The sequence below is a fragment of the Sulfuricurvum sp. IAE1 genome (assembly GCF_004347735.1).
Lineage (GTDB): Bacteria > Campylobacterota > Campylobacteria > Campylobacterales > Sulfurimonadaceae > Sulfuricurvum.
Genome location: NZ_SLTI01000004.1, coordinates 1 through 57,671 on the forward strand (window position 1 = coordinate 1; position 57,671 = coordinate 57,671).

At 49.2% G+C, this 57,671-nt stretch carries 59 protein-coding genes and 2 tRNA genes (1 of these 61 running past the window's edge); 48 read left to right on the top strand and 13 right to left on the bottom strand.

Annotated features, from left to right (window positions below; genetic code table 11):
• Window positions 1–134 precede the first annotated feature (134 nt).
• The 11 genes from E0765_RS00095 to E0765_RS00145 all read right to left on the bottom strand — a co-directional run bounded on the left by E0765_RS00095 (window position 135) and on the right by E0765_RS00145 (window position 9,222).
• Window positions 135–830, bottom strand: a complete 696-nt coding sequence (locus tag E0765_RS00095; RefSeq protein WP_132811183.1) for a 2OG-Fe(II) oxygenase — start codon at window positions 828–830, stop codon at window positions 135–137.
• 8 nt (window positions 831–838) lie between these two features.
• Window positions 839–1,216 carry a biopolymer transporter ExbD gene (locus E0765_RS00100; protein WP_132811256.1) on the bottom strand — a complete coding sequence of 126 codons (378 nt, stop codon included), beginning with the start codon at window positions 1,214–1,216 and terminating at the stop codon, window positions 839–841.
• A 12-nt stretch (window positions 1,217–1,228) separates the two neighbouring features.
• Window positions 1,229–1,675, bottom strand: a complete 447-nt coding sequence (exbB, locus tag E0765_RS00105) for a TonB-system energizer ExbB (RefSeq protein WP_132811184.1) — start codon at window positions 1,673–1,675, stop codon at window positions 1,229–1,231.
• Window positions 1,668–2,513, bottom strand: coding sequence for a HAMP domain-containing sensor histidine kinase (locus E0765_RS00110; protein WP_132811185.1), 846 nt, complete (start codon window positions 2,511–2,513; stop codon window positions 1,668–1,670). Before E0765_RS00110 ends, exbB begins: the two co-directional genes overlap by 8 nt.
• Window positions 2,503–3,159, bottom strand: coding sequence for a response regulator transcription factor (locus E0765_RS00115; protein WP_132811186.1), 657 nt, complete (start codon window positions 3,157–3,159; stop codon window positions 2,503–2,505). The genes E0765_RS00110 and E0765_RS00115 overlap by 11 nt, the downstream gene beginning before the upstream one ends.
• Window positions 3,149–4,156, bottom strand: a complete 1,008-nt coding sequence (gene pyrC, locus E0765_RS00120; protein WP_132811187.1) for a dihydroorotase — start codon at window positions 4,154–4,156, stop codon at window positions 3,149–3,151. Before pyrC ends, E0765_RS00115 begins: the two co-directional genes overlap by 11 nt.
• Window positions 4,156–5,529 (bottom strand): phosphomannomutase/phosphoglucomutase, encoded by a 1,374-nt coding sequence (locus tag E0765_RS00125; protein WP_132811188.1) that lies wholly within the window; start codon window positions 5,527–5,529, stop codon window positions 4,156–4,158. Before E0765_RS00125 ends, pyrC begins: the two co-directional genes overlap by 1 nt.
• 125 nt (window positions 5,530–5,654) lie before the next feature.
• Entirely contained in the window at window positions 5,655–6,833 is a 1,179-nt protein-coding gene (locus E0765_RS00130) for an ammonium transporter (RefSeq protein ID WP_132811189.1), read from the bottom strand.
• Between the two features lie 161 nt (window positions 6,834–6,994).
• Window positions 6,995–7,333, bottom strand: coding sequence for a P-II family nitrogen regulator (locus E0765_RS00135; RefSeq protein WP_132811190.1), 339 nt, complete (start codon window positions 7,331–7,333; stop codon window positions 6,995–6,997).
• Window positions 7,334–7,343: 10 nt separating this feature from the next.
• Entirely contained in the window at window positions 7,344–8,678 is a 1,335-nt protein-coding gene (locus E0765_RS00140; RefSeq protein ID WP_132811191.1) for an ammonium transporter, read from the bottom strand.
• A 205-nt stretch (window positions 8,679–8,883) separates the two neighbouring features.
• A complete protein-coding gene (locus E0765_RS00145; RefSeq protein WP_132811192.1) occupies window positions 8,884–9,222 on the bottom strand; it encodes a P-II family nitrogen regulator in 339 nt (112 codons plus the stop codon).
• A gap of 163 nt (window positions 9,223–9,385) precedes the next feature.
• Between E0765_RS00145 and gyrA the strand changes: the two genes are divergently transcribed.
• From gyrA to E0765_RS00270, 25 genes are all read left to right on the top strand, one after another.
• A complete protein-coding gene (gyrA, locus tag E0765_RS00150) occupies window positions 9,386–11,866 on the top strand; it encodes a DNA gyrase subunit A (protein ID WP_132811193.1) in 2,481 nt (826 codons plus the stop codon).
• Between the two features lie 46 nt (window positions 11,867–11,912).
• Complete coding sequence (locus tag E0765_RS00155) at window positions 11,913–12,368, top strand: LPP20 family lipoprotein (protein ID WP_132811194.1); 456 nt, start codon at window positions 11,913–11,915, stop codon at window positions 12,366–12,368.
• 101 nt (window positions 12,369–12,469) lie between these two features.
• Window positions 12,470–12,721, top strand: a complete 252-nt coding sequence (locus E0765_RS00160) for a hypothetical protein (RefSeq protein WP_132811195.1) — start codon at window positions 12,470–12,472, stop codon at window positions 12,719–12,721.
• Between the two features lie 18 nt (window positions 12,722–12,739).
• Complete coding sequence (locus tag E0765_RS00165; RefSeq protein ID WP_132811196.1) at window positions 12,740–13,891, top strand: sigma-54 dependent transcriptional regulator; 1,152 nt, start codon at window positions 12,740–12,742, stop codon at window positions 13,889–13,891.
• Window positions 13,892–13,957: 66 nt separating this feature from the next.
• Window positions 13,958–14,986: an aspartate-semialdehyde dehydrogenase gene (locus E0765_RS00170; RefSeq protein WP_132811197.1), complete on the top strand. Its 1,029-nt coding sequence runs from the start codon at window positions 13,958–13,960 to the stop codon at window positions 14,984–14,986.
• 1 nt (window position 14,987) lies between these two features.
• Window positions 14,988–15,515 carry a YqhA family protein gene (locus E0765_RS00175; protein WP_188109901.1) on the top strand — a complete coding sequence of 176 codons (528 nt, stop codon included), beginning with the start codon at window positions 14,988–14,990 and terminating at the stop codon, window positions 15,513–15,515.
• Between the two features lie 156 nt (window positions 15,516–15,671).
• The gene (gene hemE, locus E0765_RS00180) at window positions 15,672–16,718 is read left to right on the top strand and encodes a uroporphyrinogen decarboxylase (protein WP_132811198.1); all 1,047 of its coding nucleotides are present in this window, start codon (window positions 15,672–15,674) and stop codon (window positions 16,716–16,718) included.
• A complete protein-coding gene (locus tag E0765_RS00185) occupies window positions 16,715–17,653 on the top strand; it encodes a radical SAM protein (RefSeq protein WP_132811199.1) in 939 nt (312 codons plus the stop codon). The genes hemE and E0765_RS00185 overlap by 4 nt, the downstream gene beginning before the upstream one ends.
• Window positions 17,654–17,711: 58 nt before the next feature.
• A tRNA-Asn gene (locus E0765_RS00190) sits at window positions 17,712–17,786 on the top strand.
• A gap of 27 nt (window positions 17,787–17,813) precedes the next feature.
• A tRNA-Asn gene (locus tag E0765_RS00195) sits at window positions 17,814–17,888 on the top strand.
• A gap of 160 nt (window positions 17,889–18,048) precedes the next feature.
• Window positions 18,049–18,939 carry a glucose-1-phosphate thymidylyltransferase RfbA gene (gene rfbA / locus E0765_RS00200; RefSeq protein WP_132811200.1) on the top strand — a complete coding sequence of 297 codons (891 nt, stop codon included), beginning with the start codon at window positions 18,049–18,051 and terminating at the stop codon, window positions 18,937–18,939.
• A complete protein-coding gene (gene rfbC / locus E0765_RS00205; protein WP_132811201.1) occupies window positions 18,936–19,526 on the top strand; it encodes a dTDP-4-dehydrorhamnose 3,5-epimerase in 591 nt (196 codons plus the stop codon). Before rfbA ends, rfbC begins: the two co-directional genes overlap by 4 nt.
• The gene (gene rfbD / locus E0765_RS00210; RefSeq protein ID WP_132811202.1) at window positions 19,519–20,388 is read left to right on the top strand and encodes a dTDP-4-dehydrorhamnose reductase; all 870 of its coding nucleotides are present in this window, start codon (window positions 19,519–19,521) and stop codon (window positions 20,386–20,388) included. The genes rfbC and rfbD overlap by 8 nt, the downstream gene beginning before the upstream one ends.
• A complete protein-coding gene (gene rfbB / locus E0765_RS00215) occupies window positions 20,385–21,410 on the top strand; it encodes a dTDP-glucose 4,6-dehydratase (RefSeq protein ID WP_132811203.1) in 1,026 nt (341 codons plus the stop codon). Before rfbD ends, rfbB begins: the two co-directional genes overlap by 4 nt.
• Before the next feature lie 2 nt (window positions 21,411–21,412).
• Window positions 21,413–22,432: a glycosyltransferase family 9 protein gene (locus tag E0765_RS00220; protein WP_132811204.1), complete on the top strand. Its 1,020-nt coding sequence runs from the start codon at window positions 21,413–21,415 to the stop codon at window positions 22,430–22,432.
• Window positions 22,433–22,464: 32 nt separating this feature from the next.
• Window positions 22,465–23,295 carry a glycosyltransferase gene (locus E0765_RS00225; protein ID WP_132811205.1) on the top strand — a complete coding sequence of 277 codons (831 nt, stop codon included), beginning with the start codon at window positions 22,465–22,467 and terminating at the stop codon, window positions 23,293–23,295.
• Entirely contained in the window at window positions 23,295–24,068 is a 774-nt protein-coding gene (gene rfbF / locus E0765_RS00230; protein WP_132811206.1) for a glucose-1-phosphate cytidylyltransferase, read from the top strand. The genes E0765_RS00225 and rfbF overlap by 1 nt, the downstream gene beginning before the upstream one ends.
• A complete protein-coding gene (rfbG, locus tag E0765_RS00235; RefSeq protein WP_165921608.1) occupies window positions 24,062–25,165 on the top strand; it encodes a CDP-glucose 4,6-dehydratase in 1,104 nt (367 codons plus the stop codon). The genes rfbF and rfbG overlap by 7 nt, the downstream gene beginning before the upstream one ends.
• Window positions 25,150–25,716, top strand: a complete 567-nt coding sequence (locus E0765_RS00240; protein ID WP_188109902.1) for a dTDP-4-dehydrorhamnose 3,5-epimerase family protein — start codon at window positions 25,150–25,152, stop codon at window positions 25,714–25,716. The genes rfbG and E0765_RS00240 overlap by 16 nt, the downstream gene beginning before the upstream one ends.
• Window positions 25,713–26,603 (top strand): NAD(P)-dependent oxidoreductase, encoded by an 891-nt coding sequence (locus E0765_RS00245; RefSeq protein WP_132811207.1) that lies wholly within the window; start codon window positions 25,713–25,715, stop codon window positions 26,601–26,603. The genes E0765_RS00240 and E0765_RS00245 overlap by 4 nt, the downstream gene beginning before the upstream one ends.
• Window positions 26,600–27,928 (top strand): lipopolysaccharide biosynthesis protein RfbH, encoded by a 1,329-nt coding sequence (rfbH, locus tag E0765_RS00250; protein ID WP_132811208.1) that lies wholly within the window; start codon window positions 26,600–26,602, stop codon window positions 27,926–27,928. The genes E0765_RS00245 and rfbH overlap by 4 nt, the downstream gene beginning before the upstream one ends.
• Complete coding sequence (locus tag E0765_RS00255) at window positions 27,921–28,895, top strand: glycosyltransferase (RefSeq protein ID WP_132811209.1); 975 nt, start codon at window positions 27,921–27,923, stop codon at window positions 28,893–28,895. Before rfbH ends, E0765_RS00255 begins: the two co-directional genes overlap by 8 nt.
• A gap of 23 nt (window positions 28,896–28,918) precedes the next feature.
• On the top strand, window positions 28,919–29,692 hold the full coding sequence (locus tag E0765_RS00260; RefSeq protein ID WP_132811210.1) for an acyl esterase: 774 nt from the start codon (window positions 28,919–28,921) through the stop codon (window positions 29,690–29,692).
• Window positions 29,689–30,618 carry a glycosyltransferase family 2 protein gene (locus tag E0765_RS00265; protein WP_132811211.1) on the top strand — a complete coding sequence of 310 codons (930 nt, stop codon included), beginning with the start codon at window positions 29,689–29,691 and terminating at the stop codon, window positions 30,616–30,618. Before E0765_RS00260 ends, E0765_RS00265 begins: the two co-directional genes overlap by 4 nt.
• Window positions 30,615–31,916, top strand: coding sequence for an O-antigen ligase (locus tag E0765_RS00270; RefSeq protein WP_132811212.1), 1,302 nt, complete (start codon window positions 30,615–30,617; stop codon window positions 31,914–31,916). Before E0765_RS00265 ends, E0765_RS00270 begins: the two co-directional genes overlap by 4 nt.
• Before the next feature lie 6 nt (window positions 31,917–31,922).
• Here E0765_RS00270 and E0765_RS00275 read toward each other — a convergent pair whose 3' ends face one another.
• Complete coding sequence (locus tag E0765_RS00275; protein WP_132811213.1) at window positions 31,923–32,927, bottom strand: glycosyltransferase family 9 protein; 1,005 nt, start codon at window positions 32,925–32,927, stop codon at window positions 31,923–31,925.
• Complete coding sequence (locus E0765_RS00280; RefSeq protein WP_132811214.1) at window positions 32,924–34,012, bottom strand: glycosyltransferase family 4 protein; 1,089 nt, start codon at window positions 34,010–34,012, stop codon at window positions 32,924–32,926. Before E0765_RS00280 ends, E0765_RS00275 begins: the two co-directional genes overlap by 4 nt.
• Window positions 34,013–34,202: 190 nt before the next feature.
• On the opposite strand from E0765_RS00280, the gene E0765_RS00285 reads away from it, so the two are divergent.
• The 23 genes in view from E0765_RS00285 to E0765_RS00390 are tightly spaced (at most 55 nt apart) and all read left to right on the top strand, a layout consistent with a single transcriptional unit that may run on beyond the window.
• The gene (locus E0765_RS00285) at window positions 34,203–35,570 is read left to right on the top strand and encodes a mannose-1-phosphate guanylyltransferase/mannose-6-phosphate isomerase (protein ID WP_132811215.1); all 1,368 of its coding nucleotides are present in this window, start codon (window positions 34,203–34,205) and stop codon (window positions 35,568–35,570) included.
• Complete coding sequence (locus E0765_RS00290; RefSeq protein ID WP_132811216.1) at window positions 35,554–36,003, top strand: GDP-mannose mannosyl hydrolase; 450 nt, start codon at window positions 35,554–35,556, stop codon at window positions 36,001–36,003. Before E0765_RS00285 ends, E0765_RS00290 begins: the two co-directional genes overlap by 17 nt.
• Window positions 36,000–37,145 (top strand): GDP-mannose 4,6-dehydratase, encoded by a 1,146-nt coding sequence (gene gmd, locus E0765_RS00295; protein WP_132811217.1) that lies wholly within the window; start codon window positions 36,000–36,002, stop codon window positions 37,143–37,145. The genes E0765_RS00290 and gmd overlap by 4 nt, the downstream gene beginning before the upstream one ends.
• Before the next feature lie 2 nt (window positions 37,146–37,147).
• A complete protein-coding gene (locus E0765_RS00300) occupies window positions 37,148–38,206 on the top strand; it encodes a GDP-L-fucose synthase (protein WP_132811218.1) in 1,059 nt (352 codons plus the stop codon).
• The gene (metK, locus tag E0765_RS00305; RefSeq protein WP_132811219.1) at window positions 38,206–39,405 is read left to right on the top strand and encodes a methionine adenosyltransferase; all 1,200 of its coding nucleotides are present in this window, start codon (window positions 38,206–38,208) and stop codon (window positions 39,403–39,405) included. The genes E0765_RS00300 and metK overlap by 1 nt, the downstream gene beginning before the upstream one ends.
• Window positions 39,406–40,572 carry a nucleotide sugar dehydrogenase gene (locus tag E0765_RS00310; RefSeq protein ID WP_132811220.1) on the top strand — a complete coding sequence of 389 codons (1,167 nt, stop codon included), beginning with the start codon at window positions 39,406–39,408 and terminating at the stop codon, window positions 40,570–40,572.
• Window positions 40,573–40,581: 9 nt separating this feature from the next.
• Window positions 40,582–41,664: an NAD-dependent epimerase gene (locus E0765_RS00315; protein WP_132811221.1), complete on the top strand. Its 1,083-nt coding sequence runs from the start codon at window positions 40,582–40,584 to the stop codon at window positions 41,662–41,664.
• The gene (gene tviB, locus E0765_RS00320) at window positions 41,661–42,905 is read left to right on the top strand and encodes a Vi polysaccharide biosynthesis UDP-N-acetylglucosamine C-6 dehydrogenase TviB (RefSeq protein WP_132811222.1); all 1,245 of its coding nucleotides are present in this window, start codon (window positions 41,661–41,663) and stop codon (window positions 42,903–42,905) included. Before E0765_RS00315 ends, tviB begins: the two co-directional genes overlap by 4 nt.
• On the top strand, window positions 42,902–43,954 hold the full coding sequence (locus tag E0765_RS00325; protein ID WP_132811223.1) for a glycosyltransferase family 2 protein: 1,053 nt from the start codon (window positions 42,902–42,904) through the stop codon (window positions 43,952–43,954). Before tviB ends, E0765_RS00325 begins: the two co-directional genes overlap by 4 nt.
• 11 nt (window positions 43,955–43,965) lie before the next feature.
• Window positions 43,966–44,664 carry a methyltransferase domain-containing protein gene (locus E0765_RS00330; protein ID WP_132811224.1) on the top strand — a complete coding sequence of 233 codons (699 nt, stop codon included), beginning with the start codon at window positions 43,966–43,968 and terminating at the stop codon, window positions 44,662–44,664.
• A gap of 20 nt (window positions 44,665–44,684) precedes the next feature.
• The gene (locus E0765_RS00335; protein ID WP_132811225.1) at window positions 44,685–45,590 is read left to right on the top strand and encodes an FkbM family methyltransferase; all 906 of its coding nucleotides are present in this window, start codon (window positions 44,685–44,687) and stop codon (window positions 45,588–45,590) included.
• Window positions 45,591–45,596: 6 nt separating this feature from the next.
• Complete coding sequence (locus E0765_RS00340; RefSeq protein WP_132811226.1) at window positions 45,597–46,889, top strand: hypothetical protein; 1,293 nt, start codon at window positions 45,597–45,599, stop codon at window positions 46,887–46,889.
• Window positions 46,861–47,523 carry an FkbM family methyltransferase gene (locus E0765_RS00345; protein ID WP_132811227.1) on the top strand — a complete coding sequence of 221 codons (663 nt, stop codon included), beginning with the start codon at window positions 46,861–46,863 and terminating at the stop codon, window positions 47,521–47,523. Before E0765_RS00340 ends, E0765_RS00345 begins: the two co-directional genes overlap by 29 nt.
• 29 nt (window positions 47,524–47,552) lie before the next feature.
• Window positions 47,553–48,419, top strand: a complete 867-nt coding sequence (locus E0765_RS00350; protein WP_132811228.1) for an alpha-1,2-fucosyltransferase — start codon at window positions 47,553–47,555, stop codon at window positions 48,417–48,419.
• Window positions 48,416–49,792, top strand: a complete 1,377-nt coding sequence (locus E0765_RS00355) for a hypothetical protein (RefSeq protein ID WP_132811229.1) — start codon at window positions 48,416–48,418, stop codon at window positions 49,790–49,792. The genes E0765_RS00350 and E0765_RS00355 overlap by 4 nt, the downstream gene beginning before the upstream one ends.
• Window positions 49,789–50,868, top strand: a complete 1,080-nt coding sequence (locus E0765_RS00360) for a glycosyltransferase (protein WP_165921604.1) — start codon at window positions 49,789–49,791, stop codon at window positions 50,866–50,868. The genes E0765_RS00355 and E0765_RS00360 overlap by 4 nt, the downstream gene beginning before the upstream one ends.
• Window positions 50,868–52,718, top strand: a complete 1,851-nt coding sequence (asnB, locus tag E0765_RS00365; protein WP_165921605.1) for an asparagine synthase (glutamine-hydrolyzing) — start codon at window positions 50,868–50,870, stop codon at window positions 52,716–52,718. Before E0765_RS00360 ends, asnB begins: the two co-directional genes overlap by 1 nt.
• Window positions 52,711–53,685, top strand: a complete 975-nt coding sequence (locus E0765_RS00370; RefSeq protein WP_132811232.1) for a methyltransferase domain-containing protein — start codon at window positions 52,711–52,713, stop codon at window positions 53,683–53,685. Before asnB ends, E0765_RS00370 begins: the two co-directional genes overlap by 8 nt.
• Window positions 53,682–54,827: a glycosyltransferase family 1 protein gene (locus tag E0765_RS00375; protein ID WP_165921606.1), complete on the top strand. Its 1,146-nt coding sequence runs from the start codon at window positions 53,682–53,684 to the stop codon at window positions 54,825–54,827. Before E0765_RS00370 ends, E0765_RS00375 begins: the two co-directional genes overlap by 4 nt.
• Before the next feature lie 55 nt (window positions 54,828–54,882).
• Window positions 54,883–55,266: an SxtJ family membrane protein gene (locus E0765_RS00380; protein WP_132811234.1), complete on the top strand. Its 384-nt coding sequence runs from the start codon at window positions 54,883–54,885 to the stop codon at window positions 55,264–55,266.
• A gap of 10 nt (window positions 55,267–55,276) precedes the next feature.
• Window positions 55,277–55,426 (top strand): DUF5989 family protein, encoded by a 150-nt coding sequence (locus tag E0765_RS12395; protein ID WP_165921607.1) that lies wholly within the window; start codon window positions 55,277–55,279, stop codon window positions 55,424–55,426.
• A 7-nt stretch (window positions 55,427–55,433) separates the two neighbouring features.
• On the top strand, window positions 55,434–57,320 hold the full coding sequence (locus E0765_RS00385; RefSeq protein WP_132811235.1) for a carbamoyltransferase: 1,887 nt from the start codon (window positions 55,434–55,436) through the stop codon (window positions 57,318–57,320).
• Window positions 57,313–57,671: the beginning of an SGNH/GDSL hydrolase family protein gene (locus E0765_RS00390; RefSeq protein ID WP_132811236.1), read on the top strand. Its footprint extends 796 nt past the window's final position; 359 of the gene's 1,155 nt are visible here — the first part of the coding sequence; the start codon lies at window positions 57,313–57,315; the stop codon falls past the right edge of the window. The genes E0765_RS00385 and E0765_RS00390 overlap by 8 nt, the downstream gene beginning before the upstream one ends.

Here is a 57,671-nt window from a genome sequence, read left to right on the forward strand (position 1 = left end):
CCTTGAAAAGGTTCTCGTCCCCGAAGGGGATATTCAGCAGCAAGATACTCCTGATTGATCGCTTATATCCACCCCATCGAATGAGGTGGCTTTACGCGAGGCTTCGGTAACCGGCTTCGTCTTTTTAATTTTTTTTAAAAGTGGGCGTCGTGCCACTGCACCAGCGAGAGGCGAAAGCCTTCTCTGACCGGAAGCACTTCGTGCGAAAAATAGGGGTTGGAAAGAAACACGACCATGTCTCCCGCTTCGGGACGCAGCGTGATCGTGTTGCCCTGAGCGTCACAGAGGTAGTTGAAGAGCAGTTCGCCCCCGCTGAAATGATCCGTATCGGTCGGGTTGGGGGTATAGGAGGTGGTAAAGAGGACCGTCGTGATTTTACGTTCCGGGGCTACGGTGCGAAACCCGATCGTATTTCCCTCTAAATCGCGCAGTTCGCTCGAATCGTCCGAATGCCGGACATAGAACGATCCCTGATCGTATCCGAGTACCTGCACGTCGGTTGCTTGGGTGAGAGAAACGGCAAAAAACCGTTCGATCTCTCCGCGAACCGTGCTGAAACGTCTTTCATACACTGCTCGATGCTCGGGAGTCAGCGTATGGATGTCGGTTTTGCGGATCGCCGTGTCGAGCGATTTCCCCCGAAGTTCTGCGGCTACCGCGTCACGATCGGCAAGTGCGGCTTCGGTGATCGCGCGGCACTCTGCGGGGCTAAGTACCCCTTCGAGCACCAGGTAGGGAAAATCGTGGTAGGGGTTGGGGAGCCGTTTGGTGGGTATCTTCATTCCCAGCAGCTCATCGCGGGCGTAGACGTAATTGCTGATCTGGTGCATCGGAACGGTTACTTTTTATCCGTCACGATATAAAGCTGCTCGTGCCCGAGGCGTTTAAGGACGTCCATGACGCCAACGAAGTTCTGGAAAGCGGCTTCTTTGTCACTGTACAAAACAACCGTCATCTCCTTGCCCCCCTGGAGCACTTTTTGTTCGAACTGCTCCAGGCTAACCTGCGTTTTCTCGTCGATCCAGAGGGAGCCGTCTTTTTTGATCGTCAGCTTGAGCTCGCTTGGTTTATGCTCCGCCGAGGCCCCTTTGGCTTCGGGGAGATCGACGGGAATCAACCCCGTTTTGACGAACGTCGCGGTGGTGAGCACCATCACCAGGAGCACCAGCATGATGTCGATGAAGGGGATGACGTTGATCGAATCGATCCGTTTCATTTTCTTCACGCTTTATCCTTTGGTTTTGTTCTGAATTTCCCAACGGGTGATGATCTTCTCCATCTTACGCAAAAGGATGTTGTAAAACACGATCGATGGGATCGCGACCACAAGCCCCATCGCGGTCGCTTTAAGTGCGAGCGCGAGACCCGTCATAATTTTCTTGGGATCGACCGCACCGGCGTCTCCCAGCGCATAAAAGGTGATCATGATCCCCAAAACGGTCCCCAGAAGCCCTACGTACGGTGCGTTCGATCCGATCGTCGCGATCGTGCTGACGTTGTTGCCCAAATCCAGTTCGAGCTCCTCTTTCGTCTCGTAATCGCTGATACGGATCGATCCGTACGTCATCAGCCGCTCGATAAAAAACCATAGCGACACGACGCTCATCACCACCAAAATTCCGATTACTCCGTAATCGAGCGCCTGTTCCGCCCACGTAAGCCAACTGTTATCCATTCTGTTTTTCTCCTTTTTTAAATTCAAGTTTGACGCAGGTCCCTTCCCCGGGTCGGGAAGCGACGTGCAGTCCGATGCCGTGACGGTCGCAATAGCGCTTGACCAGTCCCAGGCCGATCCCGTATCCCGCCATGGCGGTATCGTTTTGATAGTAACGGTCGTAAATCCGCATCAGGGTGATTTCATCCATCCCCTGCCCTTTGTCGCAGATACTGAGGGTATTGGACTCCATCACAATCGCGATGGCGGGAGAGTGAGGGGAATACTTGATCCCGTTTTCGACGAGATTGTCGATCACTTTTCCCAAACCGATCCGGTCGCATTGGACGTTCCACGATCCGGTGAGGATCTCCCAGGCCACTCCCGGGTAGAGAGGACGCAAAAAATCGAGCCGTTCGCTGAGGAGTGTTTCGAGGTCAAACGATTCTATCCGTTCCCGTTCCATCTGCTTTTTGATCAAATAATCGAGCTCATTATACCGTTCTTTGAGCATCGTTGCGGCCGTTTCGATCCGTTCGAGCCGCTTGAGGCTTTTGTCGTCGGTGTTCGTTTTGCGGAGCATCTCGACGTTTGCGGTGATGGTGTTCACCGGGAGATTGAGTTCGTGCAGGGTCTCTTTCGAGAGACGCTCGAGATGATCAAAGTGTTCCCGGAGCGGGTCGAGGGCGATTTTGGCCAGAACCCTTCCGACTCCGACCGTCACGAGCAGCACTCCCAAGGCGATAATACCCCATTGCTGGAATCCGATTACCTGATGCAGGTAGTAGATCCCTCCGACCAGAACCGCCGTCGTGAAAACGTACAGCGACGTGAGGGCGATTTCGACGCTACGGAACAAGCCGATACCCCACGCCGCGGATATTGACGATCCGCTCCGAGCCGATCTCTTGTTTGAGGCGGTTGATGTAAACCCGCACCGCCCCTTCGCTGATCATTTCCGAGGGGCTCCACAAGGCATCCATGATCATCTCTTTGGTGACGATCTCGCCGACGTTTTGGATGAACAGCACCATCAGCTGGTATTCTTTGAGGGTGAAGGGGATCTCTTTGTCCCCCATCATGACACATTTGTGCCGTTCGTCGATACACAAATCTCCCGCACACCGCCGGCTTGTCCCTTTGCTCCGCCGCAGCAGGGCATGGGTCCGGACGATCAGTTCTTGCGTGTCAAACGGTTTTTTGAGATAGTCTTCGGCACCGATCTCGAACGCTTCGGACAAAACCCCCGTTTCCTGGTGAGAGGTCAGGTAAATCGCCGGGGTCGTATCGTTGGCCCGCCGGAGTTCCCGCAGCAACGAGAGACCGTCGATCAGGGGAACATTGATGTCGAGCAGGTAAAGGTCGAAATGGCTGGCGTAGGTTGCATCCAGCGCCTCTTGGCCGTTTCGGCAGAAATGGACCTCGAATCCTTCTTCCTCCAATAAATCGGCGATCGATTCGCCGAACAGGAGGTCATCTTCGAGGAGGAGGATTTTAGTCGACACGCTCGATCGACCATTTGAGGGTTTCGCCCGCCTTCATCGGTACGACGCTGCCGTAGATGTCGGGGACGTGAAATTCGCGTTTGGAAAGCGTCACCTCTTTGTACTCGGCACAGATGCCGTAAATCCGCTGGGCGTTGTCGCTGACGAACGCCTGCAGGTTGTCGAGTTTGCCGTGTGCGTCGAAAATCTCGCACAACAGCTGCAGCGCGATGGGGGCGGTAAAGACCCCCGCACCGCACCCGCACGACTCTTTCGCATGTTTGGGGTGCGGGGCACTGTCCGAACCGAACATCACTTTGGGATGCGCTTCAAGCGCCACTTTCAGGAGCGCTTCACGGTCGTTCGGACGTTTGGCGATCGGTTTGCAAAACAGATGCGGCCGCAGCAATCCCCCCGCGACGTCATCCAGCGTGATCATGAGGTGGTGCACCGTAATCGTCGCATAGAGGTTGTCGTATTTGTCCAGCATCTCCACCGCGTCGCGCGTCGTAATATGTTCCATCACGATTTTCAGACGGGGAAAATTCGAGGCGAGCATCTCGTACACGCTCATAAATTCCGCTTCGCGGTCCATCACGAAACCGTTCGTCTCGCCGTGTACTGAGAGCACGATCCCAAGGTCGCTCATCGCTTCAAGGGTCTCGCGCATCGACTCGATGTCAAACGACGCGACTCCCCCCTCAGAATTCGTCGTCACCCCGCTGGGATAGAGTTTGATCGCGATGATGTCGTCTTTGATCTCTTCAAGGAAAGCGCGGCTGTAGTTTTGGTAAAACAGCGTCATATAGGGTTCGAAATCATCCGCCCCCGTAGCATGCAGAATTCTTTCTTTGTACCCCGATACCATCTCTTTGGTCGTCACGGGGGGGACAAGGTTAGGCATGACAAGGGCCCCGCTGAAACTGTACGACGTTAGCGGGGCGACGGTTTCGAGCATCTCGCCGTCGCGAAGGTGAAGGTGCATGTCCAGCGGCATGGTCAAAGTTACGGTTTTCATCAGCGGCCTCCCAGTTGTTTTTGCGCTTCGCCGATCATGGCATTGAGTGCCTCTTCGTAGCGTTTGGCTTCGGACTCGTCGGTCGATTCGAAACGGGTGACGAGGACCGGGGTCGTATTGCTGGCGCGGACAAGCCCCCATCCGTGATCGAAAATAACCCGCACCCCGTCGACGTCGATGATCTCACGGATTGCGGGGAATCCTGCCGGGGGATTTTTCAACAGTTCCTTGAGTTTTGCGATCAGGGGGAATTTTTCCTGTTCGGTCGTTTTTACCTTGATCTCTTCGGTCGAAAACACTTTCGGAAGCTTCGCGATTTCGGCATCGAGGTCGATACCGTCCTGGATCAGTTCGAGCATTCGAAGCGTCGCATAAATAGCATCATCATAGCCGAAATAGCGGTCGGAGAAGAATACGTGTCCGCTCACTTCGCATGCCAGGTCGGCGTGAAGTTCTTTCATTTTTACTTTGAGGTTTGAATGCCCCGTTTTGTACATCACCGCGGTCGCTCCGCGCTCGCGCAGGGTATCGTACATCACCTGCGAGCATTTCACCTCCCCGATCACGGTCGGGCGTTCCATCTTCAGAGCAAACAACAGGGCCATCATATCCCCTTTGATGTTATTGGCGCGCGTCAGAACGGCGATCCGGTCACTGTCGCCGTCATAAGCGAACGCAATATCCCCCTCTTTGAAGAGCAGCTCTTTAATGTCTTCAAGGTTGTGCTCTTCGCTCGGGTCGGGATGGTGATTGGGAAACGTCCCGTCGGGATCGGTGTAGATCCCCTTGGCATTGAGGCCGAGTGAGCGGAAGATATCGTCGATTGCCAGTCCCGCGACCCCGTTGCCGCAGTCGTAGACGATCCGCTGCGGCATCCCCCGCAGGTGGCCGAACGCTTCGATCATATAGGCTTTGTAACGGCTCAGCGCGTCGATCTCTATCACCTGACGCGCTACTTTCGGAGGAAACGGGAGGGCTTCGATCTTCCGCCCCAGGGCATAGATCTGTTCCCCGAAAAAAGGGGCCTTGTCAATCGTAATTTTAAATCCGTTGTATTCGCTCGGGTTGTGCGAACCGGTAATCATCACCGAAGCGCACGGCGTTATCCCGCCGAAATCCTGATAATTGCAAAAATAATTGACCGGGGTCGGAACCATCCCCATCCCAAGTACCTTCATCCCCCCCGCATTGAGCCCTGCGGCAAGGTATTCGAACAATACCGGCGAATGGCTGCGCGCGTCGTATCCGACCGCAACGTACTCGCCGTGCGGACGCATCTCATCCGCGAGCGCGTATCCCAGACGGGTAATCGTCTCTTCGTTTAGTTCTTTGTCAAAAATGCCCCGAATGTCATATTCACGGTAGATACTCATCAAATCCCTTTTTACTTCATAAACAATAACCGATTATACAACGAGGTTGGTAAAAGAGTCTTTGCGGAGGAAAAACCTCCGCGGAAAGAATAGTGTAGAAGTGTTACAACAGTGTTAAAAAAGGGTCAAATGGCCCTTTTGAATTCAGGATACGATTCCAGTCCGCATTCACTGACGTCGAGTCCCTGGAGCTGTTCCTCATCGCTTGCGCGGAAGGGGATCACGATGTTGATCAGGTAAATAAGGGCAAACGAAACGCTAAAGACGAACGCTCCGATCACAGCCACCCCTTTGAGCTGGTTCAGAAACGTCACCCCGCCGGAGGGATCCGCGGCGAACAGTCCGACCGCGAGGGTCCCCCAGATACCGTTTACCAGATGGACCGACAGTGCCCCGACGGGATCGTCAATCCGCAAACGGTCGAACAGCGGAACCGCCAAAACGACCAGAGCCCCGCCGATTCCCCCGACCGCGATCGCATCCACCGTCGTATAGAGGTGCGGTCCTGCCGTGACGGCGACAAGCCCGCCAAGAGCCCCATTGAGAATCATCGTAATGTCGAACAGACGGTAGCGGATATAGATCAGCACTCCCGCCGCGATCGCGCCGGCAAGCCCTGCCGTATTCGTGTTGAATACCGTCAACGTGACGCTGTCTGCGGCTTCTTTGGTCGCAATACTCCCGACCGATCCGCCGTTAAACCCGAACCATCCGATCCACAGCAGCATCGCTCCCAGAACGACCAGCGGGATATTGGACGCGGGAATGACCCGGATCTGGTTTCCGGCATAACGTCCTTTACGCGCCCCGATGATAAGGATCGCGGCCAGCAGCGCCCATCCTCCCGTCGAGTGGATGACCGTGGAACCGGCGAGATCGACGATGTTCAGATCCAGCACGGTACCCTTGAGCCAGTCGCTCCCCCAGCTGATGTTGACCGACGTGGGATATATCAAGGTCCCCATGATGACCGTAAAAAGGGTCAGGGGAAGCAGTTTGGCCCGTTCGCCGACGCCGCCGCTCATGATATTGATCGCTTTGCCGACAAACGCCATCTGGAACATGAAAAATGCCCACTGGCTCATCGAGGTGCTTTGAAAACCACCGAACGCCAGTTCGAATCCGACGAGAATAAACGCCATCGATGCCACAGCGTAAATCATGACGTTGACCGTCAACACGCTGGAGACGTTTTTGGTCCGCACCAGGCCTGCTTCGAGCATGGCAAAACCGGGAACCATCAGGATGATCAACGTGATCGAAAAAAGGGCAAAAAGGGTATCGAGTGCGTAGGAAAGATCCATGCTCCGCCTTTATCAGGATATAAAACGGGCATTATAAATGCAATTGCACGGAATGAAGAAGAAAAATTGATTAAAAATTAATCATGCAGCTTCAGAGGGTTGGGGGGAACAAGCCTGCCCCCGCCATCCCAACCGACACGTACGGTCGGGATATATCGCCGTTAAATGGCTTCGACATCCGTTTCGCCCGTACGGATACGGACGATTTTGCTGACATCGCTGACGAAAATTTTGCCGTCCCCGATTTTACCGGTGCGGGCCGCTTCGACGACGGTGTTGACCACCTGGTCCACCATCGCATCGTCCACCACCATCTCCATCTTGATTTTGGGTAGGAAATCGACCACGTACTCGGCACCGCGATAGAGTTCGCTGTGCCCTTTCTGGCGTCCGTATCCTTTGACCTCGCTCACCGTCATACCAGTGATTCCGATCTCGGCCAACGCATCCTTCACATCTTCCAGTTTAAAAGGTTTGATAACCGCTTCAATTTTTTTCATTGTCTCTTCCTTATAGGTTAAATCCGCGTTCGCCGTGTACCGATTCGTCAAGCCCCTGGCTCTCCTGCTCCTCGTTGACACGCGAACCGCCGGTCAATGCCATCGCGACATAGTAGACCACGATCGTTCCGACCAGGGTAAACAACCCGACGATCAGTACGGATTCCGCCTGTACCATGATCTGCCCCATACGGTCACCCGCATCTTTGAGCGGTCCAGCCCACAACAGCGCGTTGTCGCCGTTTGGAGTATACAGGGCGAAAACACCCGTTGCGATCGCACCCCAAAGGCCCGCGAGGAAATGAACCCCGAAAGCGTCGAGCGAATCGTCGTACCCCAGTTTTTTCTTCAGCACCGTCACACCGTAGAACGCTACGAGGGCACCTACCGCACCGATAATGAACGCACCGGATACATCAACGAATCCCGCAGCCGGAGTAATCGCGACCAGACCCGCAATGGCACCGGTCGCCGCGCCGAGCAAAGTCGGTTTTTTGAACACCGCGTACTCCACGATGATCCATGTCAGGGTTGCCACCGCAGCCGCAACCGTCGTCGTCAGATAAGCGACACCCGCAATCGCGTTCGCACCGAAAGCCGATCCGCCGTTGAACCCGTACCATCCGAACCAGAGCAGCCCCGCACCGATAGCGGTGAGAATGACGCTGGCAGGTTTCATTGCCGTTTTCGGATATCCCGCACGTTTGCCGATGAGCAGCGCAAGTACCAGACCGGCCAGACCGCCGTTCATATGTACGACCGTACCGCCGGCGAAGTCAAGCGCCCCTTCGTTGAAGAGATAACCGCCACCCCATACCATGTGGGTGATCGGAGCATAGACCACGATCGTCCAGATAAAGGCGAAAACCATCCATGTGGAAAACTTCATCCGCTCGATCACCGATCCGGCCGCAATCGCCACGGTGATCGCCGCGAACGTTCCCTGGAATACGACAAAGACGAACTTGGGATAAAGCTGTCCCAGATCGACACTCGCAAACTCCGTCCAGCTGATACCGCTGAGCATCAGATGGCCGAATCCGCCGATAACCTGATTCATGGGTCCCTCAGCTGTTCCGAACGCAATCGAGAAGCCGGCGACGACCCACGCGATAAACGCGACGACAAACGCTCCGAACACCATGGCGTAGGTGTTGAGAACGTTTTTCGCTCTCGTCATCCCCGCATAGAACATTGCAAGACCGATCGGCGTCATCAGCATGACCAGCGCCGTCGACATCATCATCCAAGCCGTATCACCCGAATTGAGTACAGGTGCTGCGGCCGCTTCTTCGGCAAACGCCGATACGCCAAGTAGCGATAAAGCTAAAAGCCACTTTTTCATTATCCTCTCCTTATGTAGGTTGATCCTTCGAACAATCCCGTATTAACTGAAATGTCACGTACCATTGTACAAGTTAAGGGAATCAAGAAGATGCAAATAACTGATTATTTTTTAATCAATTTAAAAGATCATTTAGAAAGCAACTCAATAGGGGAGAAAAAACGGCTTACCGCGCGGGCGCGCGGGTACATTAATTAATTGGAGATTAAATCGCGTCGCCGTCGGTTTCGCCCGTACGGATACGGATAATACGCTCGACATCGCTGACGAAAATCTTTCCGTCGCCGATTTTTCCCGTACGGGCCGCTTCGACGATGGTATTGACGACCTGCTCGGCCATTGCATCATCGACAATCATTTCCATTTTGATTTTGGGTAGGAAATCGACCACGTACTCGGCACCGCGATAGAGTTCACTGTGCCCTTTCTGGCGTCCGTATCCCTTGACTTCGCTCACCGTCATACCGGTGATTCCGATCTCGGCCAGCGCGTCTTTCACGTCTTCGAGTTTAAAAGGTTTGATAACCGCTTCAATTTTTTTCATAATAATGGATATCTCCGCATCGTATGTAATCGTTCGAATAATTGTAACCTTATTTAATTAATTAAGCAATGAAGTGCCGATCGATCCGAAAAAAACAGATTTTGAGACTTTAAGTCTCGTTGAGCTATAATCAGCCAACCAATCTTCACTTTCCGGGGACGAAATGAACGATCTGCTAGACAACAGCGAAATCAACGATATTAATATTGAGGACACCCTCAAGAGCAGTTACCTCGACTATTCGATGAGCGTCATCATCGGGCGGGCGCTTCCCGATGTACGCGACGGGCTCAAACCGGTACACCGCCGTATTCTCTACGCGATGGATAAACTCAACCTCTCCGCAGGCGCCAAGTACAAAAAATCAGCCCGTATCGTCGGGGATGTCATCGGTCAGTACCACCCGCACGGCGACACCTCCGTCTACGACGCCCTCGTCCGTATGGCCCAACCGTTCTCGATGCGCGCACCGCTCGTCGACGGGCAGGGGAACTTCGGTTCGGTCGACGGCGACAACGCCGCGGCCATGCGTTATACCGAAGCGCGGATGACCCGCTATGCGGGGGAACTGCTCAAAGACCTAGACAAAGATACCGTCGACATGGTCGACAACTACGACGGCACGACGCAAGAACCCGACGTCCTTCCGACCCGCGTTCCGAATCTTCTGATCAACGGTTCGGCCGGTATCGCCGTCGGTATGGCGACGAACATTCCTCCCCACAATCCCCAGGAAGTGCTTCAGGCGCTCGTCTACCTGATCGACAATCCGGGTGCTTCGCTGATCGACATCATGCAGTTTATCAAAGCCCCCGACTTCCCGACGGGCGGTACCATCTACGGGAAAAAAGGGATCCTGGACGCGTACGAAACCGGCCGGGGACGTATCCGCGTACGGGCCAAAACCCACATCGAGAAAAAATCGAACAAAGACGTCATCGTCATCGACGAACTCCCCTACCAGGTCAATAAAGCGCGCTTGATCGAAAGCATCGCCGAACTCGTCAAAGACAAATTTATCGAGGGGATCAGCGAAATCCGCGACGAATCCGACCGTGAAGGGATCCGTGTCGTTATCGAACTCAAACGCGACGCGATGAGCGAAATCGTCCTCAACAACCTCTACAAATCGACAAACATGGAGACAACGTTCGGGATTATCATGCTCTCGACGTTCAACCAGGAGCCGCGCGTCTTCACCCTGCTCGAAATGTTGGGCCATTTCATCAATCACCGCAAAACGGTCATTATCCGCCGCACGATTTTCGATCTCGAAAAAGCCAAAGCCCGCGCCCATATCCTCGAAGGTCTGAAAAAAGCGCTCGATCACATCGACGCGATCATCAAACTGATCCGCGGCAGCGCGGACGGCGAGAGCGCGAAAAACGGCCTGATGGAGCAATTCGGTTTCTCCCCCATCCAGGCGCAGGCGATTCTCGACATGCGTCTGCAGCGCCTCACCGGACTCGAGCGTGAAAAAATCGAAAACGAACTGCGCGAAATCCTCGCACACATCGAATACCTCGAGAGCATCCTCCGCAGCGAAGAGGTTCTCAAAGGGATCATCAAAGAGGAGTTCACCGAGCTCGTCGAACAGTACAACATCCCGCGTCTGACCGACATCGAGGACAACTACGACGATATCAACATCGAAGACCTGATCCCCAACGAACCGATGGTCGTTACGATCACCCACCGCGGCTACATCAAACGGGTACCGCTCGCCGCTTACGAAAAACAGCGCCGCGGCGGCAAAGGCAAAGTCGCCGTCACGACCTACGACGACGACTTCATCGAAAAATTCTATACCTGCAACACGCACGATACGCTGATGTTCGTCACCGACCGGGGACAGCTGCACTGGCTCAAAGTGTACAAGATCCCCGAAGGATCACGCACGGCGAAAGGAAAAGCGGTCGTCAACCTGATCAACCTCGAAGCGGACGAAAAGATCCGTTCGGTGATCCCGACGACCGACTTCGACGAAAACAAATCGCTCGTCTTCTTTACCCAAAACGGTATCGTCAAGCGTACGGCGCTGAACGAATTCTCCAACATCCGCAGCACCGGCGTTCGTGCGATCGTGCTCGATGAGGGGGACACTCTCGTCACTGCCCACATTGCAAACGAAGAGACCAAATACCTCTTCATCGTCACCAAATTCGCGCAGTGCATCAAATTTGAAATCGACAAGACCCGTGACCAGGGACGCAGCACCCGCGGGGTCCGCGGTATCAAGTTCAAGATCGAGGGCGACAGCGTCGTCGATGCGAACATCATCAAATCCGACGACGAAGAGATCCTCATGGTAAGCGAAAAAGGGATCGGGAAACGGACAACCGCCGAAGAGTACCGCCTTACCAACCGCGCCGGATCGGGCGTCATCGCGATGAAACTCAACGCCAAAACGGGTTCTACCGTCGTCGGCTGTCTGATGGTCGATGAGAGCATGGACATGATGGCGCTGACCAAAGCGGGCAAAATGATCCGTGTCGACATGCAGACGATCGCCAAATCCGGACGCAACACCAGCGGCGTCTACATCGTCAAAGGAGATGACGTCGCAAGTATTTCACGGTGTCCGAAAAACGACGAAGAAGAAGGCGACGGCGAAAATGAGGAAGGTTCGTTCGAATTGGAATGATTTTTGCTGAAATCACTCAAGTCAATGAAACTTTAAGGAACACAGTATGCGAATTTCTGCAGCTCTTGCGCTATTTCTGAGCGTATCCGCCCTGCACGCGGGCTTTTTGTCGGGCAACGAACCGGAGACCCAGGTCAAATGTGTCTACAGCGGCACGGACGGAAACTGTGTCGAGCCGATCCTCAAATCCGACAGTGAACTCGTCATTACCGTTACGGGCCAGGGCGTTGCCCCCTCGGTAACCGCTTCTCCGGCACAGGCGTATGCGCTGGCCAAACGGGCCGCTATGGCTGATGGCTACCGCCAGATCGCCGAAAAGGTCAAAGGGGTCCAGGTCGAAGGACAAGACACCATCAAGAACCTGATGCTCGTCCAATCGAGTACCCGCACGTCGGTCGAAGCGCTGGTTCGCGGCGCCAACGTCACCAACACGACGTTCAAAGAGGGTCTGTGCGAAGTCGAAATGGAAATCGCCCTGTCTTATACACGGGTATTGCGTTAATCTCTACCCTCTGCTTCGGAGCCGACCACTACTATGTAGGGTATCGGCTCACCACCCAAAATTCCCTTCCCGTTCACGAAACATTCGATATTTCAAAAGCGATGCGTCCCTGCGACGGTTCGCTTTCCCGGGAACTTGTTCTGCTGCGACGTACGCAAGAGCCGCTAAAAGAGGTGTTGGAAAGGGAAAAAAGCACTTTCGTCGAATATGCCCTCTCCGAAACCGGACGGATCAAAAGCGATACCCGCTCTTCGCAGGCGCAAATCCGCACGCAAGAAACGCTGACCCTCCCTACCCGCTGTTATGCAGTCGAGTTTAATGATGAGTCTGTTACAATCGCCCTGATCAAATAACCGTTGAAAAGGTCCCGGATGAAAATCGCGATTGTCGAAGACGATATCAACATGCGTAAATCCCTTGAAATCGCCATGGGCGATTTCGAACAATACGACGTCCACACATTCAAAAACGCCCGCGACGCCCTTAAAAAGCTCGACGATACCTTCGATCTGATCATCAGCGACATCAACATGCCCGGGATGGACGGCATCGAATTTGTCAAAACGCTGGGCGGTAAATACGAAGTAATCATCATCACCGGAAACGCCACCCTCACACGGGCCATCGAGTCGATCCAGCTCGGAGTCAAGGATTTTCTCCTCAAGCCCTTCGAAATCGAAACCCTGATCGCCGCCATCGAGCGGAGCGCCACAGTCGTTAATAAAACCCCGAAATCCGGAGGGGTGAAAGCGGAAGGAGAACCGTTCCTTGGGACCTCTCCCGCTCTCGAAAAGCTGCTCGAACGCCTTACCAAAGCGGCCGCAACCGACGCGAGCATCATGCTCCTGGGCGAAAGCGGCGTAGGCAAAGAGGTCCTCGCCCGCCACATCCACAATACTTCCCCCCGCGCATCCAAGCCTTTCGTGGCGATCAATATGGCCGCCATCCCCGACAACCTGATCGAAAGTGAGCTCTTCGGGTTTGAAAAAGGGGCTTTCACCGATGCCGCCGAAGCCAAAGCGGGGCAATTCGAGCTTGCCGAGGGGGGAACGCTGTTCCTGGACGAAATCGGCGAAATGCCCTATTCCCTGCAAGCCAAACTTCTCCGCGTATTGCAAGAACGTGAAATACGACGACTGGGATCGTCGAAAAATACAAAAATCGACGTACGGATCATTACCGCCACCAACGCCGATCTCAACCGGAAAATCGGAGAGGGGGGCTTCCGCGAAGACCTCTACTACCGCCTCAATACGATCCCCCTTCTGATCCCTCCGCTGCGCGAACGGCGCGAGGAGATACTGCCGATCGCCGAAGCCGCGTTGGAGCGGTACTGCGAACGTTACGGTTTTGAAGCCAAAGAGTTCAGCCCCGAAGCCAGAGCGGCGCTTGAAAACTACACATGGCCGGGGAACATCCGCGAATTGATCTCGGTCGTCGAACGTTCCGCGATTCTCAGTGACGGAAATCGGATCGGAGCCGAAGAGCTCTTCCTCGAAGCACGCGGTTTGGGGCGAATATAAGCACCGATTGGGTATAATCGCCCAAAAATTATGCGGTGAATTTATCACCTCCAAGGATACCCTCCAATGAAACGTTACAACGTTGCAATCGTCGGTGCCAGCGGCGCCGTCGGCGAAGAGATCTTGCGTATTTTCGAAGAGATCGACTTCCCCTATGCCAAGATCGTACCCCTTGCCAGTGCGCGCAGCGCCGGGACTACGGTCACGTTCAATGACCAGGAATTGGTGATCAAAGAACTCACTCCCACCGTTTTTGACGAAGAGCAGATCGATATCGCCCTCTTCAGCGCAGGCGGAAGCGTATCGGCGCAGTTTGCCCCCTATGCCGCCAAAGCCGGAGCCGTCGTCATCGACAATACGAGCCATTTTCGGATGTTCGACGACGTCCCTCTTGTCGTCCCCGAAGTGAACCCCGAAGATATCGCCCAGTGGAAAAACACAGGCATCATCGCCAACCCGAACTGTTCGACGATTCAGATGGTCCAGGCGCTCAAACCGCTCGATGAAGCATACGACCTCGTGCGTGTCGACGTAAGCACCTACCAGGCGACCTCGGGTGCGGGAAAATCGGCAATGGAAGAGCTCGTCGAACAGATGCAGGCGTTCTTTGCGTTCAAACTCGACGAAGTTGAACCCAAAAAATTTGCCCACCGTATCGCCCTCAACGCGATCCCGCAGATCGACTCGTTCACCGATACCGGCTACACAAAAGAAGAGCTCAAGATGGTCAACGAAACCAAAAAGATCATGCACAAGGAGATCGAGGTGAGCGCGACGTGCGTCCGCATCCCGACGCTCCGCGGTCATGCCGAAACATTGACCCTCACCTTCGACGGCGCCGTCGATGCCGACGAAGCACGCGAACTACTCCGCAAAGCGCCCAATATCATCGTCCTCGACGAACCTGAAAACAGCGTCTATCCGATGCCTTCCATGTGTATGGATCAGAACGAGACGTTCGTAGGGCGCATCCGCCGCGATCTCTACCGCGAGAACGTACTGCACCTTTGGGTCGTCGCCGACAACCTCCGCGTCGGTGCGGCAACAAACGCCGTCCGTATTGCCCAAAAATGGGTGGAAATGCAAGGAGAATAAGATGAATTTCATCGAAAAATTCTTTGAACACGGGCTTTGGAGCACGCGGCTGGTGATTTTGCTCGCCGTCGTCTTCGGCCTCATCGGGGCGTTCGTCCTTTTCGCCGTCGCCAGCGTCGACGTTTACAATACCGCAGCCTATGTCATCCAGACCTATGCGGCCCATGCCCATCCCGAGCACTTCCACGAAGAGATCGTCGGCGGCATCATCGGAGCGGTCGATCTGTACCTGATCGGCGTGGTAATGATCATCTTCTCGTTCGGCCTCTACGAGCTGTTCATCTCCGACATCGATCCGGCCAAAGACGAACACGGTAAAGAGAACCAGCTCCTCGCCGTCCATTCCCTCGACCAGCTCAAAGACAAGATTTCCAAAGTCATCGTGATGGTTCTCGTCGTCGGGTTTTTTCAGAAAGTCGGTCACACGGTCTTTACCGGGGCACTGGAACTGCTCTATCTTGCCCTCTCCATCACGGCCGTCGCCGTAGGGCTTTATTTCCTGAGCAAAGTAGGTCATCACGACCATTAAATATCTTTGGATCCTTTCGGCATCCTTGTAAGCCGTATGCGGAGGCAGCAGTGCCGGGAGCATACGAGCGCTTTGCCGAAAGGATAGAGTTTCTTTTGTTTCTTTTCTTTGCGAACAAAGAAAAGAAAGAGAAGACATTAAACAAAGGATTCTAATATGAGCAAAATTTTCGTCGATGCCTGCTTCGGCAAAGAAACCCCCTACACCCCGGTATGGATGATGCGCCAGGCCGGACGCTACCTTCCCGAGTACATGGAAGTGCGCAAGCGCGCCGGAAACTTTCTCAACCTCTGCCACGCCCCCGACATGGCTGCCGAAGTGACGATCCAGCCCCTGGACCTCGTCGGCGTGGACGCGGCGATTTTGTTCAGCGACATTCTCGTCGTCCCCAACGAAATGGGAATGAAGCTCGACTTCATCAAAGGCGAAGGCCCGGTATTCGAAAAACCGATCGCGTCCGAAGCGGACCTCGATGAGCTGATCGGCGGCGAGGAAGCGGCGTCCAAACTGACGTATGTCTACGACACGATCAAAATCCTGCGCCGCCAGCTCGACGAACGCGGCGACGAAAAAGCCCTCATCGGTTTTACGGGGGCGCCGTGGACACTCGCGACCTACATGATCGAGGGCCAGGGGACCAAAACCTACAATATCTGTAAAAAGATGATGTATTCCAATCCCGAGCTGCTTCACAAAATCCTGCGCAAAGTGACCGACGTCGTCAAGCTCTACATGGAACACCAGATCGAAGCGGGCGTCGACGTCGTCCAGATCTTCGACAGCTGGGCCGCTGCCATCGAACCCGCCCGTTATGACGAATTCTCATGGAGCTACATGGTCGAAATCGCCGAATACCTCAAGGGCAAATATCCCCATATCCCGGTCATCATGTTCCCCAAAGGGATCCCTGCATTTTTGGACAAGGTCTACGGGAACTTCGACGTCTTCGGCGTCGACTGGAGCACCCCGATGGCGCTGGCCAAAGAGAAACTTGGAGACCGCTACGTCCTGCAGGGGAACATGGAGCCCTGCCGCCTCTACTCCAAAGAGCAGACAACGGCCTGCGTCGAAGCGATCCAGGAGATCATGGGCGGCCGTCGCCACATCTTCAATCTCGGCCATGGCATCCTCCCCGATGTCCCCGTCGAAAACGCGCAACACTTCGTCCGCGAGTGTCATCGGGTCAGCAAAAAAATCAAATGAATACAATCTTCGGCCCCGTCTATTCCCGCCGCTTCGGCGCATCGCTGGGAATCGATCTCTCCCCGGGCCGCAAACAGTGCAATTTCGACTGTCTCTACTGCGAGCTCGCCCCCGCCAAGGCGATCATGGCACAGCATGACGTCATCCCTCTAAACACGGTCGTTGCCGATCTGAAAAAAGCCCTGAACGAACATCCCTCCATCGACGTCATCACGATCACCGCCAACGGCGAACCGACGATGTATCCTCACCTGCGCGAGCTGGTCGAGCGGATCGATACCATCAAAGGGGACGTGCAAACCCTGATCCTCTCCAACAGTGCCTGCCTGAGTGATCCGGCTGTCTTTGAGATCCTGTTGCGTCTTGATCAGGTGAAACTATCTCTTGATGCGGCCACCCCGGAGGTCTTCAAAAAAATCGATCGCCCCGCAGAGGGGATTCATGTCGAGGCGATCGTCGAGGCGATCCAACGCTTTTCCCGCGTGTTCAAGGGGAAACTTTTCATCGAAATCCTCTTCGTCAAAGGGGTCAACGATACTCCCGGAGAAATCGCCGCGCTCAACCGTGCTTTGCGGGAAGTCGCTTGTGAACGGATCGATATCGGAACCATCGACCGTCCTCCTGCCTACCCCGTCGAAGGGCTCAGTTTTACTGAGCTGCACATGATCGCGGGGCTTTTCGATCCCGCATTGCCGATCCATATCGTCTCACGCACCCACGCGCATGCCACCCCTTCAACGTACGACGACGATGAGATACTCAATACCCTCGACAAACGCCCCCTGACCCGTGATGACATCGAGGCGCTTTTCGACGTTGATACGCTGCACCGTTTTGAAACACTCTGCTCCGAGGGGAAAATTGCCCAAATCGAACGCTCCAACGTTATCTTTTATCTTCCCGCAAAAAATATCGCCCGAAAACGCTCAAAATAACGCTTTTTTTATTGACAATCGCACCTTCATACCGTATAATTACGCCTCTTAAAAACATTCCGGATTAGCTCAGCGGTAGAGTAGGTGACTGTTAATCACTTGGTCACTGGTTCGAATCCAGTATCCGGAGCCACTTGTTTTAAGAATCTTCGTTTTCTGTTCCGGATTAGCTCAGCGGTAGAGTAGGTGACTGTTAATCACTTGGTCACTGGTTCGAATCCAGTATCCGGAGCCACTCTTTTATTTGATTCTTCCTTTCGTTTTTATCATACGCTTTTTCTACGGTCGGCCGGTTTACCGCTGTTTCTCTCGTAAACCTCTTTTTTTAAATTGATATCTAATCCGTCATTGCGTATAATCCTTTTTATTTTATTCAGTTTACCTACGGGAGTGCCATGAAAGGGATTATTTTAGCCGGCGGAAGCGGTACGCGTCTTTATCCGATCACAAAAGGGGTCAGCAAGCAGCTCGTCCCCATCTATGACAAACCGATGATCTATTATCCCCTATCGGTACTGATGCTCGCCGGCATCCGTGAAGTGCTCATCATCTCGACTCCCCACGATCTTCCCCGTTTCGAAGAGCTCCTCGGAGACGGCAGCGATATCGGGATGCGGTTTGAATACTGCGTCCAGCCCTCCCCCGACGGCCTCGCACAGGCGTTTATCCTCGGAGCCGATTTCATCGGCGACGATGACGTCTGCCTCGTGCTGGGGGACAATATCTTCTACGGACACGGACTCACCCAGCTTTTGGCCCAGTCGGTCAAAAACGTGACCGAAGAGAACAAAGCGACCGTTTTCGGTTATTGGGTCAAAGACCCCGAACGCTACGGCGTCGCGGAATTCGACGAATCGGGGAACGTCCTCTCGATCGAAGAAAAGCCCTCTAACCCGAAGAGTTCCTATGCCGTCGTCGGACTCTATTTTTATCCCAACAGCGTCGTCGAAATCGCCCGCAACGTCAAGCCTTCCGACCGGGGAGAGCTCGAAATCACGACCGTCAACCAGGCCTATCTCGCCCAAAACGCCCTTAAAGTCGAACTGATGGGACGGGGTTACGCGTGGCTCGATACGGGAACCCACGAAAGCCTGCTCGAGGCAAGTATGTTCATTCAGACCATCGAGAACCGCCAGGGGCTCAAAGTCGCCTGTATCGAAGAGATCGCTTTCGAGATGGGATACATTACCAAAGAGAAGCTGCTGCAACTCGCCCAGCCCCTCTCCAAAAACCAGTACGGGCAATACCTGATCCGGCGGGCTAACGAGGGGAAAGTGCTTCGATGACCTTCACCCGCACCTCCATCCCCGACGTCATTATTATCGATCCCAAAGTCCACGGCGACGAGCGGGGCTATTTCGTCGAAACGTTCCGCGCCGACAAATTTGCCGAATTCGCGGGCTTCGAAGTCCACTTTTGCCAGGACAACGAATCCGCAAGCAGCTACGGGGTACTCCGCGGACTCCATTACCAGCTTCCGCCCCATGCGCAGAGTAAACTTGTGCGCGTCATCGAGGGGGAAGTGCTCGACGTTGCCGTCGACATCCGCAAAGGTTCCCCGACGTTCGGCAAGCACGTCGCCGTACGCCTCTCGGGCGAAAACAAACGTCAGCTTTTCATTCCCCGCGGTTTCGCCCACGGATTTGTCGTCCTTTCGGAAAAATGTACCTTTGCGTACAAAGTCGACAATTATTACAGCCCCGAATGCGACCGCGGTATCGCATTCAATGATCCCGCGATCGGCATCGAGTGGATCGTTCCGGAAGAGGCCCTGCAGCTTTCGGCCAAAGACAGCACCCAGCCTCTGCTGTGCGATGCGGATTTGTTCGAATACGGGGTAGACCTCTACGCCCCGAGGGGTGCACGTGCGTAATCTCCTTGTAACGGGTATGAACGGTCAGCTCGGAAGCGAAATTCGCGCGCTGGCTGCGTCGTATCCGGATTATGTTTTTACATTTACCGACCGTTCCACGCTCGATCTTTCGAACCTGTGCAAAATGGAAGATTTCTTTGAGGGCAAAACGTTCGACGCCATCATCAACTGTGCCGCCTATACCGCGGTCGACAAAGCCGAATCCGACCCCCACGGCGCCGATGCAATCAACCACCGCTTCGTCTCGATGCTGGCCAAAATCGCAAAACGTTCGGGGAGTTCCCTGATTCACGTTTCGACCGATTACGTCTTTGACGGGCGCAACCACCGCCCTTACGTCGAGACCGACCCGACCGATCCCCAGGGAGTCTACGGACGTACGAAGCGCGACGGCGAAAACGCGATCCTCGCCGCAGCACCGGAAAACACCGCCATAATCCGTACTTCATGGGTCTATTCGAGTTTCGGCAACAACTTCGTCAAAACAATGCTCCGCCTTGGCCGCGAGCGCGAAACGCTGGGGGTGATCTACGATCAGGTAGGAACTCCGACCTATGCCCGGGATTTGGCCAAAACGATCCTCGACATACTCCCGCAACTTCGGAACGAACGCCCTGAAATCTACCACTACAGCAACGAAGGCGTCGCCAGCTGGTACGATTTTGCCCAAGCGATCTTCGAACTCTCAGACATCGGGTGTGACCTCAAAGCACTCACCACCGATCAATACCCTACCCCGGCGGTGCGCCCGCACTACAGCCTGCTCAACAAATCAAAGATCAAAACCGACTTTGACCTGATCATACCGTATTGGAAAGACTCACTCAAAGAATGCCTGACACTATTAGGAGAAAAACAATGAAAACACTTTTAGTCACCGGATGCGCCGGATTCATCGGCAGCAATTTCGTCCCCTATTTTTTGGAAAAACATCCCGATATCCGCCTTGTGAATCTCGATCTGCTGACCTATGCCGGGAACCTGGAAAACCTCGCCGAAGTCGAGAACAACGAACGCCACGTTTTCGTCAAAGGGGACATCTGCGACCGCGCCCTTGTGGAATCGCTTTTTGAAACGTACGACATCCGCGGAGTCATCCATTTCGCCGCCGAAAGCCACGTCGACAACTCGATCAAAAATCCCGGCGTGTTCGTCCAGACGAACGTCAACGGCACCTTTACCCTGATCGACGTCGCTTATAAACACTGGATGGACAAACCGTTCGTAACCAAAACAGGCTACGAGGGATGCCGTTTCCACCACATCAGCACCGACGAAGTCTATGGAACCCTCGGAGAAACCGGTCTCTTTACCGAAGAGACCTCTTACGCCCCCAATTCCCCATACAGCGCCAGCAAAGCGGGATCGGACATGATCGTGCGCAGCTACCACCACACCTACGGGATGGATACCGTGATCACCAACTGCTCGAATAACTACGGGCCCAAACAGCACGACGAAAAACTCATCCCGACCGTTATCCGCAAAGCGCTTCGCGGCGAAAATATCCCCATCTACGGCGACGGCAAAAACATCCGCGACTGGCTCTATGTCCTCGATCATTGCAAGGGGATCGACCTCGTCTATCATAACGGCCGCAGCGGCGAAGTTTACAACATCGGCGGACGCAACGAGCGCAACAACAACCAGATTGCCGACCGCATCTGTACGCTGCTCGATTCGATGCATCCGCGCAAAGACGGCCAAAGCTACAAAACGCAGATCACCTACGTCGAAGACCGTGCCGGACACGACCGTCGTTACGCGATCGATGCAACGAAACTTGAAACCGAGCTGGGATGGCGTGCCGATGAGAATTTCGACACCGGTATCGTCAAAACGATCGCATGGTACCTCGAAAAATACACCGAAGGCGACGAATAACCATGCATATTCCCGAGGATATCAAACGGGTTTTGGTATTACGCTGCGGAGCACTCGGAGACCTGGTGTACGCAACTTCGGTCATCGATGCCCTCCGTGCCGAATACGGTGCCGGAGTGGTCATCGACTTTATCACCACGCCCGGAACGGCCAAGCTATTTGAAAATGACCCCCGCATCAACCATATCTTTCATCTCAAGCACAAAAAACTCCCCATTTGGCTCAGTCCCCAAAAACGTTCGATTATCCGCGCTTCACAGAAAAATCCGTACGATCTGTTCATCAATTTCGAGATGGGCAAACAGTTCCGAACCCTGTGCAACGCCATCCGGGCACGCCACAAAAGCGGATGGTTTTTTGAGCAGCCCGTTTTCGGAGAAAATGACCATATGGTCGATATCTGCAAATCGTTTTACGCCCCGGTCGTTACCCAAGACGTCCTTCAACAGGCCGCTCCTAGGATTATCGGGAAAAAATTCCCGGAGGTGCAGGCCAAACTGAAGTTGCCCGAACGCTACATCGTCCTCAGTCCCAGCAACTCACACAACAAAAAAAGCCGCCTGAACTACCGGGCATGGCCTCAGGGCCATTGGAAACGACTTATTTCCCTTCTCCCCTCTGACCTCAATATCGTCATCGTCGGCGGCAAAGGGGAAGAGCCTTTTTTCGAAGCGATCCGCCCCTACCCCCCGAACGTCATCGACCTGGTCGGGCAGACATCGGTTGCGGAAATGATCAGCATTATCGGGCATGCCCGCGCACTCGTCGTGACCGATACGGGAACGGCCCATATCGCTTCTGCGATGAATACCCCCGTTTTCTGTCTGATCGGTCCCACTCCCGCACACGTGACCGGCCCCTATCGTTCGGCGACGAACGAAGTCCATATCCTCTCTTTGGGGCTGGACTGTTCGCCGTGTTATAAAACGCAGACGATGAAAGAGTGTACCGACAACGTCTGCATGAAGGATCTTTCACCCGAAACGGTCCTCTCAGCGTTAAAATCAGCTAATATCCTGTAAAATAAAGCCATTACAATCCGGAGTACCCGTCTATGCCCTATCCCCGCTCAACCCTGATAATCTCGGTCTACAAAGATACCGAAGCGCTCGGGTTCATTCTCGATAGCCTCGAACGCCAAAGCGTCGCACCCGATGAGATCATCATTTCCGAAGACGGGGATTCAACCGAAATGGCGGAATTCGTGGCGGCACAGAAAGGGCGTTTTCCCCATCTGGTGCACCTGACCCAACCCGATGAGGGATGGCGTAAAAACATTGCGATGAACAACGCGATCAAAGCCGCACGCCATGAATATCTGATCTTCATCGACGGGGACTGCGTCCCCTACAGCACCTTTATTCAGGGACACGTCGAAAACGCGCGCAAAGGGGTCGTCCTGTGCGGGAAACGTTTCGAACTCGGGCCCGAATACACGGCCAAAATCAAACAGCATACCCTCCCCTTCGCACAGCTTGAAAAACATTTCCTCTGGCATTTACCGTGGATGGTCAAAGACGGCGCCCGACATGTTGAAGAAGGTTTTTATTTCTCCTCCGGAAGCCTGCTGAGCAATGTCACCAAACGCTACGTCCGCTACATCATCGGCTGCAACTTCTCCTGTTTCAAGGAAGACATGCTTAAAATCAACGGTTTCGACGAAACCTACCGTCTCCCTTCGGTAGGAGAAGATATCGACCTGGGATGGCGTTTCCGCGGTTTGGGAATCGAGCTGAAATCGTGCCGCAACAACGCCTGCATGATGCACCTATGGCATAAAAAACGCTTTGCCGAAGAAGAAGGGATCATCAACAACCGTATTCTAAAAGCAAACTTCGATGAAAACCGCTTCGTATGCAAAAACGGAATTAACAAGGAGCCGTAATGAAAGTATTGTTGTTGGCCGGAGGGCTTGGAACCCGACTAAGCGAAGAGACCGATATCCGCCCCAAACCGATGGTAGATATCGGGGGGAAACCCATCTTGTGGCATATCATGAAACTGTACAGCCATTACGGATTCAACGACTTCGTTATTTTACTCGGCTACAAGGGCTATTACATTAAAGAGTATTTCGCCAACTATTTTCTGCATCAAAGCGACGTTACCCTGGACATCCAGACCGGGAAGATGGAAATACTCAATAACTCCAGCGAACCGTGGAAAGTCACACTCCTCGATACGGGACTCGACAGTATGACGGGTGGACGCGTCAAGCGGGCGCAATCTTTTGTCGGCGACGAGCCTTTTATGCTGACTTACGGAGACGGCGTAAGCAACATCGACATCAAAGCCCTAGTCGAATTTCATAAAGCGCACGGTAAAGCGATGACAATGACCTCCGCTCAACCGGAGGGTAGATTCGGAGCGCTGAACATCGCCGAAAACGGAGAGGTCACCCATTTTCTCGAAAAACCCAAAGGAGACGGCGGTTGGATCAACGCCGGATTTTTCGTCTGCGAACCGAAAGTTTTCGATTACATCACCGAAGGCGACGGCACCATTTTCGAACAGGCGCCGCTTCAGAATCTCGCCCGTGACGGAGAGATCTATACTTTCCAACATGAAGGCTTCTGGAAACCGATGGATACTCTCAGAGACAAACAAGAACTCCAAAAGCTCTGGGACACCAAAAAAGCACCGTGGAAAGTATGGTAGTGGAGAATCTATTCGGCGGCGTCTACCGGGGAAAAACCGTTTTTGTAACGGGTCATACGGGATTTAAAGGCAGTTGGCTCGTCTTCTGGCTTAGACGGATGGGGGCCAATGTCGTCGGTTACTCCCTGCAACCTCCAACGGAGCCCAACCACATTACGCTCTTGTCTCCGGACATCCAATCAATTCTCGGTGACATTCGCAATCTCGACCATCTAGACCGTACATTGAAAGCTCACCGTCCCGATATCGTTTTTCACCTTGCCGCGCAGCCTCTTGTACGACTTTCCTATGATAACCCGATCGAAACGTACGAAACAAATGTCATTGGAACACTCAAAGTCTTTGAATCGTGCCGAGCCAACGGTATCAAGGCAATCGTCAATATTACCAGCGACAAAGCATACGAAAACAGAGAATGGGTATGGGGATACCGCGAAAACGATCCGCTGGGAGGATATGATCCGTATAGCTCTTCCAAAGGGTGCGCCGACATTCTGGCGAATTCGTACCGGAATTCGTATTTCAACCCGGCGGAATACGGGAAATCCCACCATACCCTCCTTGCTTCCTGCCGTGCAGGAAATGTCATCGGCGGCGGCGACTGGGCGAAAGACCGATTGATGACCGATATCATCCTCGCAGTCTCCCAGAAACAGAAAGTCAGTATTCGGAATCCGAACGCGACGCGCCCGTGGCAGCATGTTCTCGAACCGCTCAGCGGCTATCTGGCGGTTGGACAAAAACTGCTGGAGGGAAAAGCGCAATTCGGGGAAGCATGGAACTTCGGTCCCAGCGACGAGGGAAGTATCACCGTCGAACAAGTCGTGAAAAACGTGAAAAAGCACTGGGATGCAATCGATTATGAAATTCATCGGGATCCGAAAGCTCTTCACGAAGCGAATCTCTTGAAACTGGACTGTTCGAAAGCGCATATCCAGCTCAAATGGCAGAATGTATGGGACAGCGATACGACTTTCGAAAAAACGGTTTTATGGTACAAAAAGTTTTACGAAAACGGCCAAACGCTTACGAATGACGATTTGGAAACCTATATTGCCGATGCGAAAAAGAAAAAAATCGAATGGGCCCTCTCGTGAAACTGCTGGACACCCCGATCGACGGTCTGAAAATATTCGAACCCAGGCTTTTTGAAGACGTGCGGGGGCGTTTTATCAAAACCTTTTCGGACGGCTTTTTCCGGGAAAACGGCCTGAATATCGAAATCCGGGAGAGCTACTATTCGGTTTCGCACCGAAACGTTATCCGCGGAATGCATTTCCAGACTCCCCCTTACGACCACATCAAGCTGGTATACGTCCCTCACGGTGCAATCAGGGACGTCGTGCTGGACATACGCAAAAACTCTCCCACGTACGGACGCTTCTATGCACTGGAACTGTCCGGGGAAAACGGTCGGATCCTTGTCATCCCAAAAGGGTTGGCGCACGGTTTCAAATCGCTGCAAGACGATACGAACGTCACCTATCTGCAAACTTCCGTTTACGCGCCCGATCACGACGCCGGAATACACTACGGCTCGTTCGGGTTCGACTGGGAGTGTTCCGATCCTAAAATATCCGAAAGAGATCTTTCCTTCCCTTCGCTCAATGATTTCGAAACTCCGTTTACGTATGGAGAAGGGTCATGAAAATACTCCTCACCGGGGCAACGGGATTCATCGGAAAACACTTAAGCAAAAAACTCATTGAAGCCGGTCATACGGTCCATGCGATCATTCGAAATTCAAGCGACCGCCAGCGTTTGGACCCGATGCTAAACGTACATATTCACGATGAAACGGTTGCCGACCTCATCGGTTATTTCGAGCGTGAACGGTTCGACGGGGTTATCCATCTTGCTTCGTTGTTCCTTGCCGCCCATTCGGCAGACCAAATCGAAAAACTGATCGCTTCGAATGTCACATTCGGAACGTTACTGCTCGAAGCGTCCAAAACGTCAAAAGTCAAATGGTTTATCAATACGGGAACCTTTTGGCAGCATTATGGTGACCGTGACTACGATCCGGTCAATCTGTATGCGGCCACCAAAGAAGCGTTCGAAAAAATAGCCGCCTACTATTCCGAAACATCGGACCTAATTTTTACAACACTCAAACTCAACGATACGTTCGGCCCCGATGACACCAGGAACAAAATATTCACGTTGTGGGACAAAATTTCTCGGACAGACGAAATACTGGAAATGTCCGGCGGTGAACAGCTCATCGACATCAGTTACATCGACGACGTCGTCTCAGCATATCTTAAACTGACCGAACATCTCTCTTCTGAACATGCGAACGATTTCAAAGATTCGACCTTTGCCGTCATGTCCGCTCACCGGATGAGCCTCAAAGATTTAGCCGGCGAGTTTGAAAAAGCGACACATAAAAAACTCAATATCGCATGGGGCGCAAAACCTTATCGCGAAAGAGAAGTGATGATCCCCTGGACCGGGGGCAAACCTGTCCCGGGATGGGAATCTCATCACACCCTGCACGAAGCAATACAAAAAACATCGGGAGCAATACCATGACTGAAGCGGAAAAACTCAAACAAGAAATTCTTCAAAAAACAAAAGAGTACTACGAACTTTTTCACAAGCCCGCACAGACAAAACCTTTCGTGGCCGGTAAAAGCCGCGTAAACTATGCCGGTCGCGTATTCGACGCGCAGGAGATGATCAATCTGGTTGACAGTTCCCTGGATTTTTGGCTCACCTACGGAGACTATTCGAAACAGTTTGAAAAAGAACTCGCCAAATATCTGGGCGTACGGTGGGCTTTCCTGGTCAACAGCGGGAGTTCGGCAAACCTTTTAGCCTTTTATGCCCTAACATCGCCTCTCCTCGGAGAGAGACAAGTCAAACGGGGAGACGAAGTCATTACCGTCGCTGCCGGGTTCCCGACAACGGTAGCCCCGGTCGTCCAATACGGCGCCGTTCCGGTTTTCGTGGACATGGAACTGACACATTTCAATATCGACGTCAACGAACTGGAAAAAGCGCTCAGTCCAAAAACAAAAGCCGTAATGATCGCCCATACTCTGGGGAATCCGTTTAACCTGCGTGCCGTCAAAGAGTTCTGCGACAGACATAATCTCTGGCTGATCGAAGACAACTGTGACGCTCTGGGTTCGACATACGAGGGAAAACCGACCGGCACGTGGGGGGATATCGGAACATCAAGCTTCTATCCTCCACATCATATGACGATGGGAGAAGGGGGAGCAACCTACACCGACAACCCTCTCCTTAAAAAAATCATGCTCTCGATGCGCGACTGGGGACGCGACTGCTGGTGTGAAAGCGGAATCGACAACACTTGCGGATGCCGGTTTACCCAGAGTTTTGGAACACTGCCGCAAGGATATGATCACAAATATGTGTACAGCCATTTCGGCTTTAATCTGAAAGTCTCGGACATGCAAGCCGCCGTCGGTGTGGCTCAACTCCAGAAATTCCCCGCATTCGTCGAAAAAAGAAAAGAAAACTATGCCAAACTCTACCATGCTCTACGTGACGTCGAAGAATTGATCCTGGTCTCGGCACAGAAAAATTCCGATCCCAGCTGGTTCGGGTTCATGATGACCCTTAAAGACGGGGTAAAATTCACCCGGAACACTCTGGTGGAACATCTTGAAAAAAACAACATACAGACCCGAAACCTTTTTGCCGGAAATATGCTCCGTCATCCCATGTTCGATCATCTGCAAAAGGGGGTCGACTACCGCGTTGTCGGCGATTTGCCCAATACCGACAAGATTATGAACGACAGTTTTTGGATCGGTCTTTACCCCGGGATGGCCGATGAAGCGATCGACTATATGAGTACGATAATACGGGAGTTTATTCATGGCTAATCCGAAAGTCTCCGTCTTAATTCCGGCCTACAACTACGCCCATTATCTGGGGGAAGCGATAGAGAGCGTTTTGGCGCAGACATACGGTGATTTCGAAATCATCGTCATGGACAACTGTTCGGAAGACAATACCGAAGAAGTGGTCCGAAGCTATACGGAAAAAGACGCCAGGGTCCTGTATTTTAAAAATTCGTCCAATATCGGCATGTACCGAAATTACAACCAGTCGCTTTTGTACGCTTCGGGCGAGTACATAAAATTTTTAAATGCGGACGATACTTTCGAACCTACTCTCCTGGAAAAATTCGTCAATGTGATGGAAAGCGATCCCTCCATTTCGGTCGTGACCTCTTACCGCAAACATTTCGGCTCAAAAAACGATATCCTGATCCCTCCGCACAAAGGACGGATCGAAGCACGCGAGGCGATCTTATCCTCGCTGCGTTATGGGAACTGGATCGGTGAGCCGACTACGGTTATGATCCGACGCGTAAACCTTAATCTGGGCCTTTTTGACATCTCGCTTCTGATGTTCGCAGACCAGGATATGTGGCTTCGGCACCTACGCGTAGGCGATCTTTACGTCATCGATGAGGTTCTATCGTCGTTTAGAATCCACGAGGAACAAGGGACCGTCCACCTCAACAGCGATCAGGGAAAACGCGCGTTCAATGCCTTGCAGTATGCCGAATATCGCCGGAATGCCATTCTCAATCATCGTTTCGGCTACGACCTCTACGCCGCCGATGTCCGCAGAAGCAGAAGAATCCTAAGAGATGCGTCCAAAAGCATCGTCAAACTGATCAAGAGACAACAAACATCCGACAACGCACTGATGTATCTCTACAGCCTGAAGTTTTTAACCCGTTTCTTCCGTGTCTGGTTAACGCCGGCACTGTTTTTATCTTTCATCGACACCCTGAAAGCGAAACGGAAAAACTTCAAACAAACCCATAATGAAGAATAGAGTCTTCGAACGGAAAAAATAACGTGAAAAATATCAATGAGCTGACTTCCACAGTCGATTTCTCGGTTTGCACGCTCGTTACCGATTTCGACGAGTACCGCGAAATGATCGCATCGTTTAACCGCGCCGGCTTCACCGATGCCGATACCGAGTTTTTGTACGTCGACAATTCAAACGGCAATACCGAAGACGGCTACAGCGGACTGAACAAATTTTTAAACCGTGCTTCCGGGAAATACATCATTATCTGCCATCAGGACATTCTTTTGAAGTTCGACGATGTCGGCGTGCTGAAGCAACGGCTCGCGGAAATGGACCGGCTCGATCCTGACTGGGCCGTTTTGGGGAATGCCGGTTACGGCGACTTCAATACCAAACTCTACCGGATTACCGATCCCTGGGGAGCCGATCAAAAAATCGGGACCCTCCCCGCGCGGGCCCGCAGCCTCGATGAAAATTTTCTCCTTGTCAAAAATGACGCAAACCTGGCACTTTCCCACGATCTCAAGGGATTTCACCTCTACGCCACCGACCTGTGTGCCCTTGCCGATATGCTCGGCTGGAATGCCTACGTGATCGATTTTCATCTTTACCATAAAAGCGGCGGCAACTGCAACGAAAGCTTTTTTGCGTCAAAAAACGCCTTCATGGACAAATACGCACGGATCGTCCGCCCGATGGCAATCCGCACTACATGCACCATGATGCTTATAACGAGTGCCCCCTTCCTCAACCGGATCATCAATAAAAAACTCTTCTACAGCATCCGAAAACGGCTGGACTCCCTCTTCCGATGAACAGCGTAGACGTCTCCTTTATCACCGTGAACTACAATTCTTCGGCCCATACGGCCGCACTCGTCGAAAGCATCCGTACCCATGTTTCCGATGGAACAACGTACGAAATCGTCATCGTCGACAATGCTTCCGAAGCCGAAGACTATAACCGTCTTCAGAGTACACTCGAAGGCTCGCCTTCGGTCAAACTCGTGCGCAACCGGATCAACAGCGGATTTGCCGGAGGAAACATGCTGGGCGTGAACGTCGCGTCGGGACGGTATTATTTCTTTATCAACAACGATTGCCTCCTCCTCAACGACGCCGCATCGCGGCTAAGGGAGTTTATGGAATCGCATCCCGATGCCGGGGCCCTGACCGCAAAAATCACTGATGAAAACGGCAATTTTTCCTCGTCTTACAAACAGTTCCCCTCGGTCGTCAAACAATGGTTCGGAAACTCCGCCCACCGCGTGCTCTCCAAAAACCGTTTCCCCAGTAATAAAGCACGGTTGGAACTCCCCACGCAAGTCGAGGTCATCAGCGGGTCATGCATGTTTTTCGATGCCGACGTTTTTTGCGCAATCGGGGGGCTCGATACCGTTTTTTTCCTCTACTGCGAAGAAGAAGACATCTGCAGACGTGTCTGGAACAGCGGTCGGGCGGTCTATTTTCTCCCCTCCGCCGAAGTATTCCACGAAGGGGGAGGAAGTTCGGGGAACAATCCCGCCCTCGAAAAAGAATTTTATATCTCCTACAATCTCCTCATCGACAAACATTTTCAGGGAGTGGCCCGGATACTGATCAAAACCGCCCTCTTTTTCAAACTGCTCCGCCGCACCGCTACAAAAAAACGGGGATGGGCGATATTTGCTTTTTTCCTGCGCGGGGCGCCGATCAAAGAGAGTTTGCGCTATAAACAGACCATACAGGCAAGCCGTCCATGATTCTACGATTATTTTCTTTTGATACCGTTCGCTCTTACCGTGAACAGTCGGCTCTGGCCGCGAATTATCTGCTTATCCTTTATGCTTTTTTGCTGCCGGTTGCACCCAAAGCGGCCAGCAAGGTTTTTATCGGCATTGCCGTTTTGATGCTGTTCAGCGGCGGGTTAAAGGAAAAATTTTTCCGCTCTCTCAAACATCCGGTGGTTCTCTCGTTTATCCTCTTTTATCTGATGCATGCTCTTTGGATGTTCGGGAGCGAGCACATTTCGACGGCCCTTTTCAAACTCAAAGAGTTCAAATACCTCCTTTACGTCCTAGTCATCACGATGATCCTGCAAAAAGGGTTCGTCTCTAAAATTCTCGGCGGGTTCATAGCCGGAATATCTCTGAGCGTACTGATCTCGCTTAGTATGTTTTCGGGCCTTCCGATCCTCGAACTTCTCCAGAAAATACCCCTCGTTACGGTCAATACGATTCATCCCAACGTTCCGTTCATGGTGAGTTACACCGCCTATAGCATCAGCCTCGTTCTGGTCGCCAATTTGATGCTGTATCGCCTATTGGTCCGTTCCGGCGAAATCTTCTACTTGCGGTTCTTGTATGCACTCATTTTCATCGGTACCAGCACTACCGTATTTCTCGTCGATTCCAGGCTCGGATACATCTTATACGGAATCAGCATCCTGTTTACGATCGCGTTTGCTTTCCGACGATATTTTTACCGGGTAGCCGCCGTCTCATCGCTGTTGGTGGGCACTACGTACGTACTGCTGTATTCCTATAGTCCGTCATTTGAGAGTCGGGTCGATACCATTGTCGACGACGCCCGTAACTCCATGAACGCTTCGTATAGCTCAGGAGGAGGCATACGGATCGGCTATTACGTTCACGGTTGGGAAGTGATTCGAAACAATCCGATTTTCGGGGTCGGCACGGGCGACCATCTCGCCGAGGTGATCGACGTCATCAACCGGTTCGAAAAGGATCCGGCCAACCGTGATGCGCTTAACTATAATTACAAAAGTGGAGATAGTGCAAGTTTTGACAGTGAATACCTCGATACCGTTGTCCAGTTCGGCATCGTCGGACTACTCGTATTTTTTAATATCGCCTATCGGCTGATTCGCGATCCCCAGCCGGACCCTTACCTTAAATACTTTCAATACCTGCTGGCACTCTCCATCGTGATGATTGCCGGGCCATCTCTGATTTTTATCCCTTCCGAAGTCGGAAAAGCACTGGTGCTGCTGGCAGCACTTAGCCTGTCGCATCCTATTGAGCAACGTTCTCGAGCGTAAGGATACCTACGCCAGACACCCGTTTATACAATGCATCACTTCTTCGACCTGAGGTTCATCCCCCTCGGCATTGAAAACGGCATGGTGGCGTCTGTCGATCGGCAGATAGCGGTAGGGGACGGTAAAGAAAAAGATCCCGACCGTCGGCGTGCCGGCGGCAATAGCCATGTTCCGGATTCCCGTATCGCCGCTTACCACCATGCGTGCTTTCCCCAAAAACGGCATCAACTCCTCCAGCGGCATCGGGTCGAGCTTGCGGACAGCCGGATACGCACGCAGGCTCTCCATCAGGCCATCGACTTTTTCGTAATCGCGTATCCCTTCGAGCACAACATGTTCGACATCGGGGTAAGCATCCGCCGATCGGGCGATCAATTCGGCGAAACGGTCCTGCGACCAGCACTTCCAACCCAGCGACGCGGTCGTAAAATAGACGATATAGGGGCGTTCCCGATCGGTTTCATAGGACGGATAGCCGTATTCGAGCACCTGTTTTTTCGGGGCACCGAGGATGTAAAGCATATGCAGCAGGGTCTCCACCTCGGGAACCAGATCCGAGCGGAGAACGGCGATATCGTAAAACAGGCTGTTTTTGAATTTGCGATAAGGGAATCCTATCTTCAAGCGCGCCTTGGTCATCATACAGATGATCCCGGACAAAGAAGTGTCGGCCATATCGAACACGATATCGTGTTCCCCGAGCGCTTTTATGTCACCCAGACGTTCGCCGTAGGTCGTTTTTTTGCCCTCTTTTTTCTTGTGTACTACGTGTACACGGTCGACGAGGTCCTCCGGTGCGCCGTAAGCGTAATTGTTCACGATGCTCAGCGTGATCTTCGCGTTGGGGAAAAACTCCCTCGCCTGAATCAAAAACGGCCGCAGGACCATCATATCCCCGATCGCCGCATGGCGGATCACCGCAATCGATCGAACCGATTCGGGCGACATCGCCGCCGCTCTCTCCCTGGCTTTACGGGTTGCCCATGCCCCTTTTTCATACCATAGTTTCATTGCTGCATCTCTTCAAAAATTTTTAACATCCGTTCAAACTGTTTGCTGCTTTCAAACACATCGAGCGCTTTGCGCTTCCCCTCCTGCGCAAGATCCCCCCGTAATTTCGGGTCGTCGTGCAGCCGCCGGAGTTTGAGGTTCAGATCCTGCGCGTCGAATGTGGTGAACAGCAGGCCGTTGAAGCCGTCGTCGATGATCTCCAGTGGCCCCCCGCTTCGGCTGGCGACAACGCAGATCCCGCACATCATGGCCTCGATCAGCACCAGACCGAACGTCTCTTTTTCGGTTGCCAGCACGACGACGTCGCACAACTGCATCATTGCCTGCGCCTCTTTCGTAAATCCCGTAAAGACCCCGACGTCGCCGTAACGCTCCTTCAAAGAACCCAGGTAGCCTTCATCCATCGCATGGCCGACAATCAAAGCCTTGGCATTCACCCCTTCCGTGTGCAGTGTCTCGACCGCCTCGAGGACCAGGTGCTGCCCTTTGGGGTGTTCGATACGCCCTACGATGCCGACTGTAAAAGCATCCTCAATCCCCAATTGCCGACGGCGCGACGCTTTTTCGTCCGCTCCGATCATCTGGGGCTGTTCCGCCCCGATATAGAGTACCTCGATACGCGGACGCACTTGGGAGGGGATGAATTTTTCGATCTGCGATTTAACCTGTTCCGTCACTGCCAGCATCAGATCGATATTTTTATAGATAAACCGGTGATAGAAGTCGTTTTTGAAACGGGTCATCGTCATGTGCCGGGACTGCACTACTTTGGGTTTTCGTTTGGAAAGCAGCTTGGCGGCGACCGCGAGAGGAAGGTCTTTCGTCCAGTGCAGATGCAGCACGTCAATCCCTTCATCGTCGATGATACGGGCCAGTTCCCGTGCCCCGATCCACGACAACAGGACGTTGCGACGTTTCATACTCACGTAGCGTTCCGGACCGTTCCGATAGTATTCTTGCAGTTTTCCTTTTTCGTTAATGACGCTGACACAGCGCCCCTGCAGATAGTGCGCCGCACGCATCATATAAAGTTCCAGCCCTCCCAGATCGGGGGAGAGGCACAGTTCGCAGATTTTTTTTCCCATGGCCCGCCATATTTGGATAAATTATAGGTGAAGATAATAACAAAGAAACCCTGAAAGTACCGATTTTGGGACTATTTAAGTTGATTTTGCATAAGATTATACATATGACAAAATATTAAAATTTACTTGATTTTTTATTTAAGCAATCATTAGAGTAATCACAGATTAATAATGTGGATGGATAAAGTTAATGACCAATATCATTTTATGTGGTGGCTCCGGGACACGTTTATGGCCGATCAGCCGAACATCGATGCCCAAACAATTTGTCAAATTATTTTCTAAACAGTCTCTTTTTCAACATACTCTTCAACGAAACGCTCAGGTTTGTTCCAATCAAATCATTGTCTCAAATTCAGAACAATATTTTATGGCTCTCGATCAATCAGATGAATTAGGATGCAAGAACAATCGTTATATTCTTGAACCGATGGGACGTAATACAGCTCCGGCCATCACGTTGGCATGCATGGCCTTAGAGCCTGAAGAAATTGTCCTTGTGACCCCTTCTGATCATCTTATAAAAGATATAGAAAATTACATTCATGCTATTAAACAAGCAGAAGAATATGCACGGAATAACTACTTAGTCACTTTTGGTATCTATCCAACTTTTCCAGAAACCGGGTTCGGGTACATTGAAGCTGACGGCGAAAATGTCAAAGCATTTCATGAAAAACCAAATTTGGTTACCGCTCAACAATATTTGGCAACAGGAAATTACTATTGGAATAGTGGGATGTTCTGTTTTAAAGCAGGTGCTTTTTTAGATGAATTAAATACATGGGCTCCTAATATTTATCATCAATGTGTACACGCGTATACCAATGCAATAAAAGAACCAATCATTCGTATTCGTTATGAAGATATGATAAGCATTTCCGATATCAGTATAGATTACGCAGTGATGGAAAAAAGTCATAAAGTTAAAGTTATTCCAAGCCAAATCGGTTGGAGCGACGTCGGAAGTTTTGATGCTCTATATCACGAACTTCCTACAGATGCAGATGGTAATACACTCGATGACAACTATATCGGATTCGAGAGTAGCAATAATCTTATTTTAAGTGATAATCGTCATATTTCAACAATCGATGTAAACAATCTTATCATTGCAGATACCGAAGATGCTCTTTTAATTTGTCAACGAGGCTCCAGTCAAAAAGTAAAAGATATCGTTGCTAGACTCAAAAATCAAAAAACTCAATTGCCTAATATTCATCTAACTACACATCGCCCGTGGGGAAGTTACACTGTTTTGGAAAATTCCGAAGGCTATAAGATAAAACGTATTGAAGTTAAACCTGGGAAACGGCTCTCTTTGCAGAAGCACTTGCATCGAAACGAACATTGGATAGTACTAAGCGGCATTGCCACTGTGACAGTAGGAGAGGAAACTTACAATGTACTTCCAAATGAATCCACTTATATTAAAGCGGGCGAGATACACCGATTGGCAAATGGAAGCCAAACTCCCCTTATCATCATTGAAGTGCAAGTAGGTTCATATACTGGTGAAGACGATATTATAAGATTAGAAGATGATTTCAATAGATAAATTTTCCCTTGTAGTTGAAAATACTCCCCTTATATCGATCGATTTTATTCTTGAACATTCAGGGAAATATATATTGGGGAAAAGGATTAATGCACCAGCAAAAGGGTATTATTTTACTCCTGGAGGAAGGATTTTCAAAAACGAATCCATTTCCGATGCCATCAGCCGAATCAGCACAAACGAATTGGGATTAACATTATCGAATCAAGATATCAAATTTCATGGCGTTTATGAACATTTTTATCAAGATAGTTTCATGTCATCAACAATAACGACCCATTACGTTGTATTGGCTTATCACGTATTACTCAGCAAACAACCGGTATTGCCGACGAGTGAGCATAGTGACTACCGCTATTTCAGACTAAATGATTTAATGACCCATCCAGAGGTTCATACTTATGTCAAAGATTATTTCAAGGAGAACATATGAGTCAATCAAAAATAGCTCTTATTACAGGTATAACAGGCCAAGACGGTAGTTATTTGGCTGAATTTTTGCTCAAAAAAGGCTATACAGTACATGGGGTCAAACGGCGATCTTCCCTTTTTAATACCGATCGGATCGATCATTTGTACCAAGATCCCCATGTAGATAATCAAAAACTTTTCCTTCATTATGGGGATATGACAGATTCCATGAATTTAACGCGAATCATTCAAGAAGTCCAACCGGATGAAATCTACAATCTAGCGGCTATGAGTCATGTTCATGTCAGTTTTGAAACGCCTGAATACGTTGCCAACGCCGATGGAACCGGGACATTACGTATCCTTGAAGCTGTCAAGCTGCTCGGCCTTACAAAAAAAACAAAAATCTATCAGGCCTCTACATCTGAGCTTTATGGAAAAGTTCAAGAGACACCTCAATCAGAGACGACTCCTTTTTATCCGCGTTCACCCTATGCGGTCGCCAAAATGTATGCCTATTGGATTACCGTAAATTATCGTGAAGCATATGGAATGTTTGCGTGTAACGGTATTCTTTTTAATCATGAATCTCCGGTGCGTGGTGAGACATTTGTAACCCGCAAAATTACCCGCGCCGCGTCAAAGATCGCCCTTGGGCTACAAGACAAGCTTTATTTGGGAAATCTTGATGCCAAAAGAGATTGGGGCCATGCAAAAGATTACGTGAAGATGATGTGGATGATTCTTCAGGCCCCAGAACCCGAAGACTGGGTAATTGCTACAGGACAAACGACTACAGTTCGCGATTTCGTTCGTATGGCATTTGGCTATTGCGGTATTCATCTCCGTTTTGAAGGTAAAGGTGTTAATGAAATAGGGATTATCGATTCTTTAGATTATAAACGTCTTGAAGAATTAAATCTTTCAGCAACCAACTTGTCACTGAATACTACGGTAGTAGCTGTAGATCCACGTTATTTTCGTCCTACAGAAGTAGATTTGCTGCTAGGCGATCCGACAAAAGCAGAACAGAAGCTTGGGTGGAAGCGTGAATATCATCTTCAGGATTTGATTAATGACATGATGGCATCGGATCTCAAACTGATGACCAAAGATGTTTATTTGCAAGAAGGCGGATACAAAATTATGAGTTATTATGAGTAAACATGGAAAAAACCAGTAAAATTTATGTTGCAGGCCATCGGGGTCTGGTAGGTAGCGCTATTGTCAAAAATCTTCATTCAAAAGGGTATTCGAATATTATTACCCGTACTCACGCTGAACTTGACTTAATGGATCAACGAGCAGTTGCAGATTTTTTTGAAACGGAAACACCCGAATATGTTTTTCTCGCAGCAGCCAAAGTAGGAGGTATTATCGCTAATAATACCTATCGTGCAGAATTCATTTTTGAAAATCTGACTATTCAAAATAATGTCATCCATCAAAGCTATCTCCATAATGTTAAAAAACTGATGTTTCTGGGAAGTACCTGCATCTATCCACGCGATTGTCCTCAACCGATGAGAGAAGAATATTTACTTACGAGCCCTCTTGAATATACTAATGAACCCTATGCGATTGCGAAAATCGCAGGAATCAAAATGTGTGAGAGCTACAATCTTCAATACGGTACTAATTTTATTAGTGTCATGCCTACCAATCTATACGGGCCAAATGACAATTTTGATCTCCAAAAATCTCATGTTTTACCTGCACTCATTCGTAAAATATATCTGGCTAAACTTCTCAGTCAAAACGAAGAACAAGCCATTTTAGATGATCTTCAAATGACAAGCATTAAGAGTGCCAAAGAGTATCTGAATGCATTCGGTGTCACCGGCGAACGTGTAGAAATATGGGGTAGTGGGAAGCCGATGCGTGAATTTTTATGGTCGGAAGATATGGCCGATGCCTGTATTTTTCTAATGGAGAACCGTAATTTCAAAGACACTTTCAGCTCAACATCCGAAATCCGTAATTCACATATCAATATCGGAACAGGAAAAGATATCAGCATTGCGGAGCTTGCAAAACAGATCCAAAAAATAATCGGATTTACGGGTGAACTTTATTTCAATGCCTCGAAACCGGATGGAACTATCAAAAAGCTGACAGATGTTTCCAAACTTCATGCACTCGGATGGAAACATAAGGTAGAATTGCATGATGGCATTACACAAATGTACCAATGGTATATATCTCAAAAAGGAAATAAAGCATAATGTATCTTTTTACCAGTGAAGTAGTCAGCCCGGGGCACCCGGACAAATGTGCCGATATTATCGCCGACAGCATCGTCGACCGCTTAATCATGGGCGATCCGAAAAGCCGCGTCGCCAGTGAAGTCTTCGTGGCCGGAAAACACGTCGTTATCGGAGGGGAAGTCACTTCCGCCGTTCAGCTGAGTACCAAAGAATATAAAAATATCGCCCTCGAAGCGCTTAAAAAAATCGGCTACAACGGCCACCCGCATTTTACCCGTGAAGAGTGTCTCCACCCCGACGAGGTTGAGGTACAGGTATTGCTGAACCGCCAGAGTCCGGACATCAACCAGGGCGTCGACCAAGAAGGCGGCGAAACGGGTGCGGGAGATCAGGGGATCATGTTCGGCTATGCCGACTGTGAAACCGCCAACTACATGCCAAGCGCTATCACCTATGCGCGGATGCTGATGGAGAAAGTCTACCATTATGCCCTGAACCACCCCCACAAGCTGGGTGTCGACATCAAAACCCAGGTCACGATGGACTACGGTAGAAAAGAGAATTTTGAAAACTGCCAGCCTCAGAAAATCCATACCATCGTCGTTTCGGCACCGTGCGTCAACACAATGAACATCGAGCAGGTCCGCGAGCTGATCATGGAACTGATCCTCGACACCGGTCTTCCGACGCAGCTTTTCGATCCGAAGGACTGTATTATTCATATCAATCCGACCGGCAAATACGTTTCCCATTCGAGCCTGCACGACAGCGGCCTGACCGGGCGTAAACTCATCGTCGACAGTTTCGGCGGATACGCTCCTATCGGCGGGGGTGCACAAAGTTCGAAAGACTATACGAAAGTCGACCGTTCAGGATTGTATGCCGGCCGCTGGCTGGCCAAACACATCGTTGCAGCCGGTCTAGCAAAAAAATGCGTCGTACAGATCAGCTACGCGATCGGCGTCGCCAAACCGACTTCGGTTGCGGTCGACACCTACGGAACCGTAGTCGAAGGGCTAAACGACGATACTCTTTCTCAATTCGTCATGGACAATTTCCCGCTGACACCAAACTGGATTACCCGCAAATTCGATCTTGACCACCCCAGCGAAGAGACGTTTCTCTACGCCGACGTCGCCAGCCGCGGACAGGTGGGCCAGAGCGACTATCCGTGGGAAAAACTGGACGAACTTGAAAAATTCGAAGCTCTCCGCTAAATGAAAATCGCTATTGCCGGGACCGGGTACGTCGGGCTCTCTAACGGGATTTTGCTCTCTCAGCACAACGAAGTCGTTGCGCTGGACATCATCCCTGAAAAAGTGGCTCTCATCAACAGCAAAAAATCGCCGATCGAAGATCCCGAAATCGAAGAATTTCTGCGTACCAAAAAACTGGATTTCAAAGCGACCCTTGACAAAACCGAAGCGTACGAAAACGCTGATTTCATCGTCATCGCCACCCCTACCGACTACGATCCCGAAACCAACTATTTCAACACCAAATCGATCGAATCGGTGATCGCCGACGTCCTTGGAATCAATCCGCAGGCCACCATGGTCATCAAATCGACCGTTCCCGTCGGATATACCAAAAAAATCCGGGAGCATTTCAATACCGAAAACATTATTTTTTCGCCCGAATTTTTACGGGAAGGCAAGGCGCTTTACGACAACCTTTACCCCTCCCGGATCATCGTCGGAGAACAAAGTACGCGGGCCGAACGTTTTGCATCGCTCCTTGCACAGGGAGCATTCAAAGCCGACATCCCGATCCTATACACCGATTCAACCGAAGCCGAAGCGATCAAATTATTCGCCAATACCTATCTTGCCATGCGTGTTGCTTTTTTCAACGAGCTTGACAGTTATGCCGAGAGCCATGGTCTGGACTCCCGTCAGATCATTGCGGGGATCGGCCTTGATCCCCGTATCGGCGATTATTACAACAACCCCTCTTTCGGGTACGGCGGCTATTGCCTTCCCAAGGATACCAAACAGCTTCTGGCCAACTACCGGGACGTTCCCAATAACCTGATCCGCGCGATTGTCGATGCCAACACGACCCGCAAAGACTTTATCGCCGAGAGCATTATCCGTAAAAATCCCAGAACCGTCGGGGTCTACCGTCTCATCATGAAAGCGGGATCCGACAATTTCCGTTCTTCCGCCATCCAGGGAATCATGAAGCGGATCAAAGCAAAAGGGATTGAAGTCATCATCTACGAACCGGCACTCGATGATGAAGAATTTTTCCACTCGCGGGTCGTCCGCGATCTCGATGAGTTTAAAAAACTCTCGGATGTGATCATTACCAACCGTCAGACAGATCTGCTCAGCGATGTGCAGGACAAAGTTTACACCCGCGATCTGTTCGGAAAAGACTAAAGGACATCAATGAAAATACTCGTAACCGGAACGGCGGGATTCATCGGAAGCCACTTGGCTTTAGCGCTTTTAGCGCGCGGAGACGAAGTCGTCGGGCTTGATAACATTAACGATTATTACGACCAGCGGGTCAAATACGGACGGCTGGTCCGCGGAGGCATTTTAAATGAGCTGGACGAAGGCCCTTCCATCGCCTACAATCAGCTGTTAAGCTCTTCGAAATATCCCGGGTACAAATTCATTAAACTCAACCTCGAAGATAAAGATTCGATGATGAAACTTTTCGAAACGGAAAAGTTCGACGCCGTCTGTAACCTCGCGGCACAAGCAGGAGTACGCTACAGTCTGAGCAATCCGCAGGTATACATCGACAGCAATATCGTAGGCTTTACCAATATTCTCGAAGCGTGCCGCCATCACGGGGTGAACAACCTTTGTTACGCCAGCAGCTCGAGCGTATACGGACTCAACGAAGAGCTGCCGTTCAGCACCGACCACAACGTCGATCATCCCATCAGCCTCTACGCCGCCAGCAAAAAATCCAACGAATTGATGGCCCATACCTATAGCCATCTTTTCGGTATACGTACGACCGGTTTGCGGTTTTTTACCGTCTATGGCCCGTGGGGACGTCCCGATATGGCTCTTTATCTTTTTGTCAAAGCGGCATTCGAGGGTGGCGTAATCGATGTCTTCAACAACGGCGAGATGTTCCGCGATTTCACCTATATCGACGATATCGTCGAGGGGATTATCCGCGTCATCGACAACCCTGCCCAATCCGATCCGGGATGGAACGGCAAAACCGGGCGTGCTTCCACTTCCTCGGCGCCGTATAAAATATACAATATCGGCAACAACAACCCTGTCCGGCTTATGGATTTCATCACGGCGATCGAGAACAAAATCGGAACGACGATCCGTAAAAACTTCCTCCCCATCCAGGCGGGAGATGTTCCCGCGACCTATGCCGATGTCTCCGATCTTATAGAGGATCTGGGTTACAAACCCGCCACTCCGGTACAAGAAGGGATCAACCGTTTCGTGGACTGGTATATGGATTTTTTCAATGTAAAGGTTCCAAAAGCATGAAAGACACCATCTGTGTAATCGGTTTGGGCTACGTGGGACTTCCACTCGCCCATGCCTTCAGCAGCCGATACAAAGTGATCGGATTCGACATCTCCCAATGGCGTATTGATGAACTTCAAAACGGCTACGACCGCACTCTCGAATTGTCCGAGGCGCAAGTGAAAGAAGCGCTCGCCAACGGCATGGAGTTCACGCTGGATATCGAGAAGATCAGACCATGTAACATCTATATCGTGACAGTCCCCACCCCGATCGATAAACACAAAAAACCCGATCTCACGCCCCTGATCAAAGCCAGCGAAACGATCGGAAAAGTTCTTAAACACGGAGACATCGTCATTTACGAATCGACCGTTTATCCGGGTGCGACGGAAGAAGACTGTGTTCCCGTTCTTGAAAAATTTTCGGGGCTGAAGTTCAATACCGATTTTTATTGCGGCTACTCTCCTGAGCGGATCAACCCGGGAGATAAAGAACACACCGTCACCAAAATCAAAAAAGTGACAAGCGGAAGCACCCCCGAGACTGGAAAAAAAGTTGATGCCCTGTATGCCAGTATCATCACTGCCGGAACCCATCTGGCCCCCACGATCAAAGTCGCCGAAGCGGCCAAGGTGATCGAAAACTCCCAGCGCGATATCAACATCGCTTTCGTCAATGAGCTTTCGATTATTTTCAACCGTTTGGGGATCGATACAAACGCCGTCCTCGAAGCCGCAGGAACGAAATGGAATTTTCTCCCTTTCAAACCCGGCCTTGTCGGAGGCCACTGTATCGGCGTAGATCCGTATTACCTGACCCACAAGGCTCAGGAAGTCGGCTATAATCCCGAAATCATCCTCGCAGGCCGCAGATTGAACGACAACATGGGTATTTATGTCGCCAACCAGGTCATCAAACTGATGATCAAAAAAGGGTATCGTATCGAAGGTTCCAGGGTTCTGGTCCTGGGGATCGCCTTCAAAGAAAACTGCCCCGACATCCGTAATAGCCGTGTCATCGACGTCATCACCGAACTTCGTGAGTTCGGATGCGTTGTAGACGTCAGCGACTATTGGGCCGATCCGGCAGATGTAAAACACGAATACGGGATCACGCTGGCCGAAAACGTCGACCCCAACACCTATGACGCAATTGTACTGGCCGTTGCCCACGAAAAATACAAAACCTACGAATTTGATGATGCTAAAGTCGTATTCGACATTAAATCGATCCTCAAACGCGCCGACGGCAGACTATGAACGAAACAAGCGATTTCACCATGAACGAAGCCAAACTGATCTCGATCTGCATACCGGCCTACAACCGTCCCGCCGAGTTATCCAGACTACTCGATTCCATTGATGCCGATGTGGACAGCGTAGAAATCGTTATTGCCGAGGACTGTTCTCCCAAACGCGAAGAAATCCGTCATGAGGTCGAAAAGTTCATGCAAAGTACCCGCTATGAAATCCGGTACTTCGAAAACGAAAAAAATCTTGGCTTTGACGGCAATCTCCGAAACCTTGTCGACCGGGCTGCCGGTACTTACATCATGTTTATGGGGGATGACGATTTATTCGTGCCTTCGGCACTCGATGAATTTATCGCTTTTCTCCAAGAGCATACCGATAAAAAATACATACTGCGTTCGTACCTTGTCCGGCACGAAAGTGGCCAAATCGAATATTTTAGGTACCTCCCCGCCACGACGGAATTCCTTCCCGATTCCGAGACCGTAGCCTGGCTTTTTAAACGAAGTGTCACAATCTGCGGTTTTACGATCGATCGGGAAGAAGCCCGAAAATATTCCACGTCCGATCTGGACGGTACCTTGCTTTATCAGGTCTATCTGATGGCTCAGGTATGTTTGCGCCATCCCTCCATCTATTGCGACATCCCGGTTGTGGAAATGGTTCAGACTTTTCGGAAGGACACCCCGATGTTCGGAAATTCCGAAGCGGAAAAATCGCGTTACACCCCAGGCTCGGTCAGCGAAGACAATTCCATCAATTTTTCAAAAGCCTATTTCGAGGTAACACAATATCTCGACGCCCGGCACGGAACGGATTTGACCCGGCGAGTGCGGGAAGATCTGTCCAAGTATTCTTATCCGTTTCTTTCGATTCAGCGCAAACGGGGGATTAAAGCATTTTTACACTATGCGGGCAGGCTCGAAAACGAATTGGGCTTCGGATGTACGAAATATTTTTTCTTATACAAATGGGCGCTTGTCATATTGGGAGAAAAATGGTGCGATAGAACCATCACGTTTATCAAAAATATTGTCGGTCACACACCGAAACTTTAAAGGAAAGCATCATGAAAAAAGCTTTAATCAACTTGCTACTAAAACTTGCAGGATTACTCAATAAAAACAAAACCTATAATATCAGTATTGGAAATGAAAAACTTATCGTAAACCTGGGTTGCGGGATGCATTGTCTCAAAGGATGGCTCAATATCGATGGCTCGCTGACGTCGCTGCTTGGTACAAACAATACATTTTTAAACAAACTGCTGTACAGGCTTGCCGGTTCGTCGCAATATTACTCGTTTGAAACTTTCAATGACGTAATTGTCACAAAAAAATTGCGCTGGTATAACCTTGTCAACGGTATCCCACTGGAAAACGACTCTGCCGATGTCGTTTTTACAAGCCATTTTCTCGAGCATCTAAGCAAAAGCGACGGCTACCGTTTTCTCGAAGAGTCGTTTCGGGTGCTTAAACCGGGCGGACTGATCCGAATCGCCGTCCCCGATCTCGAAATCGCCATCCAAAAGTTTAATAACGGTGAAATCGACCAAACACAGGACCTTTTTTTTTACACAAGTGAAGATTGCGACTTCTCCGCCCACAAATACAACTATACTTTCGGAACCCTCAAAGAAAGACTTCAAAAAATAGGCTTCTGTGACGTTACCAAACGCAATTACCAGGAAGGTGACTGCCCGGATATCGATTATCTGGATGTATATCCCGATCATTCTCTATACGTCGAAGCAAGAAAAACAATCTAACACTACCAAAAGGTCAACTCATGCATACATACAATTCGCTCAAAAAAATAATTAAAAGTAATGAACTTCTTTATTCTTTCTACCAATCAATACGCTATCCAAAAGCTGCAAGCGTTAAAAATCTTTTTCAAAAAGTCAATAAAAAAATTACCGTTGAAAATCTTAATGGATTTTACTTCGATGGCAAAGATAGCTGGGTTAGAGTTTACGATAATTTAGAATTCCTGTACGTTAATAGTCAATTAGGTGGATTATTGGAACTTGAAAAAAAAACGGGTTTTGAAACTGCACAAATAAAGCTATTGGAAAAAAATTTCCACGATGGTGATATATTTGTAGATATAGGCGCCAATTTTGGCTTATATAGTATTTTTGTTGAAAAAAAGTTTCCAAACTCGTCGATACATGCTTTTGAACCCGTACCCGAAACCTTTACAATTCTTCAAAAAAACATAGCCCACAATCTTTGCTCGCATATTGCTATCAACAATATTGGACTTTCCAATAAAAATGATATTTTAAAGTTTACGTGTGATAAATATGCAGGTAATCATATCGTCTTAGATCCCACAGATCAAGACGATACTGTATCCATCAATGTCATCACACTCGACGAATATGCAGAAAAAAACAATTTATCCAAAATTGACTTTATTAAATGTGACGTTGAAGGTGCAGAATTATTTGTACTCCAGGGAGCGACTAAAATAATTACTCGAGATCACCCAATTATTTTGATAGAAATACATAATAATTGGACTCAAAGATTTAATTATACGACCAATGATGTTATCAATTATCTAATAAGTTTCGGATATAAAATGAAAATGATTGATTATAAAACAAGAACCGTAGAAGAATACGATCCATTCAGGCAAGCTGAAATATATGATTATATTTTTTATAAAAATGACATAATTTTATAAATATAAATGCAAAAAACACCTCTTCGCTTCCTACGTAAGAATAAAGAGTTTCTTTCAACAATATCGTATCAAATAACTTTGTTGATTGGTTCTCTCCTTCTGCTGAAGCTGCTTGCGTATGTTCTTTCGCTTCAAAATTACGGTTATTACTCTCTTATCACTTCTATTCTTGCTTTAATATTTGTATTTCCTTTTGGTGTTTTTTTACAGGGGGTTGGAAGATATGTATCAGTGTATGACAACAAAAACCAAAGCCGAGAATTTTTCACAATTATTCTAGTATTGTTTGTTATCGCAGTTATTTTTGTAGCAACCATCGCTCTATTACTACATAATGTTCTCTCTTTTAAGAAAACCTGGCATATGCTTTATCTGTATGTGCTTTTTTTAGCAATCTCAGAAATCTTTAAAAGTTTATTTTCTGCTATCAATAATGCCAAAAGGCAACGCAACAATTTATTCATCGCATCGATAATTGAATATACCGCAAAACTGAGTTTGATATACGGTAGCTATCTATACATCGATACTGCAATTGAAAAAATTATTTTGGCTTTGATCATTAGCAACGTGCTGGCTATATGCATAATGATTTCTAAAAACCTTAGTCTTTTCACGATAGATGCTTTTGCATATCAAAAAGCAAAAATAATAATTGTTCGCATCTGGCTTTTTTCATATCCGTTACTAATCTGGGCATTCTTTACATGGCTTAGAGATATGTCAAATAGATGGTATCTTGATTATTTTTGGGATAAAGAAAAAGTCGCATTATTTACTATGCTCGCTTCTATTGCGCTTATAATGCCGACTGCCCTTCAATCGTTAATAGGCAGTTTTTTTTTACCTATTCTTTACCAGAACCATAACACGAATAAAAACTTTATCAATACTTTTTCAACTATTGTATTGCCGACGATTTTCATACTTTTGTGCATAGCTTCAGTATTCGTCTATGTATTTAAACATGAAATTATTTTATTGATTGCGGACTCCAAATATCTAGAACTCTCATGGATGTTACCATGGATGTTCATTATCTATAGCTTTTATATTATTTCCACTCTGGCTTCATATGAACTTTTTGTCCATAAGGCAACAAAAAAACTAATAATTTCTTCTACTTTACCAGGGGTTATTTCAATAACATTTGGGTATTATCTTATTAAAGTAAATGGGTTAGAAGGTGCTCTATACAATTATGCCATCACATATCTAAGTTTTTCAGTATTGACTTTTTACGCAGTGCTTAAACATCGAAGAGGAATAAATGATAAAAAAAATTTACCAAAAAATTAATTATTTATATAAATGCTATATTTTAAAAGATAAGTTAACATTGGCTTATGATCAATGGGTTCACGACAATGCCGAAAATACCCTGCGATTGGATTACCCATTGAATCGTAATTCTATTGTCTTTGATGTCGGAGGATATCAAGGAGAATTCGCTGAAAAAATTTATGAAAAGTTTGAATGTACTGTGTATGTTTTTGAACCCGTTACAAAATTTTATGAAATCATTCAAAAAAAATTTGACGGAAATAAAAAAATACATACGTTTAACTTTGGTCTATCTGATACTAATACATCTTTCGAAATCAGTGTCGCAGATGACGCTTCGTCCATCTACAAAAAAAATGATTTGTCAGAAGTGATAAGATTAGTCAATATAACTGATTTTATCGCGCAACATAATATAAAATATGTAAATTTACTCAAGATAAATATCGAGGGTGGTGAATTCGAATTACTTCCCGAAATGATCCGTACAGGATTTGTAGAATCTATTGATAATATTCAAGTTCAATTTCATAATTTTATAGCTGATGCAGAAGCAAAGAGACAAGCAATCAGAAAAAATTTATCTAAAACCCACCATCTGACATACGATTATTATTTTATTTGGGAAAACTGGGAAAAAAACAATTAATCTGTCATCTCTTTTATTAGGTATTTCACATGATCATTAGTAGGATTAGCGGTGGCCTTGGAAATCAGATGTTCCAATATGCTATTGCAAAAGCGATTGCCACAAAAAATAATGATATTTTTAAACTCGATATTTCATTTTATCCGAAGCAATCACTCCGACGATACGAATTAAATCGTTTTAATATACAAGAAACCTTGGCAAACGAAAGCGAATGCATCGCCTTACGGGGAACCGAAAACATATTTTATAAAATCAAAACCAAGCTTGGTTGGAACATCAAACGTCCGGTTTACTACAAATATGAGCATCATATTATGCTGTTTGATCAAGAAATTTGGAATAGTTCAGGAGACATGTATGTCGATGGATTTTGGCAAAACGAAAACTACTTTAATAATATTCGAAACGAATTATTAAAAGATTTTAAACCTCGTAATCCTATCAGTATAAAAGCAGAGTGCCATCTCAACAATATAAAAACCATGGAAAGTGTAAGCCTTCATATCAGACGTGGTGATTATGTACTCGATCAAAACACAAACGATGCTCACGGAACATGTTCCATAAACTATTATTTTCAAGCTGTAAAATACCTAGAAACATTGTTAACGTCTCCCCATTATTTTATTTTTTCGGATGATATTCAATGGTGCAAAGAGAACTTCTCCTTTTTGAGCAACAAAACCTTTGTAGACGATACCGAAAACGCGATAGATGATTTAGTATTAATGAAAAATTGCAAACATAACATCATCGCAAACAGCACCTTCAGCTGGTGGGGAGCATGGCTCAACGAAAATGATCAAAAAATTGTCATTAGCCCAGTTGAATGGTTCCAAAAAGCAGAATGGAAATCTCTCAACCCGGCACCTGCATCGTGGATTAAATTGTGAAAATCGCGCATCTGGAACTGATGCTGTTTTTTTTAACGGCATTCGTCTGTATCTTTTTATTTTTGTACGACGTCTACGTCGATATTTCAATTACCTTTGCCCTTCTTGTCTCGATCGTCGTGTATCTTTTTACTTCCCCTACAATGAAGGGGAGAAGTTTTTCAAAAATCGTCATGATCGTTTATCTCGCCCCGTTTGTCCATCTTTATGAATACCTGATTTATGGATACGACTATCGTGAGCATGCTTTTGGGCTGCTCATGTCGAATTCATACTCATTTGTCCAACCGATCATCGAAACGATGGGGTTACTGGCGGCGACAGGCGCATTGGGACTGCTCATCGGTTTGATCAGCGGAGGGAAATTTCCCGGACGGTCCACTCTCCCCTCCCAAAGTACGTATCTCCCCCTGTCGATGAGAGGATTTTGGTTCTTTCTTCTGCTATCTTTGTTCTTTGCCTTTATCGACAAACCGACGCAAACGATAACCGAAGCCGCATATACCGCTTCGCTCAACCTGCTGCAGCAGGCGGGGATATCGTTTAACGGGGCATGGCAGATGAGCTATATATTACTTGCCGCCGCTTACATCGACAGCGTCCTCAGCCGAGACCGCACCAAAACTTATTTGTTTGTCGCCGTATTGATACTGGAAACTTACTGGCAGTTCAGCACCGGCAATCGCGAAATTATCGGTTTTTACCTCTTTTTACTCCTGATGAACGCTTATCGTATCCGCCGTACGAAACAAGCGGTTTTTCTGTTTCTTGCGGCGGTCTTCCTGCTCCTGGTATCCCAAATAGTCGGCGTAATGCGTTCAATGGCAACGGACAAAGACTTAGTCGAAATGGCGGCGACAATGTACGAGAACGTATATTTCGACCGAATGCTGCAAGGAACATGGAGCGCGGTTTGCCTCACTCCCCTTTCGGTCGCCGGAGATTACTATTACGGCCTTTTGGATTTCAAATACGGTTCGACGTACCTCGACTACATTCTTTCGCTTCCTCCTTCGTTCCTAGCCGATATGCTGGGCTACATACGGCCAGTAAACGGCTTCGCGGGTCCTGCATGGGAAATGCGCTACGGAATCGGCGGCACCCATGCCCTGGTCGTTCCGTTTATGAATTTCGGGATCATGGGGGTATTCGGGATCATGTTCTTATACGGTCTGCTGCTCTCCCGTATCGAAGCGAAACTTGCCGCTAACAATTTTTACAATCTGCTGTTGATCGGTGTATTCGCACTGAATATCCTTTTTTGGTTTTGGTACGGGGAAATGTATATGATACGGGGGCTGATGGCTTATGCGTTTGCGGCTTTATTGTATTTTATAGCCGTGAAGGTCCAATGGAGATGGAAAGCAAGATGAAAATTTTGGTCGTTGCCGACGGAATCGGCGAAGAAATTTACGACAGGGCTTTTTACGAAGCACTTTTGGAACTGGGCCACGATGCCCATCGTTTTACATGGAAAGAATACTATCGCCACTACCAGTATCCCAACCGTTTCGACACCGACGGAAACAGCATCAAATCTCTCTATTACCGGATTCAAAATCGCTTCATTACCGGACCGGTGACCGCGAAGATCAATTCTGATCTGATCAAACGCTGTAAACAGCTTCATCCCGACCTTGTTTTCATCTATCGCGGAACGCACATCTACCCTTCGACAATACGTGACATCCGCAAAACCGGGGCGCTTGTTTTCGGCTACAATAATGACGATCCTTTTTCCCCCGAATATCCCCGCTACTTCTGGCGTCATTTTAGACGTTCCATCCCCTTTTACGACCACATTTTTGCGTATCGCTGGAAAAACATCGACGATTATCACCGTATGGGTTATCGCAAAACTTCCCTGTTGCGTTCGTATTACCTAAAAAAGAACAATTTTCGATCGGATGCCGTACAGCCGGCCTATGCGTGCGATGTAATCTTCATCGGCCATTTTGAAAACGACGGAAGGGATTTGGCTATCAAGGCGCTACTCGATGCCGGGGTCGATCTGAAACTGTTCGGTACAGGATGGGAGACATCCGACCTTCACGATTTTTTCGTTCAACGGTTCGGTGCCATCAAACCGCTTTATCACGCAGAGTACAACAAAGCGCTCAACAGTGCAAAAATTGCGCTAGTCTTTCTGTCCAAGCTAAACAATGACACCTACACCCGAAGATGTTTTGAAATACCCGCAACCGGAACAATGATGATGGCCGAATACACCGCCGATTTGGCCGGTATGTTTGAAGAAGGCAAAGATGCGGAGTTTTTTCGGAATCATGACGAACTCGTTGAAAAAGTGCTCCGCTATATTCGGCATCCCGAACGGATTTCCGAAGTTGGCTCCACCGGTTATGCACGGCTACTCGCCGACGGGCACGAAGTAACCGACAGGGCAGCCAGCGTGGTCGAACAATATTATCAATGCAAAGGGATCAACTAATGTGCGGAATCTGCGGTGCTTATTCGCATCATGAAAACATTCGACCCGATCGGCTTCGTGCAGCCATCAATACGTTCAGTCCCAGAGGACCGGACCACCAGGAAACATGGAGTCAGGATAATGTCGGTTTAGGACACGCACGCCTGGCGATTCTCGACCTTGATGCCAAGGCCAATCAACCCATGACGTCACGATGCGGCCGCTACGTTATCGTATACAACGGCGAAATCTATAATTTCCAGGACATCAAAAACGATCTCGCAGGCGAATCCATCCCGTGGCACACCCATTCCGACACGGAAGTCATTCTGGAAGCCTACAAAAAATGGGGCACGGAATGCCTGAACCGATTTAACGGCATGTTTGCTTTTGCAATCTGGGACAAAAAAGACCAACAGCTTTTCTGTGCACGCGACAGAATGGGGAAAAAACCCTTTTATTACGCCCTCAACGAAAACGGTTTTTATTTCGCCTCACGCCCTTCCGCGCTGTTCGAAATGGACACTATTTCCAAGGAGATCGACCTTCAGGCTCTTCGGATCTATTTCGAAATCGGATACATTCCCGGAGAGCTGTCGATTTACCGGGCGGTCAAAATGCTTCCACCCGCCCATTATCTGATCTTCAAAAACAAAACGGTCAAACAAACCCGATATTGGGATTATCGCCAGATCGAACCCGATCCATCGATGCTGGACTGTTCCGAAGACGAGTTGCTGGACGAACTCGACGAGTTGCTGGTTTCCGCCGTCAAATACCGTCTGATTGCCGATGTTCCGGTCGGTACTTTCTTATCGGGAGGTATCGACAGTTCCCTCGTCACGGCAATCGCTGCAAAACTGACATCGCATCCCCTCTCGACCTTTTCGATCGGATTTAACGAACCCCGGTGGGATGAAAGTGTCCATGCCGCGAATGTCGCACGCCATCTCAAAACCAACCATTTCACGGAGACGCTTGATATCGCAAACCTCATCGATCTCATGCCTACATTCGTTCAAAACTTCGATGAACCTTTTTTTGACAGCTCCGCCTTTCCGACCATGGCGGTCTCACGGCTTGCACGTCATCACGTCACCGTATCACTGACCGGTGATGGAGCCGACGAACTATTCGGAGGATATCATTATTACAATATCGTTGACAAACTCCAGCCGTTTTACCGATTTCCCAAGCCGTTGCGTTCACCGTTTGCCCATATCGTCGGCATGATACCGTCTCACAAATTCAAGCTCCTCTCCAAAGCACTCCAACAAGAAGACCTGGCGGCGGCATTTGCTTTTTCGCGAAGCATTTCAAAAGACTTTAACGGCGTACTCGATGACACGGTTCTCAAACAAACATCGAGCATACGCGACTTTTTCTCGCACGCCTCGGCCGAAATGCCCGGCCGACTCGACCCGATCGAGCGGTCCATGCGACTGGATGCGTTTTTTACACTGCCCGACGACTATCTCCAAAAAGTCGATATCGCGAGCATGGCTTTTTCGCTCGAAACCCGTTCGCCTTTTCTTGACTACCGCATCGTCGAATGGGCGGCACGTCTTCCAAGCCGTTTCAAAGTCCGCAACGGGGTTAACAAATACCTGCTGCGAAAACTTGCCTACCGATACGTACCACAGGAAATCCTCGACCGTCCGAAACAGGGCTTCGGAGTCCCGGTGGGCGACTGGATCAAAAAAGATCTGGCCGGCCATTATCAGCAATTGTTATCCGATTCAACTGCTCCTCATCTGAATAAACATAAAATACGCGAACTGCTGGAGATCCACACAAGCGGAAAACGGGACATTCATCCGTTGCTATGGGCTATTTATACTTATTTACTGTGGGAGAAACATTATGATTAAACAATGGGCTTTGGATGTCTTGTGCTGTCCGAAATGCGCGGGAGCACTAGCGACTGCCGAAGAAGGGGTACGATGCGAAAAATGCGGCAAAACCTATCCCTACGAAAACGGTATTCTCCGTTTCGTCGAGATGGATAATTATGCCGAAAGCTTCGGATTTCAATGGAATCACTTCAAAAAAACACAGCATGATTCCGCAAACGAATACGCTCATTCGACCCGCCGCTTTCTCGCCGAAACCGGATGGAATGAACAGGATCTTGCCGGCAACACCGTACTAGACGGAGGATGCGGCAACGGCCGTTTTACCGAAATAGCTCTCAGAATGGGCGCCAAAGTCATCGCACTCGATCTTTCCAACGCGGTCGAAACCTGTTATTCCAATATGACCGAAGCAGGTTTTACCAACGAAAATTTTCTGGTTGTTCAGGCCTCATTTTATGAAATGCCGGTCAGGGAAAAAAGTCTGGATAAAGCGTTCAGTCTGGGTGTTTTGCAACATACCCCCAATCCCCGTCTTTCGCTCGAAAAAATTGCATCCCTCGTAAAACCGGGTGGAGCAATCGCATTTTGGGTATACGAAAAAAACTGGAAAATGTGGATGGATTACCGTTACTATTTTCGAACAGTTACCAAATATCTTTCTAAAAATGCCAATTGGAAACTAAGTCTTTTTTTGACCCATACGTTCTTTCCACTCGCCTGGGTCCTGAACAAATACCTCGGATTGCCGGGAAAAGTTATCAGCCGCGTATTTTTGCCGATCGCTTTTCGCCGCGTCCACTCGTCAATGGGATATGCCGATTCCAAGACATGGACTTTGCTGGACACGTTTGACAACCTTTCACCGCGATACGACCTGCCGATTTCCGAAAAAGAGATATTTCAATGGTTGGAAGCCTGCGGCTTCGGCGGCATCGTACGTCAGTCCACTCCGGGATTGGCCGTCAAAGCAACCAAAAAATGAAAAAAATCTTTATCAATGCTCTTTCTGCCCATCAGGGAGGAGGGCAAACGTATCTGCTGAACCTTTTTGAAAACCGCCCGAAAGGGGAATTCGAAATCCACCTTCTGGTCCATCGCAAAAACCGGTATCTGTTCGAGCGGTTCAGAGCGGATGATTTTATGCTGGTTGAAAACAATCTGGCTTCGGGCAACATCGTTCAACGCGTACTATTTGAAAAATTCTTTCTTCCGGGACTGCTCCAACGGCTTGGTATCGATGTCTACTACGCGCCCGGCGGGATCATGAACGTTGCCGTCCCCCAAGGGTGCACAAGTGTCGTCGCATTCCGCAACATGCTCCCTTTTCAGAGCGAATCGATCGCCAAATATCCTCTGCTGAGTTACATGCGCTTCCGCAATACCGTACTACGCCATGTTTTCCTCCAGTCGTTCCGCAACGCCGATAAAGTGATCTTCATCTCCGATTACGCACGCGCGGTGATCCGTCGTTTTATCCCGGATATTGACCGTAAAAGTACGGTGATCTACCACGGGCTGAACGAAATGTTCCTATATTCCCCTCATAAACTTATTTCAGAAGAACCGTTCCCCTATCACGACTATTATCTGTACGTTTCGACTCTTGACGTCTATAAATCGCAGCTCGAGCTGATTGAAAGCTGGAATACCCTGACCCGTACGCACAATTTTTCGAAAAAGCTCCTGCTGGTAGGGCCGCAAGACAGCTTTTACGGTCCGCTGGTCACCGACAAAATCCGGGAGTACGGTCTCGAAGATTCAGTAATCTACATCGGCAAAGTCCCTTACGAACGACTTCCCCTCTACTATCACCATGCCGAAGCGATCCTCTATGCCTCGATCTGTGAAAATTGCCCCAATATCCTCCTCGAATCGATGGCCAGCCGCAAAATGATCTATTGTTCCAATCATCAACCGATGCCTGAATTCGGACAGGAGAGTGTCGTCTATTTCGATCCCCATGATCCGGATGAACTGGTACGGCTCATTCTCTCTTGCGACGGTGATACGGAACTGCACCAGGACTATGGCCGAAAAGCGATGGAGCAGGCCCGAAAATTCGACTGGGTGAAAACCGCGCATGAAACGTTTGCGTATTTGACAGAATCAAAGATAGTGTTATGAATAATCATGATATCATAACCATCAAAATTCTTAACCCGATTAAAGTCTATACGATATGAACCGAAAAAACAGCGAACTTAAAAAGTTTTCTTTATTATTGTCTCTTGTTCTTTTCGGAACAGGCATATATACGTTCACTGCCTCCTCATCTACTTATCCCTATTTTTTTGCTTTTTCGATTATTTTTACCGCCATTGCCTATACAAAACCCGGTTTGCTCTCACCTCTGTACTCAGGATGGATGCGTATCGGCCACATTATGGGAACGGTCTCATCCAAAATCATATTAGCGATCCTTTTTTACGGTGTTTTCACCCCGATTGCAATCATCTTGAAAATTCGGGGCAAAGACCTTTTAAATAAAAAATTCGACAGGAACGAAGCAAGTTACTGGATCGAACGCCAAGAACAACCCAATTCGATGAAAAATCAATTCTAAAGGAAAGAAGATGTCTTTTTTACAAGAGCTGTGGGCATTCATGAAAGCCCGTAAAAAACTTTGGCTGGCTCCGATTATTTTTCTCATGCTGTTGCTCGGGGCATTGATCGTTTTGGCAGAAGGAAGCGTTGTGGCCCCCTTCATTTACACGCTGTTTTAGGAAAAAAATGTACGTTTTAGGTATATCGGCATACTATCACGACTCTGCTGCGGTACTGATACACGATGAAACCATCGTGGCTGCAGTTCAGGAAGAGCGTTTCACCCGAAAAAAAGCAGATGCATCGTTTCCTCTGCATTCGATTCGTTATTGTCTTGAAGAAGCCGGAATCACTCTTGATCAAATCGATTATGTCGCTTTTTACGACAAGCCTTTCGTGAAATTTGAACGCCTTTTAGAAACCTATTTGTCCGAAGCACCGCTCGGATTCGCCTCTTTCGTACTTTCCATCCCGGTTTGGCTGAAAGATAAACTTTTTCTTAAAGAGACTCTGGGACGGGAACTGCAAAAACTGTTTGAAGAACTCAATCCGGATGCAGATACTAAAACAAGTAAAGCCTTCAAAGCTTCTGTCACACACAAAATCATGTTCGGCGAACATCATCAAAGCCATGCAGCCAGCGCTTTTTACCCAAGCCCTTTCGAAGAAGCGGCAATATTGACCGTCGATGGCGTAGGCGAATGGACAACCACTTCACTCGCTTACGGCAAAAACAATACGGTCCATTTTTTGGAGGAAATTCGCTTCCCCCATTCTCTGGGACTGCTTTATTCGGCTTTTACGTATTACACCGGTTTCAAAGTCAATAGCGGCGAGTATAAAGTAATGGGATTGGCTCCTTATGGCAATCCAAAATACGTTTCGCTGATTAAAGAACACCTCATTGATATCAAAGAAGACGGCTCCTTCAAACTGGATATGAGCTATTTCAACTATACCACCGGCCTAACGATGACCAATCGGAAATTCCATGATCTTTTTGGAGGACCGCCTCGAAAAGCCGAGAGTCAATTAACTCAAAAAGAAATGGATCTGGCCGCATCAATACAGGTAGTAACCGAAGAAATTTTGATTGCGATGGCCCGTCATGCTAAAAAAATCACCGGGTCGGACAATCTGTGTCTTGCCGGAGGGGTAGCGCTCAATTGCGTTGCCAACGGAAAACTGCTCAAAGAAAATATTTTTAAAAACATCTGGATACAACCGGCCGCAGGGGATGCTGGAGGTGCGCTCGGCGGTGCAATGAGCGTTTACTATCAAGAATGTGGAAATGGCCGTACAATTCATCCGGATGAGATGGATAAAATGAAAGGTTCTTATCTCGGACCGAAATACTCTTCCGAAACCGTCAAAGTATATCTAGATTCTCTCTGCGCCGTATACGATTATTATGAAGACGAATCAACATTGCTTGAAACCGTAGCAGCCAGCCTTGCTGAAGGAAAAGTAGTCGGCTGGCATTATGACCGTATGGAATTCGGCCCTCGTTCTCTCGGGCATCGAAGCATCATCGGCGACGCTCGAAATACGCAAATGCAATCGACCATGAATTTGAAAATCAAATACCGGGAGTCTTTCAGACCGTTTGCCCCGAGCGTGTTGCGTGAAAAAGTGCATCAATGGTTCGAGTTGGATACAGACAGTCCCTACATGCTTCTGGTTGCACCTGTTAAACAAGAGAAATGCTTCACTATGACCGAAGAGCAGGAAACTCTTTTCGGCATTGACAAGCTTAATGTTCCTCGCAGCGAAATTCCCGCCGTAACCCACATCGATTACAGTGCGAGGATACAAACCGTCCACGAATCGACAAACCCCCGGTACTACCGTCTTTTGCAAGAATTCGAAAAAAGAACCGGCTGTCCGGTCATCGTAAATACCTCTTTTAACGTGCGAGGAGAACCGATCGTCTGTACGCCCGAGGACAGTTACCGCTGCTTTATGCGGACTGAAATCGATGTGCTCGTAATTGACAATTATCTCCTCTACAAACCTCTTCAGCCGACATTTTCCGATGCCGGAACCTGGCAAACGGAGTTTGAACTTGACTAAAAAAAATATCTTCTTTTATTCCATTATGTTTGCGATCACACTATTGGTTGCAGACGGTATGATAGGCCTTTTCATTTATTTTGGCCAAGACAGGCTCCTTAAAACAGTTAATGAAGGGCTCAAGGAAAAAATGGAAACCATTGAACACCCGTATAAGAGTTACGCGCTAAGAAGCGGAATGAAACCTTACGAAGGAAAATATAATTTTGATATGGTCATCGATACGTACGGGCATACCGTTCTCCAACAAGACGCCAATATCCACGCACAGCCTAAAACCGCAAACGAACTCCGCATTTTGACTCTCGGCGGGAGTACAACCTATCAACCCTGGGCTTTTATCGTGGCCGA

Excerpts from the sequence above, each read along its gene's own strand:
- E0765_RS00095 (WP_132811183.1), bottom strand. The coding sequence starts at position 830 with ATGCACCAGATCAGCAATTACGTCTACGCCCGCGATGAGCTGCTGGGA.
- E0765_RS00100 (WP_132811256.1), bottom strand. The coding sequence starts at position 1,216 with ATGAAACGGATCGATTCGATCAACGTCATCCCCTTCATCGACATCATG.
- exbB (WP_132811184.1), bottom strand. The coding sequence starts at position 1,675 with ATGGATAACAGTTGGCTTACGTGGGCGGAACAGGCGCTCGATTACGGA.
- pyrC (WP_132811187.1), bottom strand. The coding sequence starts at position 4,156 with ATGAAAACCGTAACTTTGACCATGCCGCTGGACATGCACCTTCACCTT.
- E0765_RS00125 (WP_132811188.1), bottom strand. The coding sequence starts at position 5,529 with ATGAGTATCTACCGTGAATATGACATTCGGGGCATTTTTGACAAAGAA.
- E0765_RS00130 (WP_132811189.1), bottom strand. The coding sequence starts at position 6,833 with ATGGATCTTTCCTACGCACTCGATACCCTTTTTGCCCTTTTTTCGATC.
- E0765_RS00135 (WP_132811190.1), bottom strand. The coding sequence starts at position 7,333 with ATGAAAAAAATTGAAGCGGTTATCAAACCTTTTAAACTGGAAGATGTG.
- E0765_RS00140 (WP_132811191.1), bottom strand. The coding sequence starts at position 8,678 with ATGAAAAAGTGGCTTTTAGCTTTATCGCTACTTGGCGTATCGGCGTTT.
- E0765_RS00145 (WP_132811192.1), bottom strand. The coding sequence starts at position 9,222 with ATGAAAAAAATTGAAGCGGTTATCAAACCTTTTAAACTCGAAGACGTG.
- gyrA (WP_132811193.1), top strand. The coding sequence starts at position 9,386 with ATGAACGATCTGCTAGACAACAGCGAAATCAACGATATTAATATTGAG.
- E0765_RS00155 (WP_132811194.1), top strand. The coding sequence starts at position 11,913 with ATGCGAATTTCTGCAGCTCTTGCGCTATTTCTGAGCGTATCCGCCCTG.
- E0765_RS00160 (WP_132811195.1), top strand. The coding sequence starts at position 12,470 with ATGCGTCCCTGCGACGGTTCGCTTTCCCGGGAACTTGTTCTGCTGCGA.
- E0765_RS00165 (WP_132811196.1), top strand. The coding sequence starts at position 12,740 with ATGAAAATCGCGATTGTCGAAGACGATATCAACATGCGTAAATCCCTT.
- E0765_RS00170 (WP_132811197.1), top strand. The coding sequence starts at position 13,958 with ATGAAACGTTACAACGTTGCAATCGTCGGTGCCAGCGGCGCCGTCGGC.
- E0765_RS00175 (WP_188109901.1), top strand. The coding sequence starts at position 14,988 with ATGAATTTCATCGAAAAATTCTTTGAACACGGGCTTTGGAGCACGCGG.
- hemE (WP_132811198.1), top strand. The coding sequence starts at position 15,672 with ATGAGCAAAATTTTCGTCGATGCCTGCTTCGGCAAAGAAACCCCCTAC.
- E0765_RS00185 (WP_132811199.1), top strand. The coding sequence starts at position 16,715 with ATGAATACAATCTTCGGCCCCGTCTATTCCCGCCGCTTCGGCGCATCG.
- rfbA (WP_132811200.1), top strand. The coding sequence starts at position 18,049 with ATGAAAGGGATTATTTTAGCCGGCGGAAGCGGTACGCGTCTTTATCCG.
- rfbC (WP_132811201.1), top strand. The coding sequence starts at position 18,936 with ATGACCTTCACCCGCACCTCCATCCCCGACGTCATTATTATCGATCCC.
- rfbB (WP_132811203.1), top strand. The coding sequence starts at position 20,385 with ATGAAAACACTTTTAGTCACCGGATGCGCCGGATTCATCGGCAGCAAT.
- E0765_RS00220 (WP_132811204.1), top strand. The coding sequence starts at position 21,413 with ATGCATATTCCCGAGGATATCAAACGGGTTTTGGTATTACGCTGCGGA.
- E0765_RS00225 (WP_132811205.1), top strand. The coding sequence starts at position 22,465 with ATGCCCTATCCCCGCTCAACCCTGATAATCTCGGTCTACAAAGATACC.
- rfbF (WP_132811206.1), top strand. The coding sequence starts at position 23,295 with ATGAAAGTATTGTTGTTGGCCGGAGGGCTTGGAACCCGACTAAGCGAA.
- rfbG (WP_165921608.1), top strand. The coding sequence starts at position 24,062 with ATGGTAGTGGAGAATCTATTCGGCGGCGTCTACCGGGGAAAAACCGTT.
- E0765_RS00240 (WP_188109902.1), top strand. The coding sequence starts at position 25,150 with ATGGGCCCTCTCGTGAAACTGCTGGACACCCCGATCGACGGTCTGAAA.
- E0765_RS00245 (WP_132811207.1), top strand. The coding sequence starts at position 25,713 with ATGAAAATACTCCTCACCGGGGCAACGGGATTCATCGGAAAACACTTA.
- rfbH (WP_132811208.1), top strand. The coding sequence starts at position 26,600 with ATGACTGAAGCGGAAAAACTCAAACAAGAAATTCTTCAAAAAACAAAA.
- E0765_RS00255 (WP_132811209.1), top strand. The coding sequence starts at position 27,921 with ATGGCTAATCCGAAAGTCTCCGTCTTAATTCCGGCCTACAACTACGCC.
- E0765_RS00265 (WP_132811211.1), top strand. The coding sequence starts at position 29,689 with ATGAACAGCGTAGACGTCTCCTTTATCACCGTGAACTACAATTCTTCG.
- E0765_RS00270 (WP_132811212.1), top strand. The coding sequence starts at position 30,615 with ATGATTCTACGATTATTTTCTTTTGATACCGTTCGCTCTTACCGTGAA.
- E0765_RS00275 (WP_132811213.1), bottom strand. The coding sequence starts at position 32,927 with ATGAAACTATGGTATGAAAAAGGGGCATGGGCAACCCGTAAAGCCAGG.
- E0765_RS00280 (WP_132811214.1), bottom strand. The coding sequence starts at position 34,012 with ATGGGAAAAAAAATCTGCGAACTGTGCCTCTCCCCCGATCTGGGAGGG.
- E0765_RS00285 (WP_132811215.1), top strand. The coding sequence starts at position 34,203 with ATGACCAATATCATTTTATGTGGTGGCTCCGGGACACGTTTATGGCCG.
- E0765_RS00290 (WP_132811216.1), top strand. The coding sequence starts at position 35,554 with ATGATTTCAATAGATAAATTTTCCCTTGTAGTTGAAAATACTCCCCTT.
- gmd (WP_132811217.1), top strand. The coding sequence starts at position 36,000 with ATGAGTCAATCAAAAATAGCTCTTATTACAGGTATAACAGGCCAAGAC.
- E0765_RS00300 (WP_132811218.1), top strand. The coding sequence starts at position 37,148 with ATGGAAAAAACCAGTAAAATTTATGTTGCAGGCCATCGGGGTCTGGTA.
- metK (WP_132811219.1), top strand. The coding sequence starts at position 38,206 with ATGTATCTTTTTACCAGTGAAGTAGTCAGCCCGGGGCACCCGGACAAA.
- E0765_RS00310 (WP_132811220.1), top strand. The coding sequence starts at position 39,406 with ATGAAAATCGCTATTGCCGGGACCGGGTACGTCGGGCTCTCTAACGGG.
- E0765_RS00315 (WP_132811221.1), top strand. The coding sequence starts at position 40,582 with ATGAAAATACTCGTAACCGGAACGGCGGGATTCATCGGAAGCCACTTG.
- tviB (WP_132811222.1), top strand. The coding sequence starts at position 41,661 with ATGAAAGACACCATCTGTGTAATCGGTTTGGGCTACGTGGGACTTCCA.
- E0765_RS00325 (WP_132811223.1), top strand. The coding sequence starts at position 42,902 with ATGAACGAAACAAGCGATTTCACCATGAACGAAGCCAAACTGATCTCG.
- E0765_RS00330 (WP_132811224.1), top strand. The coding sequence starts at position 43,966 with ATGAAAAAAGCTTTAATCAACTTGCTACTAAAACTTGCAGGATTACTC.
- E0765_RS00335 (WP_132811225.1), top strand. The coding sequence starts at position 44,685 with ATGCATACATACAATTCGCTCAAAAAAATAATTAAAAGTAATGAACTT.
- E0765_RS00340 (WP_132811226.1), top strand. The coding sequence starts at position 45,597 with ATGCAAAAAACACCTCTTCGCTTCCTACGTAAGAATAAAGAGTTTCTT.
- E0765_RS00345 (WP_132811227.1), top strand. The coding sequence starts at position 46,861 with ATGATAAAAAAAATTTACCAAAAAATTAATTATTTATATAAATGCTAT.
- E0765_RS00350 (WP_132811228.1), top strand. The coding sequence starts at position 47,553 with ATGATCATTAGTAGGATTAGCGGTGGCCTTGGAAATCAGATGTTCCAA.
- E0765_RS00360 (WP_165921604.1), top strand. The coding sequence starts at position 49,789 with ATGAAAATTTTGGTCGTTGCCGACGGAATCGGCGAAGAAATTTACGAC.
- asnB (WP_165921605.1), top strand. The coding sequence starts at position 50,868 with ATGTGCGGAATCTGCGGTGCTTATTCGCATCATGAAAACATTCGACCC.
- E0765_RS00370 (WP_132811232.1), top strand. The coding sequence starts at position 52,711 with ATGATTAAACAATGGGCTTTGGATGTCTTGTGCTGTCCGAAATGCGCG.
- E0765_RS00375 (WP_165921606.1), top strand. The coding sequence starts at position 53,682 with ATGAAAAAAATCTTTATCAATGCTCTTTCTGCCCATCAGGGAGGAGGG.
- E0765_RS00380 (WP_132811234.1), top strand. The coding sequence starts at position 54,883 with ATGAACCGAAAAAACAGCGAACTTAAAAAGTTTTCTTTATTATTGTCT.
- E0765_RS12395 (WP_165921607.1), top strand. The coding sequence starts at position 55,277 with ATGTCTTTTTTACAAGAGCTGTGGGCATTCATGAAAGCCCGTAAAAAA.
- E0765_RS00385 (WP_132811235.1), top strand. The coding sequence starts at position 55,434 with ATGTACGTTTTAGGTATATCGGCATACTATCACGACTCTGCTGCGGTA.